A 57,671-nucleotide genomic window follows, 5' to 3' on the forward strand; every position below is an offset into this window, starting at 1 on the left:
GCAATAAAATCAACCATTATAAAAACCAGTGGAACTTACCCTGACACGGATTTCCACTGGTTGTTAGAGGTTTTATCAGATTAACTTCCACTTTAACAGACGGTGGAAGTTAGTTTGGGAATTTAGCTTTTTTTCAATTTTTATCTCAAAAAAGTTTAAAAAGAAATCAGAAGGATGGGATATTGTTCTTTCAAGTAGTTATACTCATCCAAAATGCCCCAAAACAAAATAAAAAACCTACTACATAGCGTTAAAACGTTGATGTAATAGGCTTCTTAATGTTTTATTTAATCACTTCTTGCGTCTTAGCGTAGTTTGCTTCAACGGCTTCTTTTTCAGCTTTCCACCAATCTTGGTTTTCTGTGTACCAAGCGATGGTTTCTTCCAAACCTTCTGAGAAGTTGGTAAATTGTGGCTCCCAACCTAATTCTTCACGAAGTTTTGTTGAATCAATAGCGTAACGAAGGTCGTGACCTGCACGGTCTGTCACATGATCGTAAGCATCTTTTGGTTGACCCATTTTCTCAAGAATCAACTCAAGCACTTCTTTGTTATTTTTCTCACCATCGGCTCCGATAAGGTAAGTCTCACCGATACGACCTTTGGTCAAGATAGCCCAAACACCTGTTGAGTGGTCATTGGTGTGAATCCAGTCACGAACATTTTTACCTTCACCGTAAAGTTTTGGTTTGATACCTGCCAAAATATTGGTAATCTGGCGTGGGATGAATTTCTCAATGTGCTGGTATGGTCCATAGTTATTTGAACAGTTAGAAATCGTAGCTTTCACACCAAATGAACGTACCCAAGCCTTAACAATCAAGTCTGATGCAGCCTTGGTTGATGAGTAAGGAGATGATGGGTTGTAGTTGGTTTCAGCTGTAAATTTCTCACCTGGACCTTCACCGTGACCTGGTAAATCTTCACGAAGAGGAAGGTCACCATACACTTCATCTGTTGACACATGGTGGAAACGAATGTCATATTTACGAGCTGCTTCCAACAATGTGTAAGTACCAATAAAGTTGGTGTGGATAAATGGACTTGGATCGTTCAATGAGTTATCATTGTGGCTTTCAGCTGCATAGTGAACAATGGCATCTGATTTTGCTGCCAATTGGTTTACTAACTCAGCGTCAGCGATGTCCCCAACAACAAGCTCGACTCGGTCGCCTAAGATTGCTTCCAAGTTCGCACGGTTACCCGCGTAAGTTAATTTGTCCAAGACTGTTACATGAACATCTGGATGATTGTTATAGACGTAGTGCACAAAGTTAGAACCGATAAAACCAGCTCCACCTGTGACGATGATATTTTTAAATTCTGACATGATTTTAAGATACAAAGGGACATTTCACTCTCGAAACATTCTAGAAAACTAGAAAATCTGACAAAGATGCTTGGCATCTGGAAAGAGTTTTCTAGGAATGTCGTCCCGTGTTCCATTTTATAAAAAATGGAACATTCCTTTCATATTTTCTTATTTCTAGTTTGCTTTACACTTCTATTAGTAACTTAGTTACTCTTACAACTCTTCTTTTTTCAATGGTTTGACATCTTTGAGAAGGGGATGATTTTTATCTGCTTCTGACACTTCTGCTGCCTCAAGATTTTCCCACTTAATACCGAGGGTTGGGTCAGCGTAGTTAACAAAGGCATATTTAGGTTTTAACTCAAGTGCCCAGTAGTCGTTTACAAGGTAAGTGTAAGCCGCAGTATCTGACAACACTTGGAAACCATTGGCTACACCACGTGGCACAAAAATTCCTTTAGAAGCGTCAATAACTGTCTGATAAGTGTTTCCAAAGGTGTCACCTTCACGAAGGTCTACCCAAGAACCAATCACTCTTCCTTCATCTGCAATTGACACGTATTTATCCCAAGGCTCTGCGTGCAAGCCACGAAGGGTATGTTTCTTATTGAAAGAAATGTTATTTTGTAATTTTCCTTCTTCAAAGAAACTTTCTGGAAATCCTAACGGTACCATTTTTTCTTTTTGGAAGTTTTCTTTAAACCAACCGCGGTTATCCCCACGCACTGGAATATCAAATTCTAACATTCCTGGAATACCTGGAACTTCACGGCATGCTAAGTCTTTATCAAAAAATTGTTCTGTCATTAAGCCTCTCCAATTAAACGAAGCAAATATTGTCCGTATTCATTTTTCTTAAGCGGTTGTGCTAATTCAAGGACTTGTTCTTTGGTAATATAACCCATACGATACGAAATTTCTTCAAGGTTTGCCACTTGAACATTTTGCATACGTTGAACAGTCTCAATGTATTGCGCTGCTTCAAGCAAACTTTCATGAGTCCCTGTATCAAGCCATGCAAAACCACGTCCCATGACTTCAACTGACAAATCACCACGCTCAAGGTAAGCCTTATTAACATCTGTGATTTCCAATTCACCACGAGGAGATGGTTTGATATTTTTGGCAATCTCTACAACATCATTATCGTAGAAATAAAGTCCTGTAACTGCATAGTTTGATTTTGGTTGCTCAGGTTTTTCTTCGATAGAAATAGCATTCATATCCTTATCAAATTCAACCACACCAAAACGCTCTGGGTCTTTAACTTGGTAACCAAAAACAGTTGCTCCGCTTTCTTTCGCCGCAGCACGTTGAAGCATTGCTGAAAGACCTGGACCGTGGTAAATGTTATCTCCTAAGATAAGGGCAACACTGTCATCACCGATAAATTCTTCACCGATGATAAAGGCTTGTGCCAAACCATCTGGACTTGGTTGCTCTGCATAAGAGAGTGAAATCCCAAATTCAGAACCATCACCAAGTAATTCCTCAAAACGAGGCAAATCTTGTGGCGTAGAGATCACTAAAATGTCCTTAATACCAGCCAACATCAGAACTGATAATGGGTAGTAAATCATTGGTTTATCGTAAACCGGCATCAATTGTTTTGATGCTGCTCGAGTTAGTGGGTACAAGCGTGTACCAGACCCACCTGCGAGAATAATACCTTTCATGGTTTTCTCCTTAAATATCTAATCATTTTATTCTATCATATTTTATGATATGTGTCATTGATTAATATAACGCTCGATAGGATAGTCAGAGACAGACAAGTCTGGTGTTTGATTGGTAACGAGCTGACTAAGCATTTTTCCTAAGAGAGGCCCTGTCGTTAGTCCTGATGATCCAAGTCCGCTAACGGCATAAACACCATTGAGGTCTGGAATTTCACCTATAAAGGGACAAAAATCACTGGTGTAGGCTCTAATACCGATACGATCATTTTTATGACTTGCTTCTTTTAGTCTTGGGAAAAAGGCTGACGCTTTCTCTTCAAAATCTACTAAAATGCTTTCATCAACGGTCAAATCAAATCCCATATTTTTCTCATGACTAGCTCCAACAGAGACTTTACCACCAGCAAAAGGAATGACATCAATTTCTCCCTCTGGAATAATGACAGGGTTGTGTCCTGTTTCCAAATCATCAAAATAATAGTCTCGTAATTGTCCCTTTTGCGGACTTACATCTACCTGATAGCCAAGTGGTTCTAAGATTTCTGGTAACCAAGCTCCGCAGGCTAAAATGACCGAATCAAATACCTGACCATTAACCCTATAAGTACCATCTGACAAACGTTTCAGCTCTGCTTTTTCCTTTAAAAGAGTAAAGCCAGATGCCTTAATTAAGGTCTCAGTTAATTGAGAACCTTCAACACGTGCAGCACCACTGGCTAAAATTCCCTTATCAAAGCCAGTTAAATCTGGAAATCTTTTTTGAACTTCTGCTAAGGTTTGGACAGAGAGGGAACCAATTAGTGGAGATTCCACCAATCGTGACTCAGCCAATTCATGTAATTCTTCCAAGTATTCTGGACGCGATTTGAGAAGAAGAGCACCTGACTGGTCATAAAAATCTGTCGCCACACCATCCTCTTTTAAATCACGTAACAGCTCTGGATAAAAATCTGCTCCAAAGCGAGCCAAACGGTACCAAGCCTTGTGACGACGACGTGAGAACCAAGGACAGATAATGCCAGCGGCAGCCTTTGTCGCCTGCCCTATCCCCTCATCAAAAATCGTAACCTCAACATCACTTTTTGAAAGATAGTAAGCTGCTGTCGAACCGACAATTCCAGCTCCAATAATTGCTATTTTTTTCATCATTTACCCCAACGCAACATCCATTACCATCATGGTCACAAATCCAAGCATCAATCCCAATGTTGCCACATCCGTATTACCGTTTGTCTGAGACTCAGGTATCAATTCTTCAACGACAACGAAAATCATCGCTCCTGCTGCAAAAGACAGGGCGTATGGAATAATCGCCAACATCCACAGTACAAGCGCAGCTCCTAATACCGCTCCTAATGGCTCAACAATCGCAGACATGGCTCCCCAGAAAAAGGCTGCACTCCGCGATTTTCCTTCTGTCCGAATAGGAATAGAAAGCGCCGCACCTTCTGGAATATTTTGAAGACCAATCCCCAAAGCTAAGCCCATAGCACCTGCAATAGCCGCTTGTGTCATGTTACCATTGGCTAAAGAACCAAAGGTAACACCAACAGCCAGACCTTCTGGGAAATTATGAATTGTAATGGCTAAAAAGAGCAAAGCAGTTTTTGATAATTTTTCTGGTTCAATACCTTCTGCTTCTGACTTATGTTTCCCAAGATGCAAATGAGGAACAACAGCATCTATCACTCGTAGGCTGAAACCACCTGCTAAAAAACCAATAGCTGCAGGGAACCAAGACCACTTCCCGTAAGCCATTCATGGTATCTAATAACTTGCGATTAATCGTTTTGAAGAAGAAAACAATCGCAGCACCTAAAACGGTACAGCCCCATGTAAAAAGCCCTGCTAAAAAAGCTAAAAGAACTGGATTTAAAGACAATACATTATTCATCATGGTTTTTCAAACACTTTCTAGTCTTATAGATGATAAAAAGGATTGGTATTACTGGAAGCTTCTAAAACTTCAATGTCCCAATGATTGTCAAACGTCCACTGGCGTAAAAGCTCTGCTATTTTTTTAATAAAAAGCACTTCAATATGATGTCCAGGATCAATCCCCAAAAGCCCTTCTGTCAGCATTTCTTGAGCAGTGTGATAATAAATATCACCTGTAATATAAATATCTGCCCCTTTTGCTACTGCTAATGGGTAAAAGTCATCACCAGAACCGCCACAAATCGCCACGCGCCTTACGATGGGATTTCCTTTATCATAGGAAATTAAACGAACACTATCAAGTTCAAACACGTTTTTTACTTTAAGCGCCAACTCCTCAACTGTCTGCTCGGCAATTGTGCCAATGCGCCCTAGCCCCATCTGATCCTTGGTTAGAGATAGAGGTTCTGTATCTTCTATCTCCAACAACTCACAAAACCAGTCACTTAAGCCACCAGGGACAACATCGATGTTAGTATGACTGACATAAACAGCGATATCATGCTTAACCAGGTCCAGCAAAATATCACGCTGAGGACTTGACACCAAGTCTTTGAGCCCTTTAAAAATCGGAGCATGCTTGGTTATAATGAGGTCGACATCATTGGAGATGGCTTCTGCCACAACAGTCTCACGGACATCCAAAGTCACCATGACACGCTTGATGTCTTTCTTTAAACTACCAATTTGCAGACCGACGACATCCCCTTCCATGGTTAGCTCTTTCGGACAAAAGGCTTCATATCGTGCGATAACATCACTTGCCAGAACCATTGAGTACCTCCTTGATGATTTCGATTTTTTGGAAAAGAGCAGAGCGGTCACTGTCATTATTTTCTGGAATCTGTGACAGTGCCACTTCTAATTTTTCGATTTCACGCACCCATTTGGCTACGAAAGTCTCTGATTTTTCGGTTAATAAGTGCTTCCCAAAACGCAATTCCGTTTTGGTCAACACTTCTTTACCATGCTCAGCGACTAAAATTTCATAAGATTTGTCATTTTCAGTCATGATTTTTTCAGCGACAATGGTAAATTCATTTGCCATCAGCCATGTTCGTAAGTCATCCTCACGGTTATTAGGCTGTAAAATCAGACGTTCTACCTGCGCCAGCTTTTCTTTTCCAGCCTCTAAAATATCCGCAATTAGGCGCCCACCCATACCACAAATCGTAATGGCATTGACACCATCAGTCACTTCAAAAGCAGCTAAACCATTAGCTAAGCGCACATCAATCTGATCAGACAGACCATATTTAGCTACATTTTTCACCGCAGAATCGTAAGGACCTTGAACTACTTCCCCAGCAATGGCTGAAGAAATGTGACCAGACTGGATTAAGGCAATGGGTAGGTAGGCATGGTCGCTTCCAACATCTAACAGTTTACTTCCTTTTGGGACAAATGTCGCCACTTCAGTTAGGCGACTTGATAAAATCGTATCCATAGTTATTCTTTCTACTTGTTTAATCCTTTTTATTATACCAAAAAAACTCGCTATAAAAACGAGTTTTCGATAGGTTATCATTTATTCACATAAGCAACTGCACGAACTGGTGAACCTGTTGCTTCTTTCCAGTTGGGATAGGCAATTGAAATGACACTTCCAGTCGCTGGTAACTGGTCTAGATTTGCCAAAACTTCAACTTGATAAATGCCTTGCTCAAGGAGATAGTATTCTTGTTTTAAAGCTCCGCCATTCTCAAATGCAGACTTACCACTGTCTGTATCTAAGGTTTCATGTCCGACTGCCTTAACACCTCGCTCATGGATTAAAAACTCTAGAGCTTCACGAGACCACCCAGGAGTCTGTTGGGCACCTGATTCAATTTGACCATACTCTGCTTCAAAATCCAAGATGTCCTGTTTTGTTAATTCATAATTTGGATTTTCTGCAACGGCTTGTGACTTATCAATCACATAAAGAGGTAAAAGAAGGTCTTCCAGAGCAATTTGGTCTAGCCATTTCCCACCTTCTACGAAGTGAATTGGGGCATCAATATGGGTTCCATATTGCCCAACCACTGTAAATTGTTGCACATGAAAACCATCTTTTAGAGTAAAAATATCCTTTTTCTCTAGGCTAGGAAGGGCAGGAAAATGTGGGCTATTTTCATCAATTTTATGAGTTAAATTAACTAATCTGGCTGATTTAAAAACCTGAAAGGCATCTAATAACTTTGTCATAAGCACTCCAATTCTTTCTCTTTAATAATCACTTAAATCTTTTCCAAGGCTACATTCAAATCTTCAATCAAATCATCAACATTTTCAAGACCGACAGAAATACGGATTTGATTTGGTGTCACACCACATGCCGCTAAATCTTCCGGAGACAGCTGCGCATGCGTTGTTGTATAAGGATGTACAACTAATGATTTGGCATCCGCAACATTGGCAAGGTTGGAGAAGATTTCCAAATTATCAATAACAGTCGCTGCATCCTTATCATCACCTTTGACATGGAATGTGAAAATAGAACCTGCACCTTTTGGCAAGTATTTTTGTGCCAATTCATAGTAAGGACTTGATGGCAAGCTAGGGTAATTCACTTTTTCAACCTTCGGATGATTTTCTAAAAATTCAGCAATTTTTTTCGCATTTTCCACATGACGTTCCACACGCAACGATAGCGTTTCTAGCCCTTGTAACAAGAGGAAAGCATTAAAAGGTGAAATAGCCGCTCCAGTATCACGCAAGAGTTGCACACGCAAAGCCGTAACGAATGCTGCCGCACCAATGTCTCGTGTATAGGAAATATTGTGATAAGAGTCATCTTCTTCCACGAATTGTGGGAACTTACCAGAAGCCTCCCAATCAAATTGACCACTATCAACAATGATACCGCCAATTGTCGTACCGTGTCCACCAATAAACTTTGTGGCAGAATGAACCGAGATATCAACCCCATGTTCAAATACATTAATCAAATACGGTGTTCCAAAAGTATTATCTGCCACAAGCGGAATCTTATGGGCATGTGTCAGTTCAGCTACTTTTTCAATATCTGGAATGTTAATGAGAGGATTACCTAATGTTTCAATCAATACTAACTTCGTATTATCTTGAATAGCCGCTTCTACTTCGTCTAGATTTTCAATGTTGACAAATGTTGTCGTAATCCCATAGCGTGGTAAAGTTTCTTTTAGAAGATTAAAGGTCCCACCGTAAATGGTTGTCGCAGCTACCACATGGTCCCCTGCATGCGCTAAGCCAAGTACAGTATAGGTAATAGCAGCCATTCCTGAGGCAGTCGCTAAAGCACCAACTCCCTTTTCAAGTGCAGCAACTCTATCTTCAAAAACTGCTACCGTAGGATTGCCAATACGCGTATAAATATTTCCAGGCTTTCTCAATGCAAAGAGATCTTCACCTTCTTGAACATCATCAAAAACATAAGAAGTCGTTTGATAAATAGGCACTGCACGTGATTTTGTCTCAGCATCAGGTTTTTGCCCAGCATGTAATTGCAAGGTTTCAAATGAAAATTCTCTTGTCATATCAATTCTCGCTTTCTTTTTTCTTATTTTAGCGAAAAAAAGCAGAGCTGACCAATACTTATTCCATGAAAAAAGGTATAGTTTAAAACTATACCTTTAATTTTCTAACAAGTAAAGCTAGAACATAAACACCCAAGCCTGTTACCGCACAAATTCCTGATAAACTGAGGTCAAAATGTATTCCCAAAACATAGCCAATAATAACCATCAGAGAACTGAAAAGACCTACAAAGCCTAGAAAACTATGAAAATGTCTTGACCAAAGCTGCGCAGCCATTGCCGGAGCCACTAAAAAACTAATGACTGTAATAGAACCTGCAATGTCAAAGGCGATAACTACCGTCAAGGAAACTAGAAAGACAATCACTATTTGAAGGGCTTTAACAGATAACCTAGACAATTGTGCCTGATTCCTATCAAACAGAAAGAGCTTAAGGTGGTTATAGAAGATTCCAAAAAAGAGGAGAACAACCAGAAGCAATCCTGCTGATTTCGCCAAGGCTACTGGTAAGGACATCCCTAAAATATCAATCCTATTCAATGGTGTAAATAAGACCTCCCCCATAAGGACAATATCTAAGTCCAAATGAACATTTCTTGCAAAAACTGAAATGAGGATGACACCTAAGGCAAAAAATGTCGTAAAAACAAGACCTGTCGCTGCATCATGGGTCAAATTCCCTGAACTGATACTTTCAATCGCAAACACCGCTAAGACACCAAATAGAGTAGCTCCTAGCACTAAAATTGGACTATCCAAACTACGCGCCACGAAAAAGCCCAATACGATACCTAAAAGAACAGAATGCGCCAGTGCATCAGCCAACATAGACTGGTTGCGAAGTACCAAAAGACTACCTAGAAGGCCACACGACAATCCCATTAAAAGTAAAATGAGTAAGACTTCAGACATGGCGTCCCCCTTTTCTGGTTAAGCTATAAGACATTAAAGCCAGTAAACTCATGACCAAAATAATCGTCGGACCGGTAGAAAGTCCTGAAATAATCGAACTTAAGTAAGTTCCGACTAAGGTTGAAAAAATAGCAGAGATAGCAGCTAAAATCAAGGTTACTCGATAATGTTTTGCCCAGAAAAGTCCAATAGTTGCAGGTGCAATCAAAAAAGCTGAAATCAACACAGCACCAACTACCTTCAACCCAACAGCAATCAAACTAATCATCAATAAAATAATCAGTTGTTGCAAAAAAATGGTTGAGATACCGACGCTTTGGGCAAATCCTTGATCAAAAAGGTAGAGCTTAAAAGCTGGGTAAGTTAAACCAAAAACGATAAGGGCAAAACTTGACACCCCAGCAATAAGCAAAATATCTTCAAAACGAATAAAGGCAGCTTGTCCAAAAAGATAATTTTGTAACCCAGCTTGAGAACTTTGAGCAAAATGCGGGTTTCCTTGTAGCAGCTGCTTGAGCACCATTCCAAGACCAAAAAATGACACCGATACTAGAGATAAAATATTTAATAGTGGTTGTCCGCTATGCTTTTTGATCCAATAGACCATCGTATATGAAAGATAACCTGAAAACATCGCTCCTAGCATAAGGAGAAAGGGATTTCGAGATTGAAACACCATAAAGGCAACTATCACACCAGGATATGAAGCATGTCCCAAAGTATCACCAACCAAACTTTGCTTAGTCAAAACACTAATCGTCCCGACCAAGCAGGTTGCTAGTGCAAAAAGTGTGATTCCTATCGCTACCGTAATAAACGAATAATCCGTTAAAACCTCAAGCATTACGCCAACCTCCCTCACCCTTTCCTTTAAAAAAATGCTGGGCAGGACTCTGATAGGCTTTTTGATAATTATCTAGCGTTAGGGTTTCAGCTAAAGGGCCATCAGCTACACAAGTCTTATTTAACCAGACCAAATGATCAAAATAACTTTCTAGAGTATTCAAATCGTGGTGGATAACGACGGATGTTTTCCCTTGTTCTTGAAATTCCTTCAAAATTGACATGATAATTTCTTCTGTCTTAATGTCAATACCAGCAAGAGGCTCGTCCATGAGGTAAAGCTCTGCTTCTTGTGCCAAGGCACGAGCAATAAAGACACGTTGTCTCTGCCCTCCTGATAATTCACTAATTTGTCTATCTTTTAAATCCAACAGGTTCATTTTTTCTAAGGAAGAAATCACAATGTCTTTGTCCTTGCTTGTTGGACGTTTCAACCAATTTTTGATGTGCGGATAACGTCCCGTAAGAACAATATCATAAACCGTTGCTGGAAATTGCCAGTTCACTTGACTAGCTTGTGGAATGTAAGCTATCCTACTTGCGATAATCTGTGATAAATTGCCCGATTGCCCCAATAATTCTATCTTACCACTATTATACTTTTCAAATCCTAAAAGACTTTTGAATAATGTGGACTTCCCAGCACCATTTGGGCCTACAATAGCACAGCGACTTCCCTGTGGAATAACAAGATTAACATTTTCTAGCGCTAGTACGTGCTGATAAGCTACCGTCAAATCAGACACTCGAATAGCTGCATTCATGACTTTCCTCCTCTTTATTTCAGATAATCAACAATCAATTTAATATTGTGTTTATACATATCGACATAAGTGTCCCCTTTTTCACCCGCAGGTGCTAATGAATCTGAGAAAAGCTCCTTATGTTCTCCAGTAACAACCTCTACTGAACCACCTTTGGCTTTGACAGCTTCTTGAAGCTTCTTCATACGTTCTGGATTTGTTGTGGATTCAGTGAAAATAGCTTTAATATTGTGATCAATAATCAAATCAACCGTTTTAATCATATCGCTATTAGCAACTTCTGACTCCGTGCTAACCCCTTGTGGTGCATAAAGTGTAAAACCGTAACGATTTGCAAAATAGTTAAAGGCATCATGCGGTGTCACTAAATAGCGGCTTTTCTCAGGAACAAGTGATAATTGTTCTTTATTCCACTTATCAAGCTCATCGAGTTCTGTTAAATAAGCCTTTTCATTTTTCTCAATAACTTCTTTTTTATTGGGCAATAACTCTTGCAAATCATCTGATGCTGCCTCTACTGCTTTTTGGTAAAGGTCTACATCAAACCAAAAGTGTGGGTCAACGACATCTTCACCATCTTCTTCCATCGTTCCAATCTCACCTTTAGTGAAATTGCGGGTTACAGCAGAGCCTTTTTCTTCAAGGGCTTCAATCATTTTTCCTTCAAAATGTAAACCGTGATAAAGAACAAGGTCAGCTTCTTGCAATTTCTTCAAATCACTAGACTTAGCGGTATAAAGGTGAGGATCTTCTCCTGCTGGAATAATCAGTTGGCGCTCAACCAAATCTCCAGCCAATTCATTGACCATATCATCTAAAAATGATGTGGTAACCGTAACAACTGGCTTTTCTTTGGCAGTCTTTGTGCCAGAAGACTGATTGTTACAAGCGGTTAAAGCCAATAAAGCTACTGAAGTCAGCATAAGTGTGTTTAATTTTTTCATTTCTAAGAAACTCCTAGGTTTTATTATTTGATTAGTTAGGTAAACCTAACTTTATAAAAAGGATAAACGATGTTGAGCTTTTTGTCAACCATTTACCAACATTTTTGTTATAATAATCTTTGAAAAAGAGACGAGGTTTAATATGACACCCAATAAAGAAGATTATCTCAAATGTATTCACGACTTACGAGAGCGTGGCGATAAAATTTCTAATAAAATGATTGCAGACTATCTCCAAGTTTCGACACCATCTGTTTCTGAAATGCTGAAAAAAATGCAGGCTGAGAACTGGGTAGTAAAAGACAAGAATCTAGGATACGCTTTAACAGAAAAAGCAGATCTGATTGTTACGGAACTCTACCGAAAACACCGATTACTCGAAGTATTTCTCCAAGAACACCTTCACTATACGACCGATGAAACCCATCAGGAAGCTGAAATTTTAGAACATGCTGTTTCAACCATGTTTATTGATCGTCTAGAAGACTATCTTAACTTCCCAGAATTTTGTCCCCACGGTGGTACCATTCCAGAAAAAGATGCTCCTTTGACAGAAAAAAATCATCAAACGTTGTCACAAGTTTCGGAAAGTGGCGATTATCAGCTCGTTCGCGTTCACGATGAAATTGAGTTACTGAATTATTTAAACCGCAATGACTTTCATCTCGGTACCCACTTTACCTTGATCGAAATTGATACCTATGCACAAACTTATCAGATTCAGTTTAATAACAAAGAACTTACTATTCCACTAGCAATTGCTAAACTTATTTTTGTGAAATAAATGGCTATACAACTAATACTCACCCAAAATCAAAATTAGCAGTTTAAGACAAATCAAGAACCAATAAATGGATTGATTTTCCAGAGCTTCTTTCGCCATGGTAGTATTCTTATTAGTGAAACTGCCCCGTGGACAGTTTCAGCCTGAGCTTAGAAATTAAAAAGCGAGGGTAATTGGCTTGATAAGAACGGATTTTTGGGAGAACTACAGAAATTGAAAGTCAATTCCCCCGCAAGGATGATTAGGTTGGACGCTGTCGAGTAGTCGACAAGTACAGCCAATCATCTACTGCGATAGAGATAAGCTCAAATCTAGCAATGAAACTCAGTAGGAGATTGGGACACTGACTTCGTCAGCTTTATTTCCCACCTCAAAAGGTTCCCCAAACCTTATCGACTGTGACGAACTCTGTTCGTCTTATTTCCCACCTCCAAAGGTCTCCCAGACCTTTGGAGCGTCCGCACCTTTTTAGAAAGAAGCAAAAAAGTAATTTTTGATTTTTGTTAAGTATAAAGAAGCTGGACAAAAAGTCTTAAAAATAGCAAATGGCTTAGAGTAACGTCGTCAAAAACGTTGATTCTAAGCCATTTTATTTTGTTCAATTTTCAACAGCAAGGCGGAAATTTGAGTTTTGCCCAGCCTCTTTAGTTATTATGATACTTAATAGTTTGTCCTATCTCATTTAGGACTCACTTATTTTTTCGTAATGGGTGCGACACTGCCTAGCAGTTTTTTGAGACCAACTTCTGGGAATTTGATTTTCAATTCCTGAGTAGCTCCGCTACCTGAAACTTCTAGAACAATGCCTTCTCCCCACTTACGATGGACGGCGATGTCCCCGACTTGCCAGTCTGCATTTGCGGTATCGTTTGTTTTATCAAACGGCACACCTCCTTTGACAAATGGCTGTGCAGTACTGATTGGTCTTGGTTGCGCTTGCGCTTTTCGGGCTTGAATAGCTTGTGAAAGGCTCATACCTTGCCCAAATTGTTTTGCTCCGCTATGTGACGACGTCGCCATAAAGGAAGTATTCGCTGGACGTGCTAAGCCTTGGTAAGCCAAAAGCTCATCTGAAATTTCACGAAGGAAGCGCGTTGGGCGGTTATAGCTAGTTTTACCAAAGAGGGTACGGGTATTGGCATTAGTCATAAAGAGAATCTCTTCAGCACGGGTAATCCCAACATAGGCTAGGCGACGCTCTTCTTCCAATTCATCCGGATCTTCTGCTGCACGTGTTAGCGGAAAGACATTTTCTTCCATCCCAATCAAGAAAACAACTGGGAACTCCAGACCTTTAGCCGCATGGAGGGTCATAAGAGTCACCTCTGCCGACTCCACATTGCCATCGTCTGTATCAGCAATCAACGCCAAATCATTTAAGAAACGGCTGAGGCGGTCTAAGCCTGTTTCATCAGGGGCTCCGTCTTCATTATTGTCATCAAAGTTTTTCGTTACAGATAGAAACTCTTCAATATTTTCCACACGCGCTTGACTTTCCAAGGTATTTTGCAAGCGCAGAGCTTCTAAGTAGCCTGATTTGTCAAGAACAGCTTCAACGACTTCTGTCACAGAATACCGATCAATGTCTGCTCGAAGATTGAGAATGAGGTTTGCCAAGTCCCAAACTGCCTGCGCAGCTTTTCCCTTAATTGAAGACAACATGATATTAGCTGAAGCATCTAAGAGACTCGTGTCACGCTCGTAGGCAAAGGTACGGATTTTTTCAAGAGTTCCTGGTCCTACGCCACGTTTGGGTTCATTGACGATGCGTTCAAAGCTAATGTTATCTGCCGTATTGGCAATGATGTTGAGGTAGGAAATCACATCACGAATTTCCTTACGGCTATAGAACTTGGTGCCTCCAACCATGGTATAAGGGATATTCGATTTGAGAAGCGCTTCCTCAATGGTACGAGATTGGGCATTGGTGCGATAAAGTACCGCAAAATCTTTGAAGTTTTTAGCTGTTTCGCGCACCATATTGCTGATGGTTGAAGCTACAAATACTGCCTCATCGCGCTCGTCATTGGCACGGTAGTAAACCAACTGCTCACCATCATCATTTTGCGTCCACAACTTTTTAGGACGACGATTTTTATTATTGTTGATAACTTCGTTAGCAGCCTGTAAAATCTTTTTCGTTGAGCGATAGTTTTCTTCTAAAAGAACAACCTTGGCTTCTGGGTAATCTTTTTCAAAATCAAGGATATTTTGCATATCCGCTCCACGCCAACCGTAAATAGATTGGTCAGCATCACCCACAACACAGATATTTTTGAAACGAGAAGCTAATAGTTTCACCAACTGGTACTGGGCATGGTTGGTATCTTGGTACTCATCCACATGTATATACTGGTAACGCTGTTGGTAGTAAGCCAGTACCTCTGGATTTTTATCAAAAAGGCGGAGCGTCATCATGATGAGGTCGTCAAAATCCATGGCCTCACTACGACGCAATTCTTCCTGATAAGCCTTATAACATTTAGCTACAATCTGCGTGTACATGTCACCAGCCATATTGTCATAAGCCACTTCATCCAGCAAATCATTCTTGGCATTAGAAATAGTCCCCAAGATGGCACGTTCATTCCATTTTTTCGGATCCAGGTTCAGATTTTTCAAAATCCGCTTCATCAGCGTGCGTTGCTCACCCGGATCAACGATGGTAAAGTTACGGTTGTAGCCAATATGATCTGCCTCACGGCGTAAAATCCGCACACACATGCTGTGGAAAGTCGCAATAAGCGTATCTGCTGTTGCAGGATTGAGAGCAATGGCACGTTCCCGCATTTCACGCGCAGCCTTATTGGTAAAGGTGATGGCCAAAATATTCCAAGGATTGACCATCTTTTCATCAATCAGATAGGCAATTCGGTGCGTCAACACACGCGTCTTCCCAGAACCCGCTCCTGCCATGATCAGCAAGGGGCCCTCTGTCGTCTCTACCGCCTCTGCCTGTCTGTCATTCATTCCATTTAAAAGGGGATTTCCCATTTGAAGTCTCCAATCTTATAAATCTTTACTATAAAATACTAAGCGCTCAATTTCTTGAAAACCATTTTTTTGATAGAAATTCTCAGCCGGCATGCCCCTGTCCGTCAAAAGTGACAAAAAACTAACTTTTTCATCTAATTCATTCACAAGCTGATTGAGCAAAGCAGTCCCTAGCCCTTGACCCTGAGCTACTTTTTTAACTCCCATTTCATGAATATAGCATTCATGACCAGACCACCAAGAACGTGTGACACCGTAAATAAACCCAAGAAGTTCACCATTTTCAACAGCTAGCACCCCAATAAAATTTGGCGTCTGATAAAATTCAGTAATGTATTGCAAAGCACCTTCCACAGTCCACTCATCATTCCAAGGCTCATCATTGAAAATGTCAACAAATAAGTGTGCACAAGAAAGCAAATCCTTCTCAGTTAGTCTTTTAAATTCCATGATTTCTCTCAATCCACAAAAATAAGCTCTACTATTTTACCATTTTTTAGGGAAAATAGCAGAGCTGATACTTGTCGTAATTCAAAAATAACTTTTTTACTTCTTTCTAAAAAAGTGCAGATGCTAAAAAAAATTTTGGCACCCCTTTGTCTGAAGAAAATAACTCTAACAACGTCAGCCTCAAAATCTCCTACGGAATTTCCTTCTTTCTTAGCAAACTAGGACTATCGTTTATCAAAACGATTCATTGGTGTCCTAATCTTAATTCAAAATACTATAAAACATTATGAAACAACCATCTCTTGACAGAAAATGACGTATAACGGAGATACATTTATCATAAGAGGAATTAACTAAACTAGTATAATTTTAGTTTTGGAGGAGTATGGGCTATCCGAATTATTCCCGCAATGAGTTCAAAAATAGGACAGCTCCTATAGTGATACTCACTGATAAGAGTCTGTCCCAATTATTCATTGTAAGCTCAGAGACGGTTACCGAAAGCGTCTTAAGCATTAAAACTTTCTGTCAATTGTGGTACGACTTGTTTTTTACGAGATACTGCACCAGCAAGGAAAGCATGGTTATTTTCAAGTTTGAAGTTGAAAGCTGCTTCAACTTTATCCATGTTTGAACCAAGTGCAAGGATCTCAGAGTTTGAGTTCAAAATATCTGTAATCATCAATACAAAATCTGAATAGCCGTTTGTTTCTGATGATGCTGTCATTGCAGCTTCAATCTCTGCTTGGCGTTCCAAAACTTCTGCAATATCAACAGTATTGACTTGAGCCACACGGACATTATTGCCATTAAGTGGGAATGTTTTCGCATCAATATCAATCAATTCCTCAGCTGATTTACTTGAAAGATTTGTACCAGCTTTAAGGAGTTCAAGACCGTACTCTTCTAAATTCACACCAGCAAGCTCTGCCAATTCTTTAGCGACTTGCGGATCTGATTCATGTGTTGTTGGTGATTTAAGAAGGAGTGTGTCTGACACCAAACCTGACAAGAGAAGACCGGCAACCTCACGAGGAAGTGTCACACCCGATTCTTTTGAAGCACGGTAAACGATTGATGAGGCAGATCCAACTGGCTCTAAACGCATATAAAGAGGATTTGCAGTCTCAAAGTTCGCCACACGGTGGTGGTCAATCACTGCTGCCACTTCTACTTCACGAATATCAGCAATAGATTGTTGGAATTCGTTGTGGTCAGTCAAGATAACCTGAGAAACACCTTCTGCTTTAGCAGATTCTACCACACGTGGTGCTTCAATACCAAAATAGTTAAGCGCAAATGCTGTTTCTTCGTTAGGAGTTCCAAGAGCAACAGCTTCCGCATCGCGACCCCAAGCTGTACGCTCAAGATAAGCCCAACCGTATGAAGATGCAATAGCATCTGTATCAGGATTTTGGTGACCAAAAACTAAACATTTAGACATGATATACCTCTATTTCACATTTTTCTTCATTATACCATAAAATGAGCCATTCGTTAAATCCCTTTCACTCAAAACTTTACTTTTTACGGATAATAGAATGACAGGAAAATTTGGTTTTATAGCACAGCTCCTCTAAAAATACCAAAAGAGGTAGAATTTTTGCCTACCTCTTTTTGAACATCGCGATTAACAATTTTCGGCGACTGCTGTAATACCTGCAATACGTCCAAAGGTGAAGATATCAGTTAATGAGTTACCACCTAGACGGTTACCCGCATGGAGTCCTCCTGCTACCTCACCAGCAGCATAAAGTCCTTTGATTATTTCACCACTTTCATTGATAACGTGTGTTGTGGTATCAATTTTGAGGCCGCCCATAGTATGGTGCACTGCCGGTTTACGTGGGGTCGCATAAAATGGTGCCACTTCACATTTGAGGTCAAAGCCACCCTTATTAAATTCAGGGTCAAAACCTGCGTCGACGTATGAATTGTAGTTTTTAATCGTTGTGACCAATGTTTCTGGATCGACACCAATTTGCTCTGCTAATTCTTCCAAGGTATCGGCACGGTGAAGAGTTCCTGCTGCAACTTGCGCATCAATTTTTTCTTGACTAGTATTGTAAGCTGTCGCTTTAATCTTATCATCTGCAATAAGGTAGAAAAGGCCACCATTATCAATCGCAGCTTGAGACAATTTGTCACGGCTACCGTATTCGTCAACGAAGCGTTTTCCTTCTTTATTGACCATGATAAAGTTAGCAGGTGGCACTTGAAGCCCTGAGAAGAGCGCACCTGTCACAGGATCTGACACTGGCATCATTTGGCTGAAGCCCATACCAACAAGGTCGGCACCAACAGATTGCCCAAGGAGAATACCATCACCGGTTACAGCCGGTGTATTTGATGTTGCAATGTCATCGTCAATTTCTGTCCAATAAGTATTGTACTGTTGGAGCATCTTCGTATTGGCACCAAAACCACCTGATGCCATGACCACTGCTTTAGCATTTACCGTAATGGTTTGACCATTTCGCCCTTCTGCAATCACACCACGAACGGCTCCATTTTCAACAATGAGTTCTTTAACAGGTGAATCAGTCAAGATTGTTCCACCATGTTCACGCACGTATTTGTCAAGAACAGAAATAAAGGCAAATCCCATAGGCTGAACAGGTTTGTGACCACGGCGCCAAAGGGCACCAACTGGCATGGTCACTTCATCACGAACAAACTCTACCCCAATATCTTCCAACCAACGAACAGAATCGAGAGCATTTTCCGTTAAGACTTTGACCAAGTCATAATTCCCATGAATTTCCTGTCCATTAAGGTCAGTTCGTTTCCCACCGATATAAGTCTGAATGCGATAAAGAAGAGTCGAATCAAAGAGGTAAGTTGGATCCTCAAGGTATTTTTCAACCTCACCTTTCAAGGCTCTAAAGTCTTCTAAGTATTCTGGATCAATGGTTTCTTCATCGGTGTTAATCAATTCTTGAAGGTTGTGCGCTTCACCAGGATTAGCCGCAAAAGTATTTTGCCAAGCAGGGTCTGGAGCATTCATAGGACCACCAGCACGGACGGTATTGCCACCGACAGCTGGGAATTTTTCAACGACGATGACTTTCTTGCCTTCTTGAATAACAGTTGCCGCAGCTGCAAGTCCAGCTCCTCCTCCACCGACAACAACGACATCAGCTTCATAGGTCTTATCTTCTTTGTCCAAAGCCGAAGGCGCTTTAGGGCGTTTACGGAGCACATCTGGATTACCTCCTGCTAATTTAACGGCACGCGCTACCCCATCAAGGACACCATTTGACGTCACTGACGCACCTGAAATGGCATCAACATTAAGGGTTTGTCCTTCAATGATTTCAGCTGGAACACGAGTAAAAACAATATCTGCAATCCCAGATGATTCACCAGATGAATCAATATCAATTTTTTCAATCTTTTCTTCAGACAAGGTCACTTCCATTGGAAGTTTACCATTGTGCCCTTCAGTTGTTACTGAGTAAGTTCCCGGTTCAAAACGAACTTCTTCTGGCAGATTGAGCTGATTGGCCACTTCAACAAAGCGCAAGAAACGGAAGAAACAACTGTCTAGGAAATCGACTGTTCCTTCATTGGCAAGGTCACCATTTTCATCAAAGGCACGGTGAGCACGACCTAAAAGGAATTCACTCCCTGGCATAACAGTCGCATTAACACCAGGAGCATCTAAAATCTGACGCAGGTGCAATTGCGCACGAGATGACCCCTGTACATCGTATGACGCCCCAACAATCATGGTTGGTTTGCCATCCAATGGATGGACGTTAAAAGATAACCATTCAATGAGACTATTAAGACTTGATGGGATGGTATGGTTATGCTCAGGTGTCGCAATAATGACCCCATCTGCTTCCGTAATTTTAGTGTTAAAGTTTTGAATAACAGGCGTCTCTGTTTGGTCGTCTGTTTCATTAAACATCGGCACGTCTGTGATTTCTAGAATCTCAATATCAGCCTTTTTCGCAAAATGCTTCTGCATGAACTGCAAGAGCATGCGGTTATAAGACTTCTTCGCATTGGTACCAACAATCGCTACTAATTTCATCACTTCATTCCTCCTAACTTACGCTTTTAGCCACTCTTCCCAGATAAAAGACTTTTTACGGTCAGTATCTTCTGGCTTAACCAATTGATTGGTCAAGGTTACAAATTGGACAAATTCTGCGAAATGTTCTTCCAACTCAGCCACTTTTTCTGGATTATTCAAATGACAGTTATCATCTAAAACTTGTTCTGAGTGACCTAAGAAGAATTCTGTCCCTGGCATAACACGCGCTTTTAGCTCAGGAGCATCTAAGATTTGACGCAAATGTGCCTGCGCACGCGATGTTCCCAAAAGGCCAAGTGAGGCTCCGACAATCATCGTTGGTTTATTGACAAGGGCACGGCTGGTATAAGCAATCCACTCAAGCGCAGAAGCAAGCGGTGCTGGAATCGTATGATCATACTCTGGAGTAGCAATAATCACACCATCTGCTGCCAGTATTTTTTCAGAGAACACTGCAACTGTTTCTGGAGCTGTCTTATCCTCTGGTTCATTGAAGGCTGGTAAATCTTTAATTTCCAAAATATCAATATCAGCCTGCTCCTCAAAATGTTTTGCCATGAATTTGAGAAGTTTGCGATTGGTAGAACGGTCTGAATTGGTACCGACAATAGCAACTAATTTCATTATGTTACCTCTTTCACAATTTTATAGTACCATTATACTATTTCGCTAGTTTTTGTAAACGTTATCTCAAGAAAGTTCGTGCTATTGTATTATTTTGTCGTACTTTTGTATCAGATTGTGAAAAAAGTTTCAAATTTTCATTTGAACTTATTGACATCGTTTTCAATGTTGTGATATATTTTTCGTGAAAAAACAAACAAAGTTTCTTTTAGAAAGGATATCTTATGTCGAAAACTTTGAACCGGTGGCAAGTCATTGCTGCTTCTACTGCTATTTTGCTCTGTACTGGAGCTGTCTATGCCTTCTCTGTCTTTGCTGGTCCGCTAAGCGCTCAGACAGGCTGGTCTATGCCAGAAATTATGATGGCTTTTACCATTAACTCTGCAATTGGCCCTATCCCCATGATCCTAGGTGGTTATCTTGTTGACAAAGGTTATGTCAAATGGACCATTGCTCTTGGAGCTTTGCTTTTTGCTACTGGCTTCTTCCTAACAGGATATGCTTCAACACCTACCATGCTTTACCTTACCTATGGTTTGATGGCTGGTTTGGGACAAGGCTTCGCTTATTCAGGAGCATTATCTAACACACTCCGGCTTTTCCCAGACAAACGTGGTCTAGCCTCTGGCATTTTGACTGGTGGTATGGGATTTGCAGCCGTAATCGCATCACCAATTGCATCAGCTCTTATCCAAAGTCACGACGCCAAATTTGCCTTCCGTACAATCGGTCTTGCCTATATTATCATTGTTCTTATTACAAGTTTCTTTATCAAGGCTGCGCCTGCAGGCTATAAACCAGAAGGTTGGAACCCTCCAGCACAGGCTCGTCAAGGACTTGTTAATAAAAATTGGACTGATATGTTGAAAACACCTATTTTCTACGTCGTTATCTCAATGTTCTTCGTGGGTGCTTTCTCAGGTCTTATGATTGCTTCACAAGCATCACCAATTGGTCAGTCAATGTTTGGGCTTTCTGCTGGGACTGCTGCTCTTTACGTATCTCTTTACTCTATTGCTAATTCAAGCGGCCGCCTTATCTGGGGATCTGTCTCAGACAAAATAGGTCGCAGTAAAACACTTCTTATCATTTACTCAGTTGTTGCTGCTGCGCTCTTTATCTTAACCGTTGTTCCTGGTCAATTTGGTTTCACTCTAGGAATTATTGGTCTGGGTATTTGTTTCGGTGGGGTCATGGGTGTCTTTCCATCAATCGTTATGGAAAACTATGGACCTGCTAATCAAGGAGTCAACTACGGTATTGTCTTCACAGGTTATTCACTAGCTGCCTTCTTTGCGCCACGTGTTGCTGTACAAATGGCTAGCGCAAACAACGGTAACTATAGCCAAGCCTTCTACGTTGCTATCATCCTAGCACTTGTCGGACTTGGACTTAACCTCGTTTATATGAAAATGCACAAGAAAAGTTAGTTCATTCTGTGTCTACAATCTGAAACTTCCTCATACGAGGAAGTTTTTTGGTATAATGAAAACAAATTTGTCAGAAAGAGAATGTCCATGGTCAAATATAGCCGCTTTTTAAAAGATAATCCCTCTGGTTTTCCATATGATTATGAAAAAGGACACATTAAAAATGGATTTCCCGATGTCATGTATCACTGGCATCCTGAGTTGGAAATTGTCTTTGTCCATAAGGGGTCTGCTTCTTACCACATTAATAATGAACAATTTGAAAGTCAATCTGGTGATATTATTTTTATCCAATCGACTGCCCTACATGCTATCCATCCTATAGAAGATAAGGAAGAAATCTCAACAACTTTTCGGATTCATCTAGATAACCTTGGACGTCATCAGATTGAAACCTTTAGTCAGCGTTACATTCAACCCCTTTATTCTGGTCATTTCCATCTGACACCTTGTCTACGCCCATCCGACGAAGGGTATTCTAATATCAAAAACTGTCTGCTCAGCCTTTTTGCCCTTATAGAAGAACAGAGCCTCTACTATGACATTCTTCTAAAAGCAAAACTCCATGAATTACTATATCTTCTCTTTAGGCACCGCCATGTCAATCGCCATTACACTGACGATACCTATCAGAAATATCAAAAATTAAAGGATTTGATTCATTTCCTCCAAGAGCACTATGCAGAAGACATCTCAATTGAACAATTAGCTCATAACTTCGGTTATAGTAAAAATCATTTCATGAGCATTTTTAAATTACACACCGGAAGTTCTTGTATGGATTTTCTGATTCAATTACGGCTAAATAAAGCTTGTGAAGCCCTAATTCAAACAACGCTACCTATCGCAGAAATTTCTAGGCAAGTTGGTTTTTCAAATCTCTCAAATTTTAATCGTCAGTTTAAACAACGTTATCATATGACGCCAAACCAGTATCGAAAACAAAAAAGAGTAAAACAGAAATCTTAACTTCTGTTCCACTCTCATTCAAATAAAGTATTATGTTCTCATATCATTATTTTGTCACCGAAAAGCATGAAATGTTGGACAAAAAATGAAAGCTCGACGAAGTAACATATCAGTTTTCAAAGACATTAAACTTTTGCCATACGATTCATGTATTCGGTGTAACTTTCCGTTTCCATCAAATCCTTGGCATTTTGAACGCGTTCACGTGTCGGTGGTTTAACCCCTTCCAACGGATAAGGGATACCAAGTTCACGCCATTTGAATTCCCCCATGGTGTGGTAGGGCAGAATTTCAAATTTATCCACGTTTTTCAAGGTTTTAACAAACTTACCAAGCTCAATCAAATGCTCATCAATATCAGTTAAACCAGGAACTAGAACATGACGAATCCAAACCGGAATGCCTTTATCTGATAGGTAATGTGCAAATTTAAGAATATTAGTATTAGGTTGACGTGTTACGACCTTGTGCTGTTCTGGATCAATCTCCTTCAAATCAAGCAAGACCAAGTCTGTGACAGCTAATAATTTGTCTAAAATCTCGTGATATTCTGGTGTTGGACGATAGGCAAACCCACAGGTATCAAGTGTCGTGTGAATGCCTAATTTTTTAGCCTCTGTGAAAAGAGCGATGAGAAAATCAATTTGAAGCATTGCTTCCCCACCAGACACTGTAATCCCCCCATTTTTCCCCCAAAAATGGCGGAAATTGAGCGCTTCTTTCAACACATCTTCCACTGTACGTTCGGTCGCTTTATTTGATACCATTTCCCAAGTATCAGGATTATGGCAATATTGACAGCGGAGCTTGCACCCTTGTAAAAAGATGATGAAGCGTATACCAGGCCCATCCACAGAACCAAAACTCTCTGTCGAATGCACCATTCCTGTTACCTTTTTGTAATCAATGTCAGTCATGCCGTCTCCTTGTAACCGTTTTTCTTATTTTCATTATACACTTTTCACGGTCCTCTGCCTAGCTTTCTGTACCAATTCCTCAAAAGTCTATGCTATAATAACCCATTTTTTGTGTACTATAAAAGCTGAGCAAACTGTCAAGCTCAGCTTCCCAATCTATTTTCCAATCTTAGTCTTTCCTTGCCAATAATCAAAGCCATCTTTAAGAACATAGACATCCTTAAAGCCTGCCTTTTTCAAGGTCATAATCACTTTAGGCAGCTCTGTACCACGAGTGGCATCATACAGAAGGATTGGTTTATCTTTACGAAGAGCTCCAAGTGACTGGGAAAAGCCAGGGGCTGGAAGATTGCGCGCTCTTAGGATATGCTTTTTCTGAAAACTTCCCGTATCTCTGATATCAATGAGCTGTGCTCCTTGCATTTTACCTTCAAATTCTTCAGAACTTAAGAAAGTTGCTGCACGTCGAACACGAAAATAATTCCAAGCTAAATAGAGCCCCCATACAATCAAAATTCCCCATAAAATAAGTGATAGTGGTGTCATAGTATCTCCTTATTTGGTAACAAATTGTCGAGCCAAGCTTGCTGCACCGATAAGACCAGCATCATTTCCAAGCTCTGCAATTTTAATCTTAGTTGTTTTACGAACTTGTGGAAAAGCATAGCGATTAAAATATTTTTCAATACGGCTACGTAAAAACTCCCCAGCTGCTGACACACCTCCTCCAACAACAATCGAGTCTGGATTAAGAATACTTCCAAGATTTGCTGCTGCAAGGCCTAAATAGAAACCAACTTTTTCAACAACGGAATCAGCAAAGCTGTCTCCTGCTGCCGCAGCTGTAAAAATATCTTTACTTGTTACTGTTTCACCATTATCAATAGCAGCTTTAATGCTTGATACTCCTTCATAGCTTTCTGCCAACAAACGAGCCACGCGCACTACACCCGTTGCTGATGCTACTGTCTCAAGGCATCCATTACTTCCACAAGTGCAAGCAAAGCCATGGTCTGGCTCTACAATCATATGACCGATTTCACCACCAGCACCTGCGACACCGTGGATAAGATTTCCATCAGCAATGATACCACCGCCAACACCTGTCCCAAGTGTCATAAAGACCACGTCAGGATTGTTCTCACCAGCACCGACCCAGCGTTCACCAAGAGCTGCCACATTTGCATCATTATCAATCGCAAATGGGATACCAATTTCACGTTCAATCACTGAACCAACTTCTTGAGTATTAGCCCAGTTCAAGTTGAAAGCACCTGTAACTGTTTTTTTCTCACGATCAACTGCCCCTGGAGAGCCCATACCAATACCAACAAAATCATCTTTTGTCAATCCATACAGTTCCAAGCGGTGTTTGATTGACTCCACAATATCTGGCACAATCTGTTTACCATCATCCAAAATATTAGTGTCAATAGCCCATTTTTCTTGAACTTCACCATCAAGTGTCAAAATCCCAAATTTAACAGTTGTTCCACCAAGGTCAATACCTAATAATTTTTTTGTCATCGTTTTACTACCAAATCTATAGAGAACATCACTAAAATAGGACTTTGAATTTCCCTCATCGTCACAAATTAGTCACTTCTCTCAGATTATTTCCTTTCCTTTTCCATTTCCAATCGGTGCTCCCGTCGTAAAATTAATTCTGCTAAAATATAGTCCTCTTTTTCAAGCAAGCCATTTTGATAAAGCCCTTCAAGCTCAATCTTCATCAGTTCAATATCATAAAGGCGCTTGCCAAGATACACGATAATCCCAAAACGTTTTAACAACTGTTGCACATCGTAAAGTGTTTTCATATAAGAATAGTATCAAAAAAACCGCTCTTTTTCAAGCAGTTTTTGCAAACGATTGCAAATTGTGAACAAATCTTTGAAAAGCATTGAACTTGATAAAGAGCTAAGATAAATCTTGTTTCAAATAGTTGGGATGAAAAATCTGATAATCCGCTTCAAGTCCGTTCTTACCAATCACGACACCATGAAGACTCCCCTCGTAAACAGCACCGCCGTCAATATTGAGCTTATTATTCTTATAAATGACTTGTGTTTGCAGCTTATCTTGACGGATAGAGGTCACCGGAGTATGCCCATGAACGATTAATTTATCTGGCACAAGGTCACTCTCGTAAAAAGCTTCCCTAATCCAAATCGCATCATAACGCACCGTCCCCCTGTAATTCTCCAAGGTCAAATCAAAACCGGCATGAACACAGATAGCGTAATCATGCTCATAATACACAGGAAGATTGGTGATAAAGTCCAACAAGTCCCCATACTCTGACCTAAAAAGCTCTGCGATTTCATCAGGCGACTTTTCATCAAGAATACCTTGATAAAAAAGGCTTTCAAAAGTTTCCTTCGCCCCATTGCGCAAATACCAGTCCATCTTTTCCTCAGGAGAATCCAACCAGCGTAAAATCATATCCTCATGATTACCAGTAATACAGATCGCACCCTCATTTTCAACAAGCGCCATGACCTTCTCAAAACACTCTTTTGATTTGGGGCCACGATCAGCCAAATCTCCCAAAAAGACGAGCTGCTGACTTTCCTTGTCCCAGTGCTTCAAAAGTGCCTCTAGGAGATCAAACTCCCCATGCACATCCCCTATAACAAATAATTTTTTCACGAAAAAACCTCCACGTGTACTTATCATACACCTTTTGGAGGCTTTTGGCTATAGGTTAAAGATTTGGAGCCTGATTTAGCTCTGCTTGTAACATCCAGATGATTTTTTGGCTATCGCCCAAAGCATCCGCAAAAAGACCGTTAGTCACATCATCACCTTCTTTGTCAGTCACTTCAAGTCCAGTCTGATAAAGAGCTGACAAATAACGATAAAGCTCTACTAAACGTTCTAGACGCTCTGCTATTGTTACATCGTAAGAACCTGGAATTTCTGTCAAATTTGACTCCTCATCAAATTCTTTGAGCGTTGAAAAAGGTTTACCACCTAGCATGATTAAGCGCTCACTAAATTCATCCAAGGCATCTGCCAAACCATCCATGTACTCATCCATTTTTTCATGGAATGCAATAAAGCCTTTGCCACGCGCATACCAATGAGCTTGATGAATAATTGACATTGCCTTAGATAAATCTGCAACTGCTTGGTTCAAAACCAATTTTGTTTCTGGAAAATCAATAGTTTTTGGGGTAATTTCAAGTGCCATAATAGCCTCCTTTAGCTTAAAACGAAAATGTACTGAGTAATCAACTGCTAGCAGTTGATGTATTTATTTTAGAATCATTCTAAATAAAAGTCAAATATTTTGCTTTTACGAATAATAAAGTATGGAAAATATCTTTTATCTCTACACCCTGACACTCGGACTCATTCTCAGCTATTACGACATAAAAACACAAGAATATCCCTTAATCATCTGGCTCATAATGACTCTACTACTGCTTCCCTTTTACCCTGCCAATCTCCTTTTCACCCTACTCTGCCTACTAGGACTTTTTGCCATGCTGAGAAATATCAATATCGGAGCTGGAGATTTTTTCTATCTAGGAACTCTAGGGTTAGCAAATCCATTAACAGACCTTCTTTGGATTATCCAATTTGCAAGTCTCCTAGGCATTTTTTTCTACCTCCTTCAACTCAATAAGCAAAAAACAATAGCATTTATCCCCTTTTTAGTTGTGGGCTATGCGCTTGTTTTAATAGAGAAAGGAACAGGATGTTTGTAACTATAGTCACAATATTTTTTCGATACCAATAAAATCTCCTAGCACTTGCTAAGAGATTCTTTTTAATTCTGCATGGCTCCTGCTTGGAGTTCATACATTTTATGATAGGTGCCACCCAAGGCTAGAGGCTCCTCATGGGTGCCAGACTCGATGATCCGTCCCTTATCAAGCACATAGATACAATTGGCATCTTGGATAGTTGACAAGCGATGGGCAATAGCAATCGTTGTCCGACCTTTCCTCATCTTGGCAAGAGAATTTTGCACGATGCTTTCTGTCTCAGAGTCAATATTTGCCGTTGCTTCGTCTAAGATAAGAATTTTTGGCTGACTAGCCACCGTTCTGGCAAAGGCCAAAAGCTGGCGCTGACCTGTCGAGAACGAAGACCCACGCTCAGAAACTGGTGCATCATATTTTTCAGGTAATTTTTGAATAAATTGATCTGCATCCACAAACTCTGCAGCTGCTTGAACCTCTTCATCCGTCAACTGTTGATACATGGCAATATTAGATTTTATGGTTCCATGATATAGGAATGGATCTTGGAGAACTAGACCAACATTTTTTCGTAACTCAGCCTGACTATAATCACGAATATCAATACCATCAAGAAGAACTTGCCCTTCTGCAAATTCATAGAAACGCATGAAAACATTGATAATAGATGATTTCCCTGAACCTGTGTGACCAACAAAGGCAATCGTTTCTCCTTTTTTCACTTCAAAGGAAATGTCATCAAGAATTTTACGGCTACCATCATACGAGAAACTCACATTTTTAAAGGCAATATTCCCTTGGGTCACCCTTGCACTGCTATTATCATTTTGAACAGGCTCAAAATCAGTTTCATCAATCAGTTTGAAAACACGACCGGCAGATACCATTGAGGTTTGAAGCGTTGAAAAGTTTTGACTGACTTCAATAAGCGGATCAAAGAGACGATTCACATACTGGATAAAAGCATAGATTGTACCAGCTGTTACCGCTGTTTTCATTCCCATCGCCCCAAAATAGCCCATCAAAACAGCATAAGCCAGAAGTTTTAAAAGTGACATAGCAGGGCGAAGCATCAGACTGTCCAAAGCCATAAAGCGATTAGAGTAAAGCACATGTTCTTCATTGATGGCATCAAACTCTTCTTTGAGACGCTCTTCCTGATTGAAAGCCTGAATAATACGAATCCCTTCAATACTTTCAGACAATTTACTGTTGATATCTGAGAGAAGCGAACGCGTTTTTTCAATAACAGCAGTTGACTTTTTACGGTATAAATTCACAAGAATAAAGATGAAGGATAAGAAAATCACAACCAAACTCGTCAATTTAATGTCCAGAACCAACATGGTATAAAGCGTCACCGTGAAGACAAATATAGCTGAGATAAAACTCGATAAAATTCCAGAGAACATCTCACTGATGGATTCTGTATCATTGGTCAAACGAGACACAATAGAACCCGCAGGTGTTTTATCAAAGTAAGACATCCCTAAACGTTCCATCGTCGCAAAGGCATCACGACGAATATCTCGGACAATGCTGTAAGAAACACGCGCAAAAAGCAAATTACCTAGGTAAGAAAAAGCTGCGCGTAAGAGGTAAAGAAGATAATACCCCACCAAAATCAGACCTGCTGTCTGCGTCATATTGCCAAGGTAGTCATCAATAAAGCGACTAGCCACCAATGGAATAATGGTTTGTAGAACGGTTGTGGTCAAAAGAAAAGTTAGTGCCAGAACAGTTAACCATTTATAATTTTTTAAATAGGATAGAAGACGTTTGAGAACTTCCCATTGATTTTGTTTAGTTTTCATCAACACCCTCCATTTCTAATTGTTGTGAAGCATAGGTTTCAGCATACCAACCATTTTGCGCCAACAGTTCTTCATGAGTTCCACGCTCAAGGATACGCCCATCTTGCATGACCAAAATAAGGTCGGCATGAACTACTGCTGACAAGCGGTGCGCTGTGATAATCGTTGTCTTATGGTCACGTGTCTCTTTCAGATTTTCAATAATGGCATGCTCAGTCTTAGCATCTACGGCAGATAGACTATCATCCAAAATCAGAATATCAGGATTCAAAATCATGGCACGACTCATGGCCAAGCGCTGCTTTTGTCCCCCAGAAAGAGAAACTCCCTTTTCACCAATTAAAGTATCAAAACCTTCAGGCATCGCTTTAATATCATCATAGACTTGAGCCAGCTTAGTCGCTTTTTCCACTTGTTCCAATGGCAGAGCAGGATTTCCAAAACGAACATTTTCTAAGATTGTTGTCGCAAATAAAAATTGGTCTTGCGGAACATACCCCATCAAACCACGCAAATCAGACAAACGATAATCACGAATATCATTTCCATCTAACTTAATGGAACCTTCATTAACATCGTATTCACGCAATAATAGCTTAATCAAGGTTGTCTTACCAGAACCTGTCTGACCAACCAAGCCAAGTGTTTGACCTTTTTCAAGAGTAAAATGAATAGCTTCAAGAGTAGGTTCACCCTCGTAAGCGAAGTGATCAATAGCGTATTCTAAACAACCATTGCAAATCCCCTCAACTGGACTATCTGTCTCCTGAACATCAGATTCTTGATCTAATAATTCAGCAATACGGTCATAGGAAACATTACCACGTTGTGTGATATTGAAAAGGAATCCCACAGCCATCAAAGGCCAAACGAGCATATCTAAGTAGGTCACAAAAGTAACAAGATTACCAACAGTTACCTGCCCCGCTTGTACCATATAAGAACCGACTAAAAGGGTCAAGACATAGCTGGCTCCTACAAAAAGCATCACTGTCGGATCAAACATCGCATTGTACTTCATGGAAACCAGATTCTTTTCAAAAGCTGCTTCGTTGACTTCTTGGAATGCTTGCGTTTCTTGCTCTTGGTAGCCAAATGATTTGGTCACCTTAATTCCAGAAACTGATTCTTGGACCTTATTGTTAAGGTCTGAAAAGGCAGCTTGAGATTGTCGGAATGATTCGTGGTTCTTACGTCCCAGACGACTTGTTGCCAAAGCCATAAATGGTAAAGGTAACACAGCAATCAAGGTCATTTGCCATGAAATGCTAAAAAACATGGTCGCTAAAGTGACTAGAGCTGTTACCGAAGCATCTACCGCTGACATCACACCACCCCCAGCAAGACGAGTGAGAGAATTAATGTCGTTGGTCGCATGCGCCATCAAATCACCTGTACGGTATTTTTGATAGAAAGAAGGTGACATCTTGGTAAAATGCTCAAAGAGCCTAAAACGCATGATTTGCCCTAGGCGATAGGATGTTCCAAAAATGTACATCCGCCAAATATAGCGTAAAAAGTACATGCCTAGCGAAGCCAGTAACAAATAAACCAGATTAAGCGCCAATTCTGTTAGCGTTAGACTCCGACTGGCAATATGGTCAACAATAACCCCCATCACAAAAGGGGGGACCAGATTAAGCACTGCAACCAAGCTCAGGGCAATAATCCCAATAAGATATCGGCGTCTTTCTTGATAGAAAAACCACCATAATTTTTTTATAATTTGCATAATCTTAATGTAAGACTTTCTGAATATTGGTTTAAACTTATTACAGAAAGACCTACCTGTTTCCCTTTCAATTTCTTTTCATCTATTGCGCGCTATTTTCAGCACACACAACTTTTATCATACACCTTAGACCTAGTCTAAGGTCAAGTATTTTATCTAAAAAAATGCAAAGCATCCTTCGAGTTGGTCACCTTTATCACTTTTACAGTTGAGAATTGTTCCAAAAGTTCCTCTGTCTTTTGATGACTTTTTGGAAAACCCCATATAAAACGAATAAAGTCCCAGTCAATACTTTTGGGATTTCCAGCACTATTCTTTTGAAAAAGGCTGTGCAGGTACCGTTTGACAGCACGATATAGACAGACTAAGCGTGGTACTTGTAGCCAGATCACCAGATCTGCTCTTTTGAGCCGAACTTCCATAGAACTACCATAATTACCATCAATGATCCAAGAACTACCCACCACTGCTTTGTCTAACCGCTCCAAGAAAACCTCTTTAGAAACAGTCTCCTTGTCATCAATCCAATTCAACTTATCAAGATGGATAAGGGGAAGCTGCAACTCTCGAGCTAATAATTGAGCGAAAGTGGATTTCCCTGCCCCAGGAGAGCCAATAATCATTATTCTCTGATACATCATCTACCTCCAAGAAAGGAAGGCTGGTAAACTTAACCCAGCCTTCTTTTATAATAATAGTCTAACGCAGTTAGTTGAATATTAAAACAATTCTGTACGCTATATCATCCAAAGATTGAAAATTAAGTAGTAAAAGGAGTTACAACTTCTCTCCCACTCTCAATAAAGTTTGGAGTCTATTAAATGCCCAAAAAGCAATAGCTCCCCCAAGTGTATTTGTCCAAAGGTCATCAATCTCAAAAACACGATTAGCATCAATGAGCACATCTAGCACAAGCTGACCCGTTTCAATGATTAAGGAAATGGCAAAGCTTAGAAAGACGATTTTCTTCAGACTTCTCAGATTTGGAAAAAGACCAAGCAAACCCAACATCAAGGGAAAAATGAGAAAAATATTCATCAGATTTTGCCCAATCACCCAAGAAATCTCTTTTAAATTATCTAGTTCACCAAAACTCAGTAAGGAATTAAAGGGAACTAAAAGAAATACCATTCTTCCAACTGAAAAAACATTTGGGGTCTCAACACCCTCAATAATTCCATATTGCGGCGTCCAGCAAAGCAAAACCAAAAGAAAACAGTAGATAATCACCAAACTCCAAGTCAGCTGACGTCCTTTTGAGGTTAGCTCTGCTTGTTTATCAAAAAAAATAGACATTAACGACCTGCAGCTTCAACAACCGCCTTACGACGATCTGCTTTCATCGTATTTGAACGAAGTTGCCCACAAGCTGCATCAATATCCGTTCCATGCTCTTGGCGCACAACACAGTTAACGCCATTCTTCTTAAGAACATCATAGAAGGCAGCGGTTCTTTCCTTTGTCGAACGGCTGTACTGATCATGCTCAGAGACAGGGTTGTATGGAATCAAGTTAATATAAGATAACTTGCGAATTTTCTTAGTCAAGTCAGCCAACTCTTGCGCATTCTCAACATGGTCATTCACTTCATTAAGCATGATATACTCAAAGGTCACACGACGGTTAGTTGTTGCAATATAGTATTCAATCGCTTCAAAGAGTTTCTCCAGAGGGAAAGAGCGGTTGATACGCATGATATTTGAACGCAAATCATTATTTGGCGCATGAAGCGAAACAGCAAGATTGACTTGCACACCTTCATTGGCAAAATCTTTGATTTTGTGAGCAAGACCAGAGGTTGATACCGTAATGTGGCGCGCACCAATTGCAAGCCCTTTGTCATCATTAACCACATGAAGGAAATTCATCACATTGTTATAGTTATCAAGCGGTTCACCAATTCCCATCACAACGATATGACTAACACGCTCTCCCTGACCACGCTCATCAAAATATTTTTGCACCAACATGATTTGAGCAACAATTTCTCCACTCACCAAGTCACGTTGCTTAGGAATCAAGCCAGAGGCACAGAAAGTACATCCGATATTGCACCCAACCTGAGTTGTGACACAGACAGAAAGTCCATAGTGCTGACGCATCAAAACCGTCTCAATCAACATCCCATCAGGAAGCTCGAACAAATATTTAACCGTACCATCTTTTGACTCTTGAACGATACGCTGTTTAAGCGGATTGATACAAAAGTTTTCATCTAATTTCGCAATGAAGTCTTTAGAAATGTTAGTCATCTCGTCGAAAGATTGGACACGTTTACGGTACAACCAATCCCAGATTTGAGTTGCACGGAATTTTTTCTCACCATTTTCAATCGCCCACTCAATCAACTGTTCTTGTGTCAAATTGTAAATAGAAGGTTTATAACCAGGCATTTCTTCTAATTTAGGACGACGCTTTGGTCTTGTTACTTTTACATCTTCAGTCATTATTAAAATCCCTATGAGCTCTAAACACCAAGCAGATGCTATGATACTTCTCCAAGGTTTGCCCATATTCGGCTATTATCTAGTCGAATATCCCTTTCTTTTTCTCTAAAATTTATCGTTCTTTTTTACGAATGGTAAAATGTTGACCTGACTCCGTCAGTTCGCGTTCAGATATTCTCTGACGCTTTCTCTCTTTTTTATCACGATCAATATTAGTCGTCATTTTAAATTCTTTTTGCCCTTTACCACTTGATGGCTTACGGCGACGTCTACGACGACGTTTTGAAGGTTCTTCATCTTCTGAAACCATTTCACGAGGCTCTGCATTTTCCAAAACAAAATAAGCACAACCAAAGGCACAATACTCCTTGAGGTAATCCTCTAAATGTGAAATTTTATTGCCAGTAACGACTGGCTTATCATCCTTGTAAAACCCTTTAAGACGGAGCTGCTCGTTGCCCCAATCACCAACGATATAATCATACTTGAGCAACCATTCTGAAAAACGCTGATTAAAAGCTTCTAATTCAAAACCATCCTTGTGATTATCCAAGAGCGTCAAACTAATGTCATCCGTTTTAACAATCTGGTCAAAATGAACAAATACTGGTCCAGGAAACTTATTATAATTGTACATTTCCGGAGAAATCTCTTTTCTCATCGCAATCCTTTCTTTTGATATCTTCATTTATAGAGGGGCATCGTTTACCAAGACTCCCGCAATTTATTTCTACTATTGTAACCTTAATATTATACCCTATTTTCCAAAAAATTGTTAGTAAAAACATGCTAGTCCATGGGAAAGGCAGGATATTTCTAGCTGAAGCAAAAAACCAAACATTAAGCTGAAACAAAAAAGCCACCCGTTCCGATGACTTCTTAGCATGATCTAACTGTTTAGTTGCTTCTTAATCCTTAAGACCAGTTTGCTCAATTTGAGTTAGGGCATTATTTTCAAAATTAAGAATTAGAGTTGCACCACTGTCAGTCTTAAGACCACTAGTCCAAACCGCTTGAATTTCTTCTTTTTCAGATGACATCGCTTGAGACATAACATCAGGCTGTCCCAATTTATCAGATACCGCTTGAAAACTCTCTCCAAGATTATCACCTTGTGTTACTTTCAGAGCATCCACCGCCGATTTTGTAATCGTCTGTTCTCGGTTAAATTGAAAATTAGAAATCGACCGAACAATACTGCTATCTTGGTAAAGATGAACACGCAATGACACTTGATCAAACGCCCAACTATAAAGATCTACAGAAACATCACCCGCTGGAACGGTTTCATGACTAACCGGCTCGCCAAACATCTTCTTCAACGTCTCAAGATTTGTCCCACCTTTAAACTCATTAGCAGCTGTCGCTAATACAATCTCGTTAAACTTGAGACGAATATCCTGATGCGCCGGAGTGGTATCTTTTTTCACAATAGTAGTATTTAGTTCAGTATTTGCAAGATCAGCCTCTTTCTTAGCTTCTTTTTTTGAACCACATGCCGCTAACCCAAAGAGTGATAAGACAACACCAAGAATCATTAACTGTTTTTTCATCTTTTTTTCCTTTTAAAAATGGCAGAGCTAGTCCGCCAAATAAGATATGGAGCCGGTGGGAGTCGAACCCACGTCCAAACACCTGCCAACACATTCGTCTACAACCATAGGCTATGTCTTCATTTAACAAGATTTCGATACATAGCTCAAACCCAAATCTTGCGAGTCTATCAATCTCTTTTTAACCAGCTAGACAATAGTTAAACGTAGCTTGCTGTTTTAAGACTTCTAATGGGACACAAGCAATCTCATAGAAGTCACGCTTGCTGGTGTTTAGGCAGCGAGAGCGTAAGAGTTTGTATTTTTTGCAGTTATATTTAACTGAACGTTAACGCCGTCACGCGAGTTGCAAAATATGCCTCATAATGCCTGTCGAATCCGTAACGACCCCTTATGAGTATAAATACTTTCTAAGTATAACAAATTTTAGATTGACTTGCAATCATTAAACACAAGATGCACAAACTCCTGCTATCAAAAGCTGTAATAACTCAGACAAACTAAAACAAAAATATTTTTTAAAGTCAATTAGTTTTTATTTAGTATTTTTGTTAGCACTTCTCCTAATGTGGTGTGGGGCGCTCAAAAGGTCTAGGAGACCTTTTGAGGTGGGAAATGAAGCTGACGAAGTCAGTGTCACAACCTCCCCTCCTACAGAGTTCCATTCCTTCTTGGCAAGCCTAGGTCTCCTTCGCTCTCTGGTTTCTAAGCTCAGGCTGAAACTGTCCACTGGACAATTTCAGCCCCACGAGGTTGGGACATAAATATCTCAACCTTCTATTTTTTATGGTAATAACAGATTGACGCAGTGGTTGATTGGAGGTCCTAAACCCTTGCCACGCAATCGTTAGCGGCCATCCTAATCAACTGTGCGGAGGTGGGACGACGAAGTCAATTTCTTCGAAATCATGACTTCTGTCCCACTCTCTATCACCACTGCGGAAAGTGCTAGTTGTGGCGACTTCGTCGCTCGTAATGATTGCAGAAAATACCAGCAATAAAATATTATAAAACAACCATATATTGAAGAGGAATTCAGTGTGACTGAGACATTTTATCTTAAACGAGTTTACTATTTTAAAGCTAAAACACTATAGTTATCTGGTATATAAAGGTGTCAACATTGTCACCATCTCAAAAATCGTTGGGCACAAAGATATCAACGAAACGCTTAAGACTTACTCGCACCTTTTCGAAAAAAGCAAAGAAGAAGAATTTGAACAAATCAGAAATTTTTGGGGCGAGATTGGGGCAACATAGTAAAAAAGCCTTATTTTAAAGGCTTTTTCTGTTATATTTCATCCACTCTAAGGGAATCGAACCCCTATTTCAAGAACCGGAATCTTGCGTGATATCCATTACACTAAGAGTGGGAACTTAAATATTATAGCATGAAATAGAAAAAAATAAAAGACCTGATAAACAGGTCTTTTGCTTGAATTACAATTCAATATCACCGAAAAGATCAGCCATTGAGAATCCAGTTTGAGTTTCTGGCAATTCGTAATCACGTTTAGCTTCACGTTTTGGAGCGCGACGACGTGGTTGACGTTTTTCGCCTTCTTCACTAGAATTTTCTTCACGTGCTGGACGCTCTTCCAATGCTTTGATTGAAAGTGATACGCGCTCAGCTTCAGCGTTTACTTCAAGAACTTTAACAGTTACATCTTGACCAGCTGAAAGAACATCTTTTGGATTTTCAACACGTTTGTGTGAAATTTGTGAGATGTGAACAAGTCCATCAATACCTGGTAATACTTCAACGAAAGCACCGAAGTCTGTCAAGCGTTTAACTTTACCTTCGATAACGTCACCAGCTGCAAGTTTTTGCTCAACGCCATCCCATGGTCCAGGTGTTGTTGCTTTAAGAGAAAGTGACACACGTCCTTCTTCTTCGTCGATTGCAAGAACTTTAACTTCTACTTCCTCACCTACAGATACAACTGATTTTTGAGAAGCGTTACGCTCATGTGACAATTCAGTCACGTGAACAAGTCCGTCAACACCACCAAGATCGATGAAAGCACCGAAGCTTGTCAAACGTGCAACTTTACCAGTTACAACTGAACCAACTGCAATATTTGAGAAGATTTCTTGACGAGCTGCTGCTGCTGTTTCTTCTACAACTTCACGACGTGACAAGATGAAACGATTTTCAGCTGCATCAACTTCTTTAATTTTAGCATCAAATTCTTGACCTACAAATTGTTCAGTGTTACGAACAAAGCGTGTATCGATCATTGATGCTGGGATGAAACCACGAAGTCCTTCAAACTCAACTGAAAGTCCACCTTTAACAGCACGAGTACCTTTAACAGTAACAACTTCGCCTTCGCGACCAACTAATTTGTCCCAAGCTTTGCGAGCTTCCAAACGTTTTTTAGATACAAGGTAAGTTACTGTATCAGTATCTTTACCTACAACTTGACGAAGAACAAGCACTTCAAGTGTTTCGCCAGCTTTTACAAGGTCATTGATGTCAGCATTACGGTCGTTAGTCAATTCACGAAGAGTCAATACACCTTCAACACCAGTTCCGCTGATGATAAGGTTAGCTTGACCAGCGTCAACTGTCAATACTTCTGCAGTGACAACATCACCTGGGTTAACTTCGCTAACACTGTTTAGCAAATCTTCAAATTCATTCATTCTAAAAAATCCTCCAACAAAACCCAGCCTATTCTGGGTTTTGGTATATCTTATTTTCAAGGTTACTCGCAAGAGCTTACCATGACTGGGGTAGCTGGATTCGAACCAACGCATGAGGGAGTCAAAGTCCCTTGCCTTACCGCTTGGCTATACCCCAAAACTATACTGGAGCAAACTCCATATGGAAAGAGAGGGATTCGAACCCCCGAACCCGAAGGAGCGGATTTACAGTCCGCCGCGTTTAGCCTCTTCGCTATCTTTCCAAAACACAAGGATTAGTATAACATAGTTCCTTGTCAAAATCAAGTCATATATTTAATTTTTTTAATGATTTAAATTGTAATTTTCAATAATTTTTTCAATGGCTTGGTCTAATGTCTTATAAAAACTATCAACTTTGCTATCTTTTACAAGGGCAAAGCGGTCATCAAGCTCTGCGATTTCACCAATCATTTTTTTTGAAATATTAAGTTGATAACCATCAACTTTGGTCCCATTCACATCAATTTTGGCATCTGCAATTTGAATTTCAATTTTTTTATCTTTTTTACTCATAATAACAATTATTTAGGCATCAAACAGTGTAGCAAGCTAATGTTACAATGTTTTGAACTCCTTTTTCTCCTTACTTATTTTTCATGCAACAGTACTATTTTACCGAAAACCAAAAAAGCTTGCAAGCGCAAGCCTTTACTTTTCTACAAATCTACTGGAACAATCCATCCTTCTGGTGCTTCTTTGTCACCAAATTGGATTCCTGTCAATTCATCATATAATTTTTTCGTGACTGGGCCGACTTCTGTTTCACTGTAAAAGACGTGAAAGTCGTCGCCATGTTGTACGCCCCCAATAGGTGAGATAACCGCTGCTGTTCCACAAGCTCCTGCTTCTGTAAATTTATCTAATTCGTCCACAAAAACATCTCCTTCAATGGCTTTCATACCAAAGCGGTGCTCAGCAAGGTATAACAACGAATACTTTGTAATAGACGGTAAGATAGATGGACTAATCGGTGTGATAAATTCATTTTCAGCTGTGATACCGAAGAAATTGGCTGAACCGACTTCTTCAATTTTAGTGTGAGTCGCTGGGTCAAGATAAATCACATCTGAGAAACCAGCAGCTTTAGCTTTTTTACCTGGTAAAAGACTAGCTGCATAGTTCCCTCCCACCTTAGCTGCACCCGTTCCATTTGGAGCTGCACGGTCGTAATCATCTTGAATGAGGAAGTTTGTCGGAGCAAGTCCACCTTTAAAGTAATTTCCTACAGGCATTGCAAAAACGGTGAAAAGATATTCTTCTGCTGGTTTTACGCCGATAATGTCACCAACGCCAATCAGCAAGGGACGAAGATATAGCGTTCCTCCTGTTCCATATGGCGGAACAAAGTCTGCATTCGCTTTGACAACTTGCTTACAGGCATCAATAAATTTCTCTGTCGGCACAGGTTCCATCAAAAGACGATCTGCTGTGCGTTGTAGACGCTTGGCATTTTCATCAGGACGGAATAACTGGATTGAACCCTCTTTCGTCCGATAAGCTTTTAATCCCTCAAACGCCTGTTGTCCATAGTGCAGGGCAGGTGAGCTTTCTGAGATATGAAGTTGAGCATCTTCAACTAAAGTACCCTCATCCCATTTCCCATCCTTAAAGTAAGAAATATAGCGCAGTGGCAATTTGCGGTATTCAAATCCTAAATTTTCCCAATCTAATTGAACTGTCATGGTATTATCCTCACTCTTTCAATAATAATTGCTATTAAGTATAGCGCTTTTGGGACAGAAAATCAATAAATTTTCAGATAATTCTGTATTTTTATGGATAAAATATTAAAACCCTCTAGTCATTCAACTAGAGAGCCGCAATTTCTTATTTCAGTCTCGCAGATAGAACTTCCTGATCAGAGATACTATCATTGATAAACGTTCCGTTGCTTGTGCGTTCAGAGAGTGTTAAATTCGCAAGATTTTTCTCAGTCACTTGACCTGTAGTTGAGGTGACTAACAGAATTTGCTCATCTGTCTGTTCAACTTCTGTCGCAAATAAATCCAGTTCAGCTCCGCTATTTTCCGAAAGAACCGGACCAGCCATAAAGACACGGTGAGGTTTAGACTTCAATTCACGAAGAACCTGTAAACCCCGTCCAGCGCGCTTGGTTTGCGGGATATCAGATATAGCAACACGCTTCAAGCTACCACGCTGAGTTAAGAGGTAAAAACTGTCGGTATTTGCAATAAAGGCAGAGCGGAGAACATCATCTCCTTTGAGGTTGATTGCCTTAACGCCAGCTGCTTTTGCCCCTACAATAGGAACTTCTTCGATATTGAAACGAAGGGCATAACCGTTGTAAGTGACTAGCATCACATCGTCCAATAAGATTGGATTCACAGTTATCACTCTGTCAGTGTCATCTTTCAATTTGGCAAATTTAAGTGATTTAGACTTGTAGGTACGCCATGGCGTAAATTCCTTGCGCTCCACCCGTTTAACTTGACCAAACTTAGTGACAGCGAAGTAGACACCCGTTTCAAAATCATCTACGATTTCAACATAGAGCACTTCTTCGTCATTTCCAAAGTTAGTAATCGTCTGTGACAGGTGCTCTCCGATATCCTTCCAACGGATATCTGTCAATTCATGTATCGGACGATAAATGACATTTCCAAGCGTGGTGAAAATGAGCAACTGTTGCGTTGTCTTAGCTTGACTGTAAAAGACCAGTTCATCTTCATCACGTTTTCCAATTTCATCGATATGTGACGCATTGAAAGAACGTGGACTTGTGCGTTTGATGTAACCGCCACGCGTCACGCTGACAAATGTTTCTTCTTCAACGATGAGACTAGCGGTATCAATTTCAATAGTCTCTGCCTCCACTTGCAACTCCGATCGGCGAGGATTTCCGAAGAGTTTTTTGATGTCACGCAATTCGCGTTTCATAACATTGTACATGGTGCGTTCATCGCCGATAATAGCTGCCAAGGTAGCAATACGTTCACGCAGCTCTGCCTCTTCGTTTTCCAAGGTAACAATATCGGTATTGGTCAAGCGATAAAGTTGCAAGGTCACGATGGCCTCTGCTTGTTCTTCTGAAAAATCATAACTAACTTTTAAGTTTTCTTTAGCGTCAGCTTTATTTTCTGAAGCACGGATAAGGGCAATCACTTCATCTAAAATCGAGATGACACGAATCAAGCCCTCAACGATGTGGAGACGACGCTCTGCTTTTTCTTTATCGAAAATCGAACGCGCCACAATCACTTCACGGCGGTGCGCAATGTAGCTAGAGAGGATTTTTTGAAGACCAACTTGACGAGGAGTGAAATTGTCAATCGCCACCATGTTGAAGTTGTAGTTCACTTGAAGGTCTGTGTATTTGAGAAGGTAGTTAAGGATAGTCTGACTATCCGCATCCTTTTTGAGCTCGATAGCAATGCGCAATCCTGTACGGTCAGACTCATCACGGACTTCTGCGATGCCTGGGACCTTATTATTGACGCGAACATCATCAATACGTTTGACGAGAACAGCCTTGTTGACCTCATAAGGAATTTCAGTCACAACAATCTGCTGTTTGCCACCCTTGAGGTTTTCAATTTCGGTGCGTGAACGAACAACGACACGTCCTTTACCTGTCTCATAGGCCTTCTTAATTTCATCCGCTCCTTGGATAATACCTCCTGTTGGGAAATCTGGTCCAGGTAGAAATTCCATCAACTTCTCTAATTTAGCAGATGGATGGTCAATCATATAGACGACAGCATCAATAACCTCTGCTAAATTATGAGGAGGAATATCGGTCGCATAACCTGCTGAAATACCTGTTGCACCATTGACCAATAGATTTGGAAAGGCTGCTGGTAAAACCGTCGGCTCTTTTTCCGTATCATCAAAGTTCCAAGCCCATGGGACAGTTTTCTTTTCGATGTCTTGAAGGAGATAGCCTGCAATTTCAGATAAGCGTGCCTCAGTATAACGCATAGCAGCTGGCGGATCGCCATCCATAGAACCATTGTTTCCGTGCATTTCCACTAAAATTTCACGGTTTTTCCAATCCTGAGACATACGAACCATGGCATCATAAATCGAACTGTCACCGTGTGGGTGGAAATTACCCATGATATTACCAACAGACTTGGCAGACTTACGGTAGCCCTTATCATGAGTATTGCCATCTTTATTCATCGAATAAAGAATACGACGCTGAACGGGTTTTAAACCGTCACGAATATCAGGAAGCGCACGCTCCTGAATGATGTATTTGGAGTAGCGACCAAAGCGCTCTCCCATAATGTCCTCAAGGGACATATTTTGAATGTTTGACATAAGATACAAAGGGACCTTTCACTTGCGAAAAATTTCCTAGAAATTTAGTCCCGTGTTCAGTTAGAAAAGTAACTGAACATTCCTTTCTTTGTTTCTATAATGTTAAAGGAACTAGTCCTTTTTATTATTTTTTAATACATTTCTGATGTAATAATATCGTCCCACTTAATTTGATAACTTTAATTTTAAAAAATGATTGCTACATAGCCACTAAGTTGAAAGAATTAGCGTGCCTTACTAGAAATCTTATATAAAACATGCTTCTGAAGTGGATGTCCGTCATCGACATGTTCGCTCAAAAATTCTCTAATAAACGTCATTCCTAATTTTTCCATCACTTTTCTTGAAGGAGTATTCAACTCAGCTGTGAAACTATAAATTTCGGAGAGTTCTAAATCGTTAAAAGCATATTCTAGACAAGCTTTTGCAGCTTCAGTTGCATAACCTCGACCCCAAAATTCCTTTTTCAATCGCCAGCCTATTTCAACTATCTCTTCTGTCATAAAAGAAAGTTGCGTGTGATGTAAACCAACATAGCCAATAAAGTTTCCACTCATTTTTTCATCAACAGCCATCAGACTATAGCCACGCTTTTGAAATTCCTCTTCAATGAGTCCAAACACTTCACAGGCACGACTTGGGGTATACGGGTTGGGAAGATAGTTTCTCACTTCTGGATCTTGATTCAACTCAACAAATTGTTCTAAATCTTCTGTCTTCCACCGCCTCAACTGTAACCGTTCCGTTCCTAAGATAATCTCCGACATCTCATATCTCCTCAGTCTTGTATAGGGTATATCCCTCATAATAATAGAAGGCATCCACACCTTTAAAAAAGGTTGCTTTGCTTAAATCATCTGTTAGAGCATTCAACAGCAAGTATTTCAGTTCACCTGTCGAAACATGGATACGTTTCATGGCATTGAGATAGTCATCTTTATCAATGCTATTCCAGTCAACAACTTTCCCCAGTTTATCCATTAGCATGTTATCAAGCCAAATGCGCATAGCTCTGCCATTACCTTCACGGAAAGGGTGGGCAATGTTCATATCACAATATTTGTCAACAATGCTATCAAAATCATCATGAGGTAACTTGTCAATGTACACCAATGACTGCTCTAAGAAAATACGTGGGGCAAACTGAAAATTATCCTTAGTAATATTCACGCCACGAATTTTTCCAGCAAAATCGTAAATATCAGAGAATAACCTTTGGCGAATGTCTGCTAAACCTTTAAATGTACCGATTTCAATCTCAAATAGTACCAGTATCAAATAAGGTTTTAGCTTGTCGCTTTGTCATTTCTTCTTCTACTCTTGCTAACTCAGTAGAGTTTGTAATGCCTAACTTATTCTCTAATACCATCTTTTCTCCTACTTACTAAAAGCAGTCGCTTCTTCCAATGTAAACTTGACATTGTCTTCGATCCATTGACGGCGTGGAGCTGGTTTGTCTCCCATGAGGACTGAGACGCGGCGCTCAGCACGCGCAAGGTCATCAATGGTCACACGGATGAGGGTACGGGTGTCGGGATTCATGGTTGTTTCCCAGAGTTGGTCCGCATTCATTTCACCAAGTCCTTTATAGCGTTGTAACATAGCGCCTTTTCCAAAATCACGACGCAACTCTTCCAACTCACCATCTGTCCAAGCATAGGCAATTTTCTCTGTTTTTCCTTTGCCTTTTGACATCTTATAAAGCGGTGGCAAAGCGATATAGACATGCCCTGCTTCAACCAAAGGTCTCATGTAACGGTAGAAGAAGGTCAACAAAAGGGTCTGAATGTGGGCACCATCGGTATCCGCATCGGTCATGATGATAATCTTGTCATAGTTAATATCATCTAGCGAAAAATCAGCTCCGACACCAGCACCAATCGTGTAAATCATGGTGTTGATTTCCTCATTTTTAAGAATATCGCTCATCTTCGCCTTCTCAGTATTAAGCACCTTACCACGCAACGGAAGAATTGCTTGGAATTTACGGTCACGGCCTTGCTTAGCTGAACCACCGGCAGAATCTCCTTCGACCAGATATAATTCATTTTTAGCGGCGTTTTTAGATTGAGCTGGCGTTAATTTACCAGACAGAAGTCCCTTGTCCTTCTTATTTTTCTTACCATTACGGCTTTCATCACGCGCTTTTCGAGCCGCCTCACGGGCATCTCTTGCTTTAATGGCTTTACGGACAAGATTGGTTGCCAGTTCACCATTTTCCAAAAGAAAGAAGGTCAATTTTTCAGAAACAATGCCATCGACAACTGGACGTGCTAGAGGCGATCCTAACTTGTCTTTTGTCTGCCCTTCAAATTGCAAATGTTCTTCTGGTACAAGAATAGACAAGACAGCTGACAAGCCCTCACGGTAATCAGACCCCTCAAGATTTTTATCCTTCTCCTTGAGTAAGCCTGTTTTGCGAGCATAGTCATTCATCGCCTTAGTGATAGCTGTCTTCAAACCTGTCTCATGGGTACCACCATCTTTAGTACGAACATTATTAACAAAAGATAGGATATTATCCGAGTAACCATCATTGTACTGCATGGCAATATCAACTTGGAATCCTTGGTCTTGCCCCTCAATCGAAATGACTGGCGTCAAGGTTTCCTTGTCTTCATTCAGATAAGCGACAAAATCCTGAACCCCATTTTCATAATGGAAAGCTTCTGAAACCGGCTCTTCTCCGCGCAAATCAGTAAGCGTCATGGTCACATTTTTCAAGAGAAAGGCTGATTCTTTCAAACGTTCTGAGATGGTATTAAATTTAAAATCAGTCGTTGAAAAAATGCGATCATCTGGCATAAAGGTAACCTTAGTACCCGTTTTAGACTTAGGAGCTGTGCCAATCTTTTTCAAAGTCGTTACAGGTTTACCACCATCTTCAAAGCGTTGCTTATAAACAGCACCCTCACGAGTAATTTCAACCTCAAGCCAACTTGAAAGGGCATTGACGACAGAAGAACCCACCCCGTGAAGACCTCCTGACGTTTTATAGCCGCCTTGCCCAAATTTACCACCAGCATGGAGAACCGTGAAAATAACCTCAACAGTTGGTTTCCCAGTGGCGTGTATCCCTACAGGCATCCCACGACCGCTATCAGAAACGCTGACTGAGCCATCAGCATTCAAAGTAACGTCAATCTTATCTCCAAATCCTGAAAGAGCTTCGTCAACGGCATTGTCGACAATCTCCCAAACCAAGTGATGGAGCCCAGTTCCGTCTGTCGAGCCAATGTACATCCCAGGACGCTTACGAACCGCATCCAGCCCTTCCAAGACCTGAATAGCATCATCATTATAATTAGTTACAGTAATTTCTTTTTTAGCCAAAATAGCCTCCGAAAATTTTCATCTGTACCATTTTACCGATTTTTATCCGATTTTGCAAAATAAAATTGCTTTTATTGACTTTTTTTCAACGGACTTGATTTTTTTTCAATTATGTGATAAACTTTACTAAACTAAGATAAGGAGAATGATGATGTCTTTGGAAATAGCAGAGCGCTTAAAACAATTACGATTAAAAGCTGGATTTGAACAGGCAGAATTAGCAAGCCAGTTAGGATATAAATCAGATAGTACCATTTCCAAATGGGAATCTGGCAAAACCCTTCCTACAGGACGACGTCTAAGCCGATTAGCAGAGCTTTTAAATACAAGCACCGATTACATTCTTTATGGGCAAGAAAATCAATCCCCTCAATTAAATACTATTTTTTCTCAATTAGAAAAGGACCGCAAAGAAAAGGTCATAGACTTTGCTCAGTCAGAACTAGACGAACAAATTCGCCTTTCTAAACCACGTTTTGAATACAAGGTTTATGAAAAATTGTCAGCTGGTGGGGGCTTTTCTTATTATAACGATGGGAACTATGATAGCGTGTTTTACGAAGAAGAACTGGACCACGACTTCGCCTCTTGGATTTTTGGTGATAGCATGAATCCTGTCTATCTCAATGGCGAAGTAGCTCTTATCAAACAAACTGGTTTTGATTACGATGGTGCTGTCTATGCTGTAGACTGGGATGGACAAACCTATATCAAAAAGGTGTACCGAGAAGAAGACGGCCTCCGCTTAGTATCCCTAAACCCTAAATACAAGGACAAATTTGCTCCCTATGATGAAGATCCTCGTATCATCGGAATCATCGTCGGCCATTTTATGCCAATGGAAGTCTAACAGGGGGTCTTGAACTATGTCATAACATCTCATTCCACTTGTCATAAACTCAAAAAGCTTAGAAATACATACTGTACTTCTAAGCTTTTTCTTATAAACAATCTAGGATTGTATCCCAGGCTTCATCATAGCCCTGACGTGTTTCTGATGAGAAGATAATGAAGTTATCATTCTTATCAAAATTTAATTTTTTCTTGATGATTGATTCGTGTTTATTCCACTTTCCACGTGGAATTTTGTCTGCTTTAGTCGCAACCACAATAACAGGAATCTCATAGTATTTCAGAAATTCATACATTTGCACATCGTCAGCTGACGGTTCATGTCTCATGTCAACCAGACTGACAACCGCTCGCAAGTTATCTCGACTAGTCAGATATTCTTCAATCATCTTGCCCCATTTGGCACGTTCTGTTTTAGAAACTTTGGCATAGCCATAACCAGGAACGTCAACAAAGCGAAGCTTGTCATCAATGTTAAAGAAGTTGAGTAATTGCGTTTTACCCGGTTTACTTGATGTTCTCGCTAGATTTTTCCTGCCTAAAAGACAATTGATAAAACTCGATTTTCCAACATTTGAGCGACCTGCCAAGGCAACCTCAGGGAGATCATCTTGTGGGTAATGCGATTTGTTGGCAGCACTCAAGAGAATTGAAGCGTTGTGGGCATTTAAAACCTGTTCTTCCATGATTCCTCCTTATGCTGTTTCTAAAATCGGTTCTGCCTTGCCTTCGACAGCTTCCTTCGTAATACGCACACCTGTCACATCTTCATGGCTTGGAATTTCAAACATGATATCTAGCATGGTCTCTTCAATAATAGAACGGAGACCACGTGCTCCTGTCTTACGTTCAATAGCTTTCGCAGCAATTGTTTGTAAGGCTTCTTCATCAAATTACAATTCAACACCATCATAAGAAAGTAGCGTTTTATATTGTTTTACCAAGGCATTTTTAGGCTCAGTCAAAATTTTAACCAAATCATCGACAGTTAATTGTTCCAAAGCTGCTACTACTGGTAAACGTCCAATGAACTCTGGAATCAAACCAAATTTTTGGATGTCCTCTGAGATGATTTCCTGCATGTAAGAAGCATCATCGGCAATTTTTTTATTATTTTGTCCAAAACCGATGATTTTCTCGCCCATACGTTGCTTGACAATGTCTTCAATACCATCAAAAGCACCACCAACGATGAACAAGATGTTTTTCGTATCAATTTGAATCATCTCTTGGTTTGGATGTTTACGTCCGCCTTGAGGTGGTACGCTAGCTACGGTACCCTCGATAATTTTTAGAAGGGCTTGTTGCACGCCTTCACCAGAAACATCTCGAGTGATAGAGACATTTTCACCTTTTTTGGCAATTTTATCAATCTCATCTACGTAGATAATCCCACGCTCTGCACGTTCAATATTATAGTCAGCAGCTTGGATGAGTTTGAGTAGAATATTTTCAACATCCTCACCCACATAACCTGCTTCAGTCAAAGAAGTGGCATCGGCAATGGCAAATGGTACATTGAGACTTTTAGCCAATGTTTGAGCTAAAAAGGTCTTTCCAGAACCTGTTGGGCCAATCATAAGGATATTTGATTTTTGCAAATCAACATCGTCATCGTTACGGCTTTCTGTGAAACTGACACGCTTATAATGATTGTAAACCGCCACAGCAAGGGCACGCTTAGCCCTGTCTTGTCCGACCACGTATTGATTTAAAATTTCTAATAGTTCTTTTGGTTTTGGCACTTCTGACAAATCAGCCAAGACTTCTTCTGCTAATTCTTCTCGAATAATTTCTTGAGACAGTTCGACACATTCGTTACAGATAAAAACGCCATTCCCAGCGATAATTTTACGAACTTCTTCTTGATTTTTTCCACAGAAAGAACAATAAACTTTGTGATCCATTTTTCTGTTTGAGGCCATTTTCTCCACTTTCTAATGATTTAAAATAGATTGCCATAAAAGGCTTGAATCGTCGCTACAAGGTTGCTAATCGCATTAAGCAGGAAAAAGATTGCTAACCCATAGCGCTTTTTTTTTAATGCTGGTCCAACAGCAAGTACGCAAATCGCGCAGAGGCAAACCGTAAAAACACCAAAAAGACTGCGTTGCACTAGTTTTCCTCCTTTTTATCAAAAATCGAGATGGTAAAAGCATAAGGATTTTTATCATCTCTTTGAATCGTTTGTTCTGAGACCTGAGTCATGTGATCATCAGCCAAGGTTGGAAAATAAGTATCTCCCTCAAGTTCTGCATGAATTGTCGTCTTAATCAGACGATCGTAGTGACCTTCGAAGGCTTTATAAATCACAGAACCTCCAGCAATATAGAGATCTTTTTCTTGTTGGTCAAACCAAGCTAGTGCTTCTTCAACCGTATGAACGACTGTCACACCTTCAGCACTATAAGTCATATCACGTGTTAAAACAAGCGTCTCACGTCCCGGTAACGTACGGCGTTTCATACCGTCAAAAGTCACACGTCCCATCAAAAGCGCCTGTCCCATTGTCGTGTCTTTAAAATGTTTTAATTCTGCTGGCAAATGCCAAGGCATGGTTTGATTTTTTCCAATAATCCCATTTTCAGTCTGTGCCCAAATCGCAATAATTTTTTTATCTCTTGTCATAACTCTAGTTTACCAAAAATGTGTCAAAATTGCTTGATTTTAACCAATTCTTTCCGCAATTCTTAACAGCGGTTCAAGTGATTAAGCTTAAATCCTTATTAAGAATTAGCTATTGTCATTAGATGGCTAAGTCAAATTTTAGTTGGGGTTTGACAGGCTCATAGTCAACCAATTCAAAATCTTCTGCTCTGATATCAAAAAAATTGGTGCCATCTGGGACATTAAGCACTAAACGCGGTTTCTTATCAGATGGTGTGCGACGCAACAATTCTTCTGCCTGCTCAAACTGATTATCGTAGATGTGCAAGTTATTGATGAAGTAGAAGAATTTTCCGACTTCCCACCCAAAATGTTTTGCAATCATCATTTGCAGGGCCACATACTGCATAGCGTTAATATGATGAGCTACCAACATGTCGTTTGAACGTTGTGTTAGCGTTGCATCCAGATAAATCTTACCTTCAACACGGCGGACATCAAACATGGTTTGGAAGGCACATGGTAGAAGCCCTGCTGTTTCTTCAAACGCCTCGTAGTCCCAAAGTGAAATCACATTGCGACGATTCCAAGGATTTTCTTCTAACTGCTTCAAGATTTTAGCAATGATATCGTGTTTTTTGACCACAGCTCCGTAACGTTGACCGATTGAACGTTGGTCCCCATTGTTAGCAGAAACGCCAGCCACTTCCCAGTCATTCCAATAATGAACATTATATTTATCTTCTAGCACATCAAGGCTATTAGACTGGTCCTGATAAATCCAGAGCATTTCTTTGATAGCAGCCTTAATCGCAATTGGTCGAAGGGTCGTAATAGGAAATTCACCTTTGCTCAAGTCATATTCAGCAAATGCACCTGTGACGTATTTAGAATTGGCAACGGTCCCATCTTTATACTTCGGTCTTGCCTGCTCAGACCACACACCTTCTTCTAAAATTTTTCTGATATTTTCTTTGAAAATAGCATCCGCTTTTGTCATTTTACGATCCTTTCTTATACTGAAATCACTTCTCTATTTAAAACGAGGTGTTACCTTCACACCTCATCAGAATGAGTAGCCATAGATAATAACCACAAAAATCTTTTACATCACATCATCCCCATAGTCGCTCTGCTATTTTACCTAAAATCGTCCTAAAAATCCAACGAAAAAATTGGTCCTAAGTCCTAGGGCATTTTGAAAAATTTATGATAAAATGGTCAATGGAAATCATTACTAAAAAACGCTATCTAAGTGACTTCGTGTCTTTTAGATAGTCATAACATTACATTAGAATCAGAAACTATGCTGATGAGCACTGCGTTTCAAGACCTCACTTTTTCGAGGTATCTCACTTGCTCAACTCCACCGTCATAACTACTGACAACAAGAAAGTTGGACATTGCTCCCACTCTCTGTTATTGCTAACGCCAGTGACTTTGACATGACTATAGTTTCAATCCTTTGGAGAAATAGAAATGAGTATTGGAATTGATAAAATTGGGTTTGCCACCTCAAAATATGTCCTCAATATGAGCGACTTAGCAGAGGCACGTGGGGCTGAACCTGAAAAATTTTCGATAGGGCTTATGTTAGACGCCCTAAGCATTACACCGATTTCAGAAGATATCGTTACTTTGGCGACGTCAGCAGCTCAAGAAATCTTGACTGAACAAGATAAATTAGATATCGACATGGTTATCGTCGCTACCGAGTCAGGTATTGACCAATCAAAAGCCGCTAGTGTCTATGTGCATAGTCTCTTAGGTATTCAACCTTTCGCGCGTTCTTTTGAGATGAAAGAAGCCTGCTATGCGGCAACGGCTGCGCTTAATTACGCTAAACTTCATGTGGCTACAAAACCCGACAGCAAGGTTTTAGTCATTGCGTCAGATATTGCCAAATACGGAATTGGTTCTGCTGGAGAATCTACTCAAGGAGCAGGAGCTGTTGCCATGCTCGTCAGTTCAAATCCCCGTATTCTCAGTTTTAACGATGACAACGTGGCACAAACGCGTGATGTCATGGATTTTTGGCGACCAAACTATTCGACAACGCCTTTTGTCAATGGTATCTATTCAACGAAACAATATCTTGACAGTTTAAAAACAACCTGGACTGAATATCAAAAGCGCAACGATACCGATTTGAAAGAGTTCGCAGCTGTCTGCTTACATCTGCCGTTTCCAAAATTAGCTCTTAAAGGGCTGAATAAATTAATGACCAAAGAGTTACCAGAAGAAAACAAAGCGCAGCTATTAGCTAACTTTGAACGTTCCATCGTTTACAGCCGAAAGGTCGGAAATATCTACACAGGTTCCCTTTATCTAGGACTTCTGTCACTCCTTGAAAACAGCGAAACCCTCAAGGCAGGAGACAAAATTGGTCTGTTCTCTTATGGCTCAGGAGCTGTTTCAGAAATGTTTTCAGCCACTCTTGTTGACGGTTACCGAAAGATGCTTAACCCCTCTCGGCTTTCTGAATTAGATGAGCGCCAACCACTTTCTGTGGCAGACTACGAGAAACTCTTCTATGAAGAAGCTCTTTTAGATGAGAATGGCACAAATACTTTTGCAAACTACAAAACTGGAAACTTCCGCCTCACAGGCATCGAGCAACACCAACGGATTTATACAAAAAATGACAATTAACTGGACTGGATTTTCCAAAAAAACACCCTCAGAACGACAAACGCTCCTTTCAGAACTCTTATCAGATGATAAGCAGGAGCTATTAACTAGCAATCAACAGTTATCTATTGAAACTGCCAATCAAATGGCAGAGCACGTCTTAGGGACTTTCTCATTACCTTTTTCTGTTGCCCCTGATTTCTTGATTGATGGTAAAACTTACCATATCCCCATGGTAACTGAGGAACCCTCAGTTGTCGCTGCTGCTAGCTTCGCTGCTAAGCTCATCAAACGCTCAGGTGGTTTTACGACAACAATTCACAATCGGCTGATGATTGGTCAGGTCGCCCTCTATGATATTAAGGATAAAAAAATAGCAGAGCAGGCAATTTTGTCTCATAAAGCGCAGCTTTTATCCCAAGCTGACCAAGCCCACCCCTCTATCGTTAAACGTGGTGGCGGAGCCCGCGACATCTGGACAGAAGAAAAAGGAGACTTTCTCATTCTTTATTTGTCGGTTGATACGCAAGAAGCCATGGGAGCTAATATGCTCAATACCATGTTAGAAGCTCTCGTCCCTACTTTAGAAGAATTGACTGATGGACAAAGTCTAATGGCGATTTTGTCCAACTACGCCACAGAAAGTCTCGTCACTGCCGAATGTCGTGTTGATTTGCGATTTTTAAGCAGAGATAAGGCAGAAGCTCAGCAATTAGCCCAAAAAATGGAACTGGCAAGTCAGCTAGCTCAAGTGGATCCTTATCGTGCCGCTACCCATAATAAAGGGATTTTCAACGGTATTGATGCCATCGTTTTAGCAACTGGAAATGACTGGAGAGCCATAGAGGCAGCTGGACATTCCTTTGCTAATCAAAGCGGAAATTATCGTGGCTTATCAACCTGGCATTATGACAAGGAAGCTCAACAAGTGGCTGGTAAATTAACGATGCCAATGCCAATCGCTACCAAGGGAGGCTCCATCGGACTAAATCCGACCGTCCAAGTCGCTCACGACCTTCTCGGTAATCCTACCGCAAAAGAACTGGCAAGCATTATCGTCTCAGTTGGTTTGGCGCAAAACTTTGCTGCCTTAAAAGCATTGATAGGAACTGGTATTCAGGCAGGGCATATGAAACTTCAAGCCAAGTCTCTACTACTCCTAGCTGGCGCAACCGAATCAGAAGTCACTGCACTTCTTCCAAAATTACTCCAAGAAAAACACCGTAATCAGGAAACCGCACAAGAACTTTTAATGGCTTTAAGAAACAACAAAAATGAGTAGGCAAATCTTACTCATTTTTATTATTTCTTCTAAAATTTGTATCATTTATAATTGACATGTCACATATATTGTACTATACTTATGGTGTAATATATATGTGACACTATCTTATCCATGAAAGAGAGGACCTCATGAACCGTGTAAAACACTATCGGACGCTGGCTGGCTTATCCCAATTAGCACTCGCTAAAGAAGTTGGGGTCGCTAGACAGACTATAAACCTCATTGAAAACGACAAGTATAATCCCTCTCTAGACCTCTGCATTAAGCTAGCAGAAACACTAGAAACTGACCTCAATACACTATTTTGGAAAGTAACAACAAAAGGAGACAATCTATGAAACCCTTGCAAAAATTTAGCGGACTTACTATTTATATTATTTTAACCCTTATCTCACTTCTTTACACTGGCCTACTATTTCTATTAGATTCGCCATATGGTATCTTTGATCTTTCACTAGTCATTATCCTAGCATTTATTTCCTATATCTCTTTTCAAAAAATTGATTGGCGACAATCTCCTAGGATAGAAGTAATTCTTTGTATTTTGGGAATTCTCTCCTATAGCTTTCCACCTCTATTTTCTTTAATACTATTTGAAAACACTCCCTTATTCAGTGGTATTGGTCTCATTTTTCCCTATATCTTATCTGGATATATTTATATCAAAGCATTTCATTATTAGAAAGGTAAAATCATGAAAGAATCTTTATCTACCAAACTCATCAAACATTTTTTTGGCATCGCAGGAGAATTAGATGAACACCGAAAACAAGTGATTGGCAATATCAGCAGTAAAATCGCTGTTCTATCCTTCTATTTTATCATGATTCAGACGGTCATACTGCTTATCTCTCTCGTTCCTGATAAACCTAATACAACTCCTGTCGCTATAGGTATCCTGATCATTGATTTTCTCTATATCATGGGGATTTCTTTTTATCTCATGTATAAGGTAGAAGATGCTCAGATTACTGACCTCGATGTCGAAGAAGACCGTTATGAACTTACTTTAAAACAAGCAAAACGTTCTGCTCTCAGAAAAGGTATCCTAATGACCATTGGTTTTCCATTTTTAATGTCTCTATTTAATATTGCCAAACCAGATTTTAACTTTATTGCTGACTTTTTTAGTATTAAAAGCCTTATTTCGGGACTAGTATACGGTATTCCTATGTGGTTGTTTATCCGTGCTATGATGATTTCTCGCATTAAAAAATAATTTGACTACCAACAGTCTATTCAACCTATCGACTTCACTCTAGGCTAATATTACATATTTAAGCTTAACGATTAAAATTTTAAAAAAAGAGTAAAAGTTCAATATTGCTTCTACTCTTTTAATTTCCATTTTTTTAATAACTCATCAAAATCCCATCTGGGTTTAAAATTGGGCTTACTATTTTGAGCGAAGGCTGCTACTAGGTTCCAAAGTGATTTGTGAAGCAGGGCTTGTTGCTTTTTATCCAACTGGTTCATTGTTCCCAATGCAGATAAGAGTTTCGATGCCGCAGCTTTACTGGTCAGGTCATTAAGACTCGTAATTCCTGCTTCTATTAAGGTATCAAACAGTAAATCAACAATCAATTTAAGTTCTGATTTGGTTAATTCTGAAACCCATTGGTCAAACGTTTTATCCAGTTGCTTACTGAGATTTGTTGGTTCAATGCCGATAAAATGCCCCTGTTCTGAAATTTGCCAAGTCGTCACGGCATGTTGTGCTACTCCAAATTGATTAGCATCTATGATAAGCGGTAAAACATCCAATTGTAGCATAACACCCACAATAGATTCTTTTGGTCTAATGACGATAAGTTTATTTCTAATGGACTGGTATCCCTCTTTTTTGAAAAATGTTGGAGTAAAGCCTGGGGCATCCAGCATAAAAACAGCTTTGATTTTCTGTTGAAGCGCAGCGTTTTGATGACTGGCTGCATAGACTGCCAAATTGCCACCCTTGGAATGCCCTGTCACATAAACTGGCTGCTCTGCTTTTTCCAAAAACGCTTGAAGATATCTAACCGCAGAACGCTGTGCTGGAATCTCGCTCATATAGGTCAATTTGAAATCTTCTTTCCAACCAATCAATGTGTCATCTGTCCCTCGAAAAACCAGTTGCAAATGCCCAATAGAGGGGAGGTGAAACACCATTGCCGCAAACTGCTTTTCAAACTCTTCGCTAATATCATTGACATAATGAGATAAGGCCAAATCGGCAAAACGTTTACTGTTAAGGATAACCTCAAAAAGATCTACTCGCTCCTCGGTGAGCATAAAATCATTCTGTCTATTAGCTTTTGCCTTGATAAGAATCTGCTTCATGTCATCAGAGGTAAGAGGAGTGGTCATCTTAATATAGTTATCAAAGGGGAGATAAGCCAACTCATTAAGACACACAACGTCCACTTCATTTAATGCTAATTGTTCGAAATCTTTTTCTGCGACAACTTTGACATAATCATAAATCGTTGACATTACAACCCCTCCTTTAATCTTTTTGATTGTACAAATTTTTCTATCGTCAGTCAAGGATAAAAGTGATATAATATAAACTAGTTTGATTTTCAAAGAAAGGATTTTTATGTCAAAAACACAACTTTATCGCCTTATGATTGCTATCTGCGGTCTTATCGGAGTAAGTATGCAAATTTATCAAGATGGTTGGGGAATGCTCTTATACTATACTGTAATCTCTAATATTTTGGTATTCAGCTTTCTTTTCTTTATCATTGGTTGGGAAGCTAAATGTGGTCCAATTAGTCACAATAGTACGTTACTTCGCCTGAAAGGGGCTGTTACCATGGCAATCGCAATCACTGCTGTGGTTTACCACTTCATGCTTGCGCCACTGGCAGAGCCAGATGCGTATTGGAATATTCGTAACTTCCTTGTTCATTACATTGCCCCAATTGGACTCATTCTTGATACTCTCATCCTTGATAAGAAAAACAGCTATCGCTGGTTTGACCCACTTACTTGGACATTTTTCCCTTTGGGATACTTTGCCTTTGCCATCTTTAATGGCATGATTTTGCAGCTCCCTATCCCTGGCGCCAAAGATAGCCCTTATGCTTATTTCTTTATCAATGTTAATAAATTTGGTTTCCAAAAAGTTCTCATTAATTCACTTATGATTGCTTCAGCCTATGTCGTTGGAGGCTATCTCCTTCTTTTAGTCAAAAAAGCTATCGGCACCAAGCATAGTTAAACACAATGAATCATCAACTGAAGAGACTTGGCAAAAAGTCTTAAAAATAGTAAATGGCTTAGATTAACGTCGTCAAAAAACGTTGATTCTAAGCCATATTATTTTGTTCAAATTTTAACAACGGGTCTAAACTTTGATACTCTATAAAAATCAAAATTAGATGGAGAGAAAAATATTTTCTTTTCTCTAAAGTCTTCTCATGCGGCTGGCACTCCAACAAAACTGTGGATTTATAGCTTTAGCTACTAGGAGAGTTGAGAATTATCGCTTTCTACTTATACAGCTACAGTGTCCAAGATGACAAAGTAGATATTATGAGAACTGTCCACTGTGGTGAAAGAAACGGTTTACCCCCTTACTTTCACTAACCCATCAAAATAGAGGCTATAAAAATCTAATTTTGATTTTGAATGAGTATGAGTTTCTGTCCAGTCTCTTCATTTCCCAAAACTTTTGAGCGTTCGCACTTTTTAATACTTAACAAAAATCAAAATATAAAAACGACCTCAATCGAGATCGTTCAAATGGTAAATTATTTACCTAATTTTGCTTTAGCTGCATCTGCAAGAGCTGTGAAAGCTGCTGCATCGTTAACAGCAAGGTCAGCAAGCATTTTACGGTTTACTTCGATTTCAGCAAGTTTCAAACCATGCATCAATTGTGAGTATGACAAACCATTCATACGAGCAGCCGCGTTGATACGAGTGATCCACAATTTGCGGAAATCACGTTTTTTCTGACGACGGTCACGGTATGCATAGTAGTAAGAGTTCATTACTTGCTCTTTTGCAGTACGGAACAAGATGTGTTTTGCTCCATAGTAACCTTTAGCTAATTTAAGAATACGTTTACGACGTTTGCGTGATACAACGCCACCTTTAACACGTGCCATTTATATTTTCCTCCAAATAATTCAGTAAGTAGTTGAATGCTTTTAGCGATTAACGCATTTGAGTAAGCATTGCTTTGATACGTTTGAAGTCACCAGCATGTACCATGCCTGCTTTACGCAAGTGACGACGTTGCTTTTTAGTTTTACCGTGGAAACGGTGTGACGTGAAAGCACGGAAACGTTTAAGTCCACCAGAACCTGTACGTTTGAAGCGTTTAGCTGATGCACGGTGTGTTTTTTGTTTTGGCATTTTAAAATTCTCCTTAAAATAATTTACAATGACAAGCTACTTCTTGTCAGGGATTGGTGCAAGCTGCATGAACATTTGGCGTCCATCCATTTTAGCGCGTTGCTCGATAATGGCAATATCTTGCGTTGCTTCAGCAAAGTCAGCCAATACTTTTGCCCCAATTTCTTTATGGGTAATCATACGTCCTTTGAATCGGATAGAAACTTTGACTTTGTTTCCTTTTTCAAGGAACTTACGTCCATTACGAAGTTTTGTCTCAAAGTCACCCTTATCAAT

Annotated in this window: 54 protein-coding genes, 3 tRNA genes, 1 other RNA gene and 3 pseudogenes (1 of these 61 running past the window's edge); 10 read left to right on the top strand and 51 right to left on the bottom strand. The window is 40.0% G+C overall.

Annotated features, from left to right (window positions below; translation table 11 throughout):
- Positions 1 to 283: 283 nt before the first annotated feature.
- From rfbB to EAF07_RS02595, 13 genes and pseudogenes are all read right to left on the bottom strand, one after another.
- Positions 284 to 1,330, bottom strand: a complete 1,047-nt coding sequence (gene rfbB / locus EAF07_RS02535) for a dTDP-glucose 4,6-dehydratase (RefSeq protein ID WP_121834732.1) — start codon at positions 1,328 to 1,330, stop codon at positions 284 to 286.
- A 195-nt stretch (positions 1,331 to 1,525) separates the two neighbouring features.
- The gene (locus tag EAF07_RS02540; RefSeq protein ID WP_121834733.1) at positions 1,526 to 2,119 is read right to left on the bottom strand and encodes a dTDP-4-dehydrorhamnose 3,5-epimerase family protein; all 594 of its coding nucleotides are present in this window, start codon (positions 2,117 to 2,119) and stop codon (positions 1,526 to 1,528) included.
- On the bottom strand, positions 2,119 to 2,988 hold the full coding sequence (rfbA, locus tag EAF07_RS02545; RefSeq protein ID WP_121834734.1) for a glucose-1-phosphate thymidylyltransferase RfbA: 870 nt from the start codon (positions 2,986 to 2,988) through the stop codon (positions 2,119 to 2,121). The genes EAF07_RS02540 and rfbA overlap by 1 nt, the downstream gene beginning before the upstream one ends.
- Before the next feature lie 54 nt (positions 2,989 to 3,042).
- On the bottom strand, positions 3,043 to 4,137 hold the full coding sequence (locus EAF07_RS02550) for an NAD(P)/FAD-dependent oxidoreductase (RefSeq protein WP_121834863.1): 1,095 nt from the start codon (positions 4,135 to 4,137) through the stop codon (positions 3,043 to 3,045).
- Positions 4,138 to 4,140: 3 nt separating this feature from the next.
- Positions 4,141 to 4,885: pseudogene (locus EAF07_RS02555) on the bottom strand (ZIP family metal transporter).
- Between the two features lie 26 nt (positions 4,886 to 4,911).
- Entirely contained in the window at positions 4,912 to 5,703 is a 792-nt protein-coding gene (locus EAF07_RS02560) for a Nif3-like dinuclear metal center hexameric protein (protein WP_121834735.1), read from the bottom strand.
- Complete coding sequence (locus EAF07_RS02565; protein WP_121834736.1) at positions 5,687 to 6,376, bottom strand: tRNA (adenine(22)-N(1))-methyltransferase; 690 nt, start codon at positions 6,374 to 6,376, stop codon at positions 5,687 to 5,689. Before EAF07_RS02565 ends, EAF07_RS02560 begins: the two co-directional genes overlap by 17 nt.
- A 77-nt stretch (positions 6,377 to 6,453) precedes the next feature.
- On the bottom strand, positions 6,454 to 7,116 hold the full coding sequence (locus EAF07_RS02570; protein ID WP_121834737.1) for a cyclase family protein: 663 nt from the start codon (positions 7,114 to 7,116) through the stop codon (positions 6,454 to 6,456).
- 32 nt (positions 7,117 to 7,148) lie between these two features.
- Positions 7,149 to 8,429, bottom strand: a complete 1,281-nt coding sequence (locus EAF07_RS02575; RefSeq protein ID WP_121834738.1) for an O-acetylhomoserine aminocarboxypropyltransferase/cysteine synthase family protein — start codon at positions 8,427 to 8,429, stop codon at positions 7,149 to 7,151.
- 88 nt (positions 8,430 to 8,517) lie between these two features.
- Positions 8,518 to 9,342, bottom strand: a complete 825-nt coding sequence (locus EAF07_RS02580) for a metal ABC transporter permease (protein ID WP_121834739.1) — start codon at positions 9,340 to 9,342, stop codon at positions 8,518 to 8,520.
- Positions 9,335 to 10,186, bottom strand: a complete 852-nt coding sequence (locus tag EAF07_RS02585) for a metal ABC transporter permease (RefSeq protein ID WP_121834740.1) — start codon at positions 10,184 to 10,186, stop codon at positions 9,335 to 9,337. Before EAF07_RS02585 ends, EAF07_RS02580 begins: the two co-directional genes overlap by 8 nt.
- Entirely contained in the window at positions 10,179 to 10,949 is a 771-nt protein-coding gene (locus EAF07_RS02590; RefSeq protein WP_121834741.1) for a metal ABC transporter ATP-binding protein, read from the bottom strand. The genes EAF07_RS02585 and EAF07_RS02590 overlap by 8 nt, the downstream gene beginning before the upstream one ends.
- Positions 10,950 to 10,963: 14 nt before the next feature.
- The gene (locus EAF07_RS02595) at positions 10,964 to 11,893 is read right to left on the bottom strand and encodes a metal ABC transporter solute-binding protein, Zn/Mn family (protein WP_121834742.1); all 930 of its coding nucleotides are present in this window, start codon (positions 11,891 to 11,893) and stop codon (positions 10,964 to 10,966) included.
- A 142-nt stretch (positions 11,894 to 12,035) separates the two neighbouring features.
- Here EAF07_RS02595 and EAF07_RS02600 point away from each other — a divergent pair, with 142 nt between their 5' ends.
- Positions 12,036 to 12,677 (top strand): metal-dependent transcriptional regulator, encoded by a 642-nt coding sequence (locus EAF07_RS02600; RefSeq protein ID WP_121834743.1) that lies wholly within the window; start codon positions 12,036 to 12,038, stop codon positions 12,675 to 12,677.
- Between the two features lie 693 nt (positions 12,678 to 13,370).
- Here the strand turns inward: EAF07_RS02600 and pcrA are convergent.
- The 5 genes from pcrA to EAF07_RS02625 all read right to left on the bottom strand — a co-directional run bounded on the left by pcrA (position 13,371) and on the right by EAF07_RS02625 (position 20,790).
- Positions 13,371 to 15,671 carry a DNA helicase PcrA gene (pcrA, locus tag EAF07_RS02605; protein WP_121834744.1) on the bottom strand — a complete coding sequence of 767 codons (2,301 nt, stop codon included), beginning with the start codon at positions 15,669 to 15,671 and terminating at the stop codon, positions 13,371 to 13,373.
- A gap of 15 nt (positions 15,672 to 15,686) precedes the next feature.
- Positions 15,687 to 16,121, bottom strand: coding sequence for a GNAT family N-acetyltransferase (locus EAF07_RS02610; RefSeq protein WP_121834745.1), 435 nt, complete (start codon positions 16,119 to 16,121; stop codon positions 15,687 to 15,689).
- A gap of 508 nt (positions 16,122 to 16,629) precedes the next feature.
- The gene (locus EAF07_RS02615; protein ID WP_121834746.1) at positions 16,630 to 17,565 is read right to left on the bottom strand and encodes a manganese-dependent inorganic pyrophosphatase; all 936 of its coding nucleotides are present in this window, start codon (positions 17,563 to 17,565) and stop codon (positions 16,630 to 16,632) included.
- A gap of 186 nt (positions 17,566 to 17,751) precedes the next feature.
- A complete protein-coding gene (locus EAF07_RS02620) occupies positions 17,752 to 20,163 on the bottom strand; it encodes a flavocytochrome c (RefSeq protein WP_121834747.1) in 2,412 nt (803 codons plus the stop codon).
- A gap of 18 nt (positions 20,164 to 20,181) precedes the next feature.
- Positions 20,182 to 20,790 carry an NADPH-dependent FMN reductase gene (locus EAF07_RS02625; protein WP_121834748.1) on the bottom strand — a complete coding sequence of 203 codons (609 nt, stop codon included), beginning with the start codon at positions 20,788 to 20,790 and terminating at the stop codon, positions 20,182 to 20,184.
- Between the two features lie 224 nt (positions 20,791 to 21,014).
- Between EAF07_RS02625 and EAF07_RS02630 the strand changes: the two genes are divergently transcribed.
- Positions 21,015 to 22,220, top strand: a complete 1,206-nt coding sequence (locus EAF07_RS02630) for an L-lactate MFS transporter (protein ID WP_121834749.1) — start codon at positions 21,015 to 21,017, stop codon at positions 22,218 to 22,220.
- A gap of 87 nt (positions 22,221 to 22,307) precedes the next feature.
- Positions 22,308 to 23,189 carry an AraC family transcriptional regulator gene (locus EAF07_RS02635; protein WP_121834750.1) on the top strand — a complete coding sequence of 294 codons (882 nt, stop codon included), beginning with the start codon at positions 22,308 to 22,310 and terminating at the stop codon, positions 23,187 to 23,189.
- 125 nt (positions 23,190 to 23,314) lie between these two features.
- Here EAF07_RS02635 and pflA read toward each other — a convergent pair whose 3' ends face one another.
- The 6 genes from pflA to EAF07_RS02665 form a co-directional block, all read right to left on the bottom strand.
- On the bottom strand, positions 23,315 to 24,106 hold the full coding sequence (gene pflA / locus EAF07_RS02640; RefSeq protein WP_121834751.1) for a pyruvate formate-lyase-activating protein: 792 nt from the start codon (positions 24,104 to 24,106) through the stop codon (positions 23,315 to 23,317).
- A gap of 156 nt (positions 24,107 to 24,262) precedes the next feature.
- Entirely contained in the window at positions 24,263 to 24,652 is a 390-nt protein-coding gene (locus EAF07_RS02645; protein ID WP_121834752.1) for a rhodanese-like domain-containing protein, read from the bottom strand.
- A gap of 9 nt (positions 24,653 to 24,661) precedes the next feature.
- Positions 24,662 to 25,633 carry an ROK family glucokinase gene (locus tag EAF07_RS02650; protein ID WP_121834753.1) on the bottom strand — a complete coding sequence of 324 codons (972 nt, stop codon included), beginning with the start codon at positions 25,631 to 25,633 and terminating at the stop codon, positions 24,662 to 24,664.
- 86 nt (positions 25,634 to 25,719) lie between these two features.
- The gene (locus EAF07_RS02655; protein ID WP_121834754.1) at positions 25,720 to 25,926 is read right to left on the bottom strand and encodes a YqgQ family protein; all 207 of its coding nucleotides are present in this window, start codon (positions 25,924 to 25,926) and stop codon (positions 25,720 to 25,722) included.
- A gap of 100 nt (positions 25,927 to 26,026) precedes the next feature.
- Positions 26,027 to 26,758, bottom strand: coding sequence for a metallophosphoesterase (locus EAF07_RS02660; protein ID WP_245962683.1), 732 nt, complete (start codon positions 26,756 to 26,758; stop codon positions 26,027 to 26,029).
- Positions 26,759 to 26,813: 55 nt separating this feature from the next.
- Positions 26,814 to 27,302 carry a Dps family protein gene (locus EAF07_RS02665; RefSeq protein WP_121834756.1) on the bottom strand — a complete coding sequence of 163 codons (489 nt, stop codon included), beginning with the start codon at positions 27,300 to 27,302 and terminating at the stop codon, positions 26,814 to 26,816.
- 121 nt (positions 27,303 to 27,423) lie between these two features.
- Between EAF07_RS02665 and EAF07_RS02670 the strand changes: the two genes are divergently transcribed.
- Positions 27,424 to 27,822: an A24 family peptidase gene (locus tag EAF07_RS02670; protein WP_121834757.1), complete on the top strand. Its 399-nt coding sequence runs from the start codon at positions 27,424 to 27,426 to the stop codon at positions 27,820 to 27,822.
- 62 nt (positions 27,823 to 27,884) lie between these two features.
- On the opposite strand, the gene EAF07_RS02675 is transcribed toward EAF07_RS02670, so the two are convergent.
- The 18 genes and pseudogenes from EAF07_RS02675 to parE all read right to left on the bottom strand — a co-directional run bounded on the left by EAF07_RS02675 (position 27,885) and on the right by parE (position 45,673).
- Positions 27,885 to 29,633, bottom strand: a complete 1,749-nt coding sequence (locus tag EAF07_RS02675; RefSeq protein ID WP_121834758.1) for an ABC transporter ATP-binding protein — start codon at positions 29,631 to 29,633, stop codon at positions 27,885 to 27,887.
- Complete coding sequence (locus EAF07_RS02680) at positions 29,623 to 31,365, bottom strand: ABC transporter ATP-binding protein (protein ID WP_121834759.1); 1,743 nt, start codon at positions 31,363 to 31,365, stop codon at positions 29,623 to 29,625. The genes EAF07_RS02675 and EAF07_RS02680 overlap by 11 nt, the downstream gene beginning before the upstream one ends.
- 152 nt (positions 31,366 to 31,517) lie before the next feature.
- Positions 31,518 to 32,006, bottom strand: coding sequence for an AAA family ATPase (locus tag EAF07_RS02685; protein WP_142925585.1), 489 nt, complete (start codon positions 32,004 to 32,006; stop codon positions 31,518 to 31,520).
- Positions 32,007 to 32,142: 136 nt separating this feature from the next.
- Positions 32,143 to 32,661: a VanZ family protein gene (locus EAF07_RS02690; protein WP_121834761.1), complete on the bottom strand. Its 519-nt coding sequence runs from the start codon at positions 32,659 to 32,661 to the stop codon at positions 32,143 to 32,145.
- Positions 32,661 to 33,812 carry a dual-specificity RNA methyltransferase RlmN gene (rlmN, locus tag EAF07_RS02695; protein WP_425452074.1) on the bottom strand — a complete coding sequence of 384 codons (1,152 nt, stop codon included), beginning with the start codon at positions 33,810 to 33,812 and terminating at the stop codon, positions 32,661 to 32,663. The genes EAF07_RS02690 and rlmN overlap by 1 nt, the downstream gene beginning before the upstream one ends.
- A 112-nt stretch (positions 33,813 to 33,924) precedes the next feature.
- Positions 33,925 to 34,473, bottom strand: coding sequence for a YutD family protein (locus tag EAF07_RS02700; RefSeq protein WP_121834762.1), 549 nt, complete (start codon positions 34,471 to 34,473; stop codon positions 33,925 to 33,927).
- A gap of 247 nt (positions 34,474 to 34,720) precedes the next feature.
- Positions 34,721 to 35,365 (bottom strand): DUF3862 domain-containing protein, encoded by a 645-nt coding sequence (locus EAF07_RS02705; RefSeq protein WP_121834763.1) that lies wholly within the window; start codon positions 35,363 to 35,365, stop codon positions 34,721 to 34,723.
- Between the two features lie 44 nt (positions 35,366 to 35,409).
- Positions 35,410 to 35,756: a transfer-messenger RNA gene (gene ssrA, locus EAF07_RS02710) on the bottom strand.
- A 910-nt stretch (positions 35,757 to 36,666) separates the two neighbouring features.
- A tRNA-Arg gene (locus EAF07_RS02720) sits at positions 36,667 to 36,738 on the bottom strand.
- Positions 36,739 to 36,805: 67 nt separating this feature from the next.
- On the bottom strand, positions 36,806 to 38,014 hold the full coding sequence (rpsA, locus tag EAF07_RS02725) for a 30S ribosomal protein S1 (protein ID WP_121834764.1): 1,209 nt from the start codon (positions 38,012 to 38,014) through the stop codon (positions 36,806 to 36,808).
- 85 nt (positions 38,015 to 38,099) lie between these two features.
- Positions 38,100 to 38,171, bottom strand: a tRNA-Gln gene (locus EAF07_RS02730).
- Positions 38,172 to 38,196: 25 nt separating this feature from the next.
- Positions 38,197 to 38,277: transfer RNA gene (locus EAF07_RS02735), tRNA-Tyr, on the bottom strand.
- Between the two features lie 61 nt (positions 38,278 to 38,338).
- The gene (locus EAF07_RS02740; protein WP_121834765.1) at positions 38,339 to 38,569 is read right to left on the bottom strand and encodes a DUF2969 domain-containing protein; all 231 of its coding nucleotides are present in this window, start codon (positions 38,567 to 38,569) and stop codon (positions 38,339 to 38,341) included.
- Positions 38,570 to 38,712: 143 nt separating this feature from the next.
- Positions 38,713 to 39,738, bottom strand: a complete 1,026-nt coding sequence (locus EAF07_RS02745; protein ID WP_121834766.1) for a branched-chain amino acid aminotransferase — start codon at positions 39,736 to 39,738, stop codon at positions 38,713 to 38,715.
- 145 nt (positions 39,739 to 39,883) lie between these two features.
- The gene (parC, locus tag EAF07_RS02750; protein ID WP_121834767.1) at positions 39,884 to 42,340 is read right to left on the bottom strand and encodes a DNA topoisomerase IV subunit A; all 2,457 of its coding nucleotides are present in this window, start codon (positions 42,338 to 42,340) and stop codon (positions 39,884 to 39,886) included.
- A 224-nt stretch (positions 42,341 to 42,564) separates the two neighbouring features.
- Positions 42,565 to 43,107, bottom strand: coding sequence for a GNAT family N-acetyltransferase (locus tag EAF07_RS02755; protein ID WP_121834768.1), 543 nt, complete (start codon positions 43,105 to 43,107; stop codon positions 42,565 to 42,567).
- 1 nt (position 43,108) lies between these two features.
- Positions 43,109 to 43,709, bottom strand: a pseudogene (gene fic / locus EAF07_RS02760) (protein adenylyltransferase Fic).
- Positions 43,710 to 43,717: 8 nt separating this feature from the next.
- Entirely contained in the window at positions 43,718 to 45,673 is a 1,956-nt protein-coding gene (parE, locus tag EAF07_RS02765) for a DNA topoisomerase IV subunit B (protein WP_121834769.1), read from the bottom strand.
- 151 nt (positions 45,674 to 45,824) lie between these two features.
- Here parE and EAF07_RS02770 point away from each other — a divergent pair, with 151 nt between their 5' ends.
- Positions 45,825 to 46,523 (top strand): helix-turn-helix domain-containing protein, encoded by a 699-nt coding sequence (locus EAF07_RS02770; RefSeq protein WP_425452075.1) that lies wholly within the window; start codon positions 45,825 to 45,827, stop codon positions 46,521 to 46,523.
- A gap of 91 nt (positions 46,524 to 46,614) precedes the next feature.
- Here the strand turns inward: EAF07_RS02770 and yihA are convergent, their stop codons facing one another.
- The 5 genes and pseudogenes from yihA to EAF07_RS02790 all read right to left on the bottom strand — a co-directional run bounded on the left by yihA (position 46,615) and on the right by EAF07_RS02790 (position 50,132).
- Positions 46,615 to 47,214 carry a ribosome biogenesis GTP-binding protein YihA/YsxC gene (gene yihA, locus EAF07_RS02775; protein ID WP_121834770.1) on the bottom strand — a complete coding sequence of 200 codons (600 nt, stop codon included), beginning with the start codon at positions 47,212 to 47,214 and terminating at the stop codon, positions 46,615 to 46,617.
- Between the two features lie 6 nt (positions 47,215 to 47,220).
- Positions 47,221 to 48,450 (bottom strand): annotated as a pseudogene (gene clpX, locus EAF07_RS02780) (ATP-dependent Clp protease ATP-binding subunit ClpX).
- Between the two features lie 20 nt (positions 48,451 to 48,470).
- Complete coding sequence (locus tag EAF07_RS10585) at positions 48,471 to 48,641, bottom strand: hypothetical protein (RefSeq protein WP_183121646.1); 171 nt, start codon at positions 48,639 to 48,641, stop codon at positions 48,471 to 48,473.
- On the bottom strand, positions 48,641 to 49,153 hold the full coding sequence (locus EAF07_RS02785) for a dihydrofolate reductase (RefSeq protein ID WP_121834771.1): 513 nt from the start codon (positions 49,151 to 49,153) through the stop codon (positions 48,641 to 48,643). The genes EAF07_RS10585 and EAF07_RS02785 overlap by 1 nt, the downstream gene beginning before the upstream one ends.
- Positions 49,154 to 49,271: 118 nt before the next feature.
- A complete protein-coding gene (locus EAF07_RS02790; RefSeq protein WP_121834772.1) occupies positions 49,272 to 50,132 on the bottom strand; it encodes a thymidylate synthase in 861 nt (286 codons plus the stop codon).
- Positions 50,133 to 50,611: 479 nt separating this feature from the next.
- On the opposite strand from EAF07_RS02790, the gene EAF07_RS02795 reads away from it, so the two are divergent.
- The 4 genes from EAF07_RS02795 (at position 50,612) to EAF07_RS02815 (ending at position 54,267) form a co-directional block, all read left to right on the top strand.
- Positions 50,612 to 51,784 carry a hydroxymethylglutaryl-CoA synthase gene (locus EAF07_RS02795; protein WP_121834773.1) on the top strand — a complete coding sequence of 391 codons (1,173 nt, stop codon included), beginning with the start codon at positions 50,612 to 50,614 and terminating at the stop codon, positions 51,782 to 51,784.
- Entirely contained in the window at positions 51,774 to 53,045 is a 1,272-nt protein-coding gene (locus EAF07_RS02800) for a hydroxymethylglutaryl-CoA reductase, degradative (protein ID WP_121834774.1), read from the top strand. Before EAF07_RS02795 ends, EAF07_RS02800 begins: the two co-directional genes overlap by 11 nt.
- Before the next feature lie 131 nt (positions 53,046 to 53,176).
- A complete protein-coding gene (locus EAF07_RS02805; protein ID WP_121834775.1) occupies positions 53,177 to 53,386 on the top strand; it encodes a helix-turn-helix transcriptional regulator in 210 nt (69 codons plus the stop codon).
- A gap of 356 nt (positions 53,387 to 53,742) precedes the next feature.
- The gene (locus EAF07_RS02815; protein ID WP_121834777.1) at positions 53,743 to 54,267 is read left to right on the top strand and encodes a DUF3278 domain-containing protein; all 525 of its coding nucleotides are present in this window, start codon (positions 53,743 to 53,745) and stop codon (positions 54,265 to 54,267) included.
- A gap of 110 nt (positions 54,268 to 54,377) precedes the next feature.
- Here the strand turns inward: EAF07_RS02815 and EAF07_RS02820 are convergent, their stop codons facing one another.
- The gene (locus EAF07_RS02820) at positions 54,378 to 55,520 is read right to left on the bottom strand and encodes an Mbeg1-like protein (RefSeq protein WP_121834778.1); all 1,143 of its coding nucleotides are present in this window, start codon (positions 55,518 to 55,520) and stop codon (positions 54,378 to 54,380) included.
- 106 nt (positions 55,521 to 55,626) lie between these two features.
- Here EAF07_RS02820 and EAF07_RS02825 point away from each other — a divergent pair, with 106 nt between their 5' ends.
- A complete protein-coding gene (locus tag EAF07_RS02825; protein WP_121834779.1) occupies positions 55,627 to 56,253 on the top strand; it encodes a Pr6Pr family membrane protein in 627 nt (208 codons plus the stop codon).
- Between the two features lie 532 nt (positions 56,254 to 56,785).
- Here EAF07_RS02825 and rplT read toward each other — a convergent pair.
- The 3 genes in view from rplT to infC are tightly spaced (at most 49 nt apart) and all read right to left on the bottom strand, a layout consistent with a single transcriptional unit that may run on beyond the window.
- Positions 56,786 to 57,145, bottom strand: a complete 360-nt coding sequence (gene rplT / locus EAF07_RS02830; RefSeq protein WP_000124834.1) for a 50S ribosomal protein L20 — start codon at positions 57,143 to 57,145, stop codon at positions 56,786 to 56,788.
- 49 nt (positions 57,146 to 57,194) lie between these two features.
- Positions 57,195 to 57,395 carry a 50S ribosomal protein L35 gene (gene rpmI, locus EAF07_RS02835; protein WP_027974444.1) on the bottom strand — a complete coding sequence of 67 codons (201 nt, stop codon included), beginning with the start codon at positions 57,393 to 57,395 and terminating at the stop codon, positions 57,195 to 57,197.
- 36 nt (positions 57,396 to 57,431) lie between these two features.
- Positions 57,432 to 57,671, bottom strand: partial view of a translation initiation factor IF-3 gene (gene infC, locus EAF07_RS02840; protein WP_027974443.1) — the 3' end only. 291 nt of this gene lie beyond the right edge of the window; 240 of the gene's 531 nt are visible here — the last part of the coding sequence; its start codon lies beyond the right edge, outside the window; its stop codon occupies positions 57,432 to 57,434.

The organism is Streptococcus hillyeri, from assembly GCF_003686955.1.
GTDB lineage: Bacteria > Bacillota > Bacilli > Lactobacillales > Streptococcaceae > Streptococcus > Streptococcus hillyeri.

Excerpts from the sequence above, each read along its gene's own strand:
- pflA (WP_121834751.1), bottom strand. The coding sequence starts at position 24,106 with ATGACTGACATTGATTACAAAAAGGTAACAGGAATGGTGCATTCGACA.
- EAF07_RS02685 (WP_142925585.1), bottom strand. The coding sequence starts at position 32,006 with ATGATGTATCAGAGAATAATGATTATTGGCTCTCCTGGGGCAGGGAAA.
- EAF07_RS02635 (WP_121834750.1), top strand. The coding sequence starts at position 22,308 with ATGGTCAAATATAGCCGCTTTTTAAAAGATAATCCCTCTGGTTTTCCA.
- EAF07_RS02700 (WP_121834762.1), bottom strand. The coding sequence starts at position 34,473 with ATGAGAAAAGAGATTTCTCCGGAAATGTACAATTATAATAAGTTTCCT.
- EAF07_RS02825 (WP_121834779.1), top strand. The coding sequence starts at position 55,627 with ATGTCAAAAACACAACTTTATCGCCTTATGATTGCTATCTGCGGTCTT.
- EAF07_RS02805 (WP_121834775.1), top strand. The coding sequence starts at position 53,177 with ATGAACCGTGTAAAACACTATCGGACGCTGGCTGGCTTATCCCAATTA.
- pcrA (WP_121834744.1), bottom strand. The coding sequence starts at position 15,671 with ATGGGAAATCCCCTTTTAAATGGAATGAATGACAGACAGGCAGAGGCG.
- EAF07_RS02815 (WP_121834777.1), top strand. The coding sequence starts at position 53,743 with ATGAAAGAATCTTTATCTACCAAACTCATCAAACATTTTTTTGGCATC.
- EAF07_RS02560 (WP_121834735.1), bottom strand. The coding sequence starts at position 5,703 with ATGGTTCTGGCAAGTGATGTTATCGCACGATATGAAGCCTTTTGTCCG.
- EAF07_RS02755 (WP_121834768.1), bottom strand. The coding sequence starts at position 43,107 with ATGTCGGAGATTATCTTAGGAACGGAACGGTTACAGTTGAGGCGGTGG.
- EAF07_RS02745 (WP_121834766.1), bottom strand. The coding sequence starts at position 39,738 with ATGACAGTTCAATTAGATTGGGAAAATTTAGGATTTGAATACCGCAAA.
- EAF07_RS02795 (WP_121834773.1), top strand. The coding sequence starts at position 50,612 with ATGAGTATTGGAATTGATAAAATTGGGTTTGCCACCTCAAAATATGTC.
- EAF07_RS02690 (WP_121834761.1), bottom strand. The coding sequence starts at position 32,661 with ATGTCTATTTTTTTTGATAAACAAGCAGAGCTAACCTCAAAAGGACGT.
- rfbA (WP_121834734.1), bottom strand. The coding sequence starts at position 2,988 with ATGAAAGGTATTATTCTCGCAGGTGGGTCTGGTACACGCTTGTACCCA.
- EAF07_RS02740 (WP_121834765.1), bottom strand. The coding sequence starts at position 38,569 with ATGAGTAAAAAAGATAAAAAAATTGAAATTCAAATTGCAGATGCCAAA.
- EAF07_RS02675 (WP_121834758.1), bottom strand. The coding sequence starts at position 29,633 with ATGAAAACTAAACAAAATCAATGGGAAGTTCTCAAACGTCTTCTATCC.
- EAF07_RS02595 (WP_121834742.1), bottom strand. The coding sequence starts at position 11,893 with ATGAAAAAATTAAACACACTTATGCTGACTTCAGTAGCTTTATTGGCT.
- EAF07_RS02670 (WP_121834757.1), top strand. The coding sequence starts at position 27,424 with ATGGAAAATATCTTTTATCTCTACACCCTGACACTCGGACTCATTCTC.
- EAF07_RS02655 (WP_121834754.1), bottom strand. The coding sequence starts at position 25,926 with ATGAAAACACTTTACGATGTGCAACAGTTGTTAAAACGTTTTGGGATT.
- EAF07_RS02570 (WP_121834737.1), bottom strand. The coding sequence starts at position 7,116 with ATGACAAAGTTATTAGATGCCTTTCAGGTTTTTAAATCAGCCAGATTA.
- EAF07_RS02625 (WP_121834748.1), bottom strand. The coding sequence starts at position 20,790 with ATGAAATTAGTTGCTATTGTCGGTACCAATTCAGACCGTTCTACCAAT.
- EAF07_RS02565 (WP_121834736.1), bottom strand. The coding sequence starts at position 6,376 with ATGGATACGATTTTATCAAGTCGCCTAACTGAAGTGGCGACATTTGTC.
- EAF07_RS02770 (WP_425452075.1), top strand. The coding sequence starts at position 45,825 with ATGTCTTTGGAAATAGCAGAGCGCTTAAAACAATTACGATTAAAAGCT.
- EAF07_RS02630 (WP_121834749.1), top strand. The coding sequence starts at position 21,015 with ATGTCGAAAACTTTGAACCGGTGGCAAGTCATTGCTGCTTCTACTGCT.
- EAF07_RS02550 (WP_121834863.1), bottom strand. The coding sequence starts at position 4,137 with ATGAAAAAAATAGCAATTATTGGAGCTGGAATTGTCGGTTCGACAGCA.
- parC (WP_121834767.1), bottom strand. The coding sequence starts at position 42,340 with ATGTCAAACATTCAAAATATGTCCCTTGAGGACATTATGGGAGAGCGC.
- rpmI (WP_027974444.1), bottom strand. The coding sequence starts at position 57,395 with ATGCCAAAACAAAAAACACACCGTGCATCAGCTAAACGCTTCAAACGT.
- EAF07_RS02705 (WP_121834763.1), bottom strand. The coding sequence starts at position 35,365 with ATGAAAAAACAGTTAATGATTCTTGGTGTTGTCTTATCACTCTTTGGG.
- EAF07_RS02790 (WP_121834772.1), bottom strand. The coding sequence starts at position 50,132 with ATGACAAAAGCGGATGCTATTTTCAAAGAAAATATCAGAAAAATTTTA.
- rpsA (WP_121834764.1), bottom strand. The coding sequence starts at position 38,014 with ATGAATGAATTTGAAGATTTGCTAAACAGTGTTAGCGAAGTTAACCCA.
- EAF07_RS02680 (WP_121834759.1), bottom strand. The coding sequence starts at position 31,365 with ATGCAAATTATAAAAAAATTATGGTGGTTTTTCTATCAAGAAAGACGC.
- EAF07_RS02615 (WP_121834746.1), bottom strand. The coding sequence starts at position 17,565 with ATGTCTAAATGTTTAGTTTTTGGTCACCAAAATCCTGATACAGATGCT.
- rplT (WP_000124834.1), bottom strand. The coding sequence starts at position 57,145 with ATGGCACGTGTTAAAGGTGGCGTTGTATCACGCAAACGTCGTAAACGT.
- EAF07_RS02645 (WP_121834752.1), bottom strand. The coding sequence starts at position 24,652 with ATGACACCACTATCACTTATTTTATGGGGAATTTTGATTGTATGGGGG.
- EAF07_RS02580 (WP_121834739.1), bottom strand. The coding sequence starts at position 9,342 with ATGTCTGAAGTCTTACTCATTTTACTTTTAATGGGATTGTCGTGTGGC.
- EAF07_RS02650 (WP_121834753.1), bottom strand. The coding sequence starts at position 25,633 with ATGACAAAAAAATTATTAGGTATTGACCTTGGTGGAACAACTGTTAAA.
- EAF07_RS02785 (WP_121834771.1), bottom strand. The coding sequence starts at position 49,153 with ATGACAAGAGATAAAAAAATTATTGCGATTTGGGCACAGACTGAAAAT.
- EAF07_RS02620 (WP_121834747.1), bottom strand. The coding sequence starts at position 20,163 with ATGAAATTAGTAGCGATTGTTGGTACCAATGCGAAGAAGTCTTATAAC.
- EAF07_RS02800 (WP_121834774.1), top strand. The coding sequence starts at position 51,774 with ATGACAATTAACTGGACTGGATTTTCCAAAAAAACACCCTCAGAACGA.
- EAF07_RS02820 (WP_121834778.1), bottom strand. The coding sequence starts at position 55,520 with ATGTCAACGATTTATGATTATGTCAAAGTTGTCGCAGAAAAAGATTTC.
- EAF07_RS02585 (WP_121834740.1), bottom strand. The coding sequence starts at position 10,186 with ATGCTTGAGGTTTTAACGGATTATTCGTTTATTACGGTAGCGATAGGA.
- EAF07_RS02665 (WP_121834756.1), bottom strand. The coding sequence starts at position 27,302 with ATGGCACTTGAAATTACCCCAAAAACTATTGATTTTCCAGAAACAAAA.
- EAF07_RS02600 (WP_121834743.1), top strand. The coding sequence starts at position 12,036 with ATGACACCCAATAAAGAAGATTATCTCAAATGTATTCACGACTTACGA.
- EAF07_RS02610 (WP_121834745.1), bottom strand. The coding sequence starts at position 16,121 with ATGGAATTTAAAAGACTAACTGAGAAGGATTTGCTTTCTTGTGCACAC.
- rlmN (WP_425452074.1), bottom strand. The coding sequence starts at position 33,812 with ATGACTGAAGATGTAAAAGTAACAAGACCAAAGCGTCGTCCTAAATTA.
- EAF07_RS02590 (WP_121834741.1), bottom strand. The coding sequence starts at position 10,949 with ATGAATGCAGCTATTCGAGTGTCTGATTTGACGGTAGCTTATCAGCAC.
- EAF07_RS02540 (WP_121834733.1), bottom strand. The coding sequence starts at position 2,119 with ATGACAGAACAATTTTTTGATAAAGACTTAGCATGCCGTGAAGTTCCA.
- EAF07_RS02575 (WP_121834738.1), bottom strand. The coding sequence starts at position 8,429 with ATGACAAGAGAATTTTCATTTGAAACCTTGCAATTACATGCTGGGCAA.
- rfbB (WP_121834732.1), bottom strand. The coding sequence starts at position 1,330 with ATGTCAGAATTTAAAAATATCATCGTCACAGGTGGAGCTGGTTTTATC.